This window comes from Rhizobium sp. P2_G2 (genome assembly GCF_056403555.1).
This window is the reverse complement of sequence record NZ_JBFUFF010000034.1, coordinates 1-57,171: the sequence shown is the minus strand read 5'-3', so window position 1 is coordinate 57,171 and position 57,171 is coordinate 1. Positions and strand designations below refer to the sequence as shown.

Here is a 57,171-nt window from a genome sequence, read left to right as displayed (position 1 = left end):
CCGAAGACAGACGTCAATCAAGATAGGTTCCGACGGCAAATACGCCAGAAGGAGACATGACTTCCCACGCGGACATCTTGATTGGCGGCGCTGCAGAACCCTGGAGAAAGCCGTGTTGCAGTAACATTTTTTTGCAGCGGCGTGTCGGACTCGGTCTCCGCCGAACGTCATCATCACCAGCGGCCAGAAAAAACTCGCCCCCCAATCGAGGAGAAACCAGATGGAACAAGCTAATAATACAGATGGCGGCCAAAACCGCACGTCGGCCGAGCGCAGAGGAGACCGAGAACTCGTTGTGACACGGTTAGTCAATGCGCCGCCAAGCACGGTGTTCAGGGCGTGGAGCCAGCCCGAGCTCTTCCAGAGCTGGTGGGTGCCTAAATCGGCACCCGATGTCTTGCTCGTATCTTGCGACATGGACGTCCGTACCGGCGGCAAATATCGGCTGGAATTCGGCGCCGGCGGCTCGGAAACGATGGCCTTCTACGGCAAGTATCTCGAGGTCGTGTCAAATGAAAGCATCGTCTGGACCAACGACGAGGCGGATGAGGGCGCCGTCACGACCGTGACTTTCGAAGATCGGGGCGGGAAGACGCTGCTGACCTTCCGTGAAATTTATCCGACGATGGAAGCGCTCGAGGATGCACTACAGGGCAGTGCGGCCGCATTGCCGGAACAGCTGGACCAGCTTGACGAATTGCTGTTCAGTACAAGCAAGTAGCGCGTGGGAAACCTCCTCCGGGACACCTTCGCCCGGCTCTGTTTCGTGCCCTATGCACTCTGAGTTGGCTTTGCCTCGGTGCTAAATGCTTCCCCTCTCTGGCTCAACAACTGAAAGTTCGACATCGGTGCCTTGTCACGATCACGGTGGCTTGCTGCGGCGTCCCGTCACTCGATCCGATGACAATCGTGCGAGCGCTAGCCCCGGATATGCTCCCCAGCGTCGGGTCGAGGCACCGGCATTGACCCTGAGTTCCGCGATCAAACGCTGATCGAGATCGTCCAACTGTCTTGTCTCCTGCCCATTCCTCGAATGCGGCAGACCAAGGATTGGAACCCGAAGATGGTCGCCGACCCGATCCAGGAGCGGCTGCTTGACATCACCGCCGCCAAGAAGAAGACTTTGAAAAAGCCGCCCGCCAGCAAGGGCAAGCCGGCGCCAACGCAACCCAACAACGTGGTCAACATCATGGATGCTCTCAGGAAGTCGGTCGCAGGTGAACAGCGGACGAGCAAATGAGCCGTCGCGCCAAGCCCCTGCTGCAGGACGATTCCGTCGCCAAGTCCACGCCGGCCCGACCGCGCGATCCGGCGCAACCCAATCTTCCGTTCGATCCGATGCCCGAGCGGATCGAGCCGTGCTTGGCGCTGCTGAAATCCGTGCCGCCGAAAGGGCCGGATTGGGCATTCGAAGTGAAGTGGGACGGGCACAGGCTGGCGATCCATATCGGGCCCAAGGGGGTCAAGATCATTACCCGCGGCGGGCATGACTGGACTGATCGTTTTCCTGTCATCGCGGATGCCCAGCAAGCTTGGTGTCGGCACGGCCATTCTCGACGGCGAGGCAGTCGTTCTCGATGAAGACGGTCGCTCGGATTTCGGAGCGCTGCAGCGCTCGCTTGGCGGGCCGCGGCGGCAAGCGCTCCTCGGCAGAGGCGGTCTTCCTCGCCTTCGATCTCCTCTATTTCGACGGCCATGACCTGACCGGAGCCGAGCTCTCAACCCGGCGGCATCTGCTGGAAGATTTTCTCGATGGCGCCACCGGCGCGATCCAGCTTTCCGAAGAAGTCCAGGGCGACGGCACCGTACTTCTGGCGCATGCGTGCTCGATGGGGCTCGAACGCATCATCGCCAAACATCGGGATCAGCCCTATCGCTCCGGCCGTACCGGCGACTGGCTGAAGATCAAATGCATCCAAAGCGAAAGTTTTATGACGTCGGCTATGAACAGTCGGCATCGGCCCGCAGCGGCATCGGCAGCCTGCTGCTTGCCGCGCGCAAGGGCCACGACTGGGTCTATGTCGGCTCGGTTGGCACGGGGTTCAACGCAAAAGATGCCGAATACCTGCGGACGACGCTCGACAAGCTCCAGACCAAGCGGCCGGCGGTGCCGCTCAAGGGTAAGAACTTGGTCTTCGCCGAGCCGACATTGATCGCAGAGATCGAGTTCCGCGGCTGGACCCATGACGGCAGCTTGCGACATGCGTCTTACAAGCGCCTGCGCGAGGTCCAGGACAATGCCGCGGTCTTCGACATCAGCGACAAGCCGACGGGCTCTGAATGAACAGCCTTCCGTCATGAACCGTCGCAGCAACTCCGGATGCGTTCATCGGATCCGCGAGAGATCCGGCCGCAAAAGTGCAACGGGAGTTGCGTGCTGCGAAAGTCGCGCACGAAATCAACTTGGAGGTGGATTGTCGTTCGCCGGTCCAATCGCGGCATAGCCAGCTTGCGACAGGTGCACATTCGGCCCGACCAGTAAGATCCATTCCTCCATGCTTGCGTGTATGAGCGCCGCCTCCACCTCGCCCACGCTCAGCCCCTTGTCGATGCCATAGTCCACGATGGCATCGACCGGGACACTGTCGGTGACCTTCATGGCGCGCATTGCCATGAAGTCGAGGACAAGGCGATTATGGCGGTCGGTGTTCACGGCATCTCCTGCCTCAATCCCAGATGCGGCAACATCGCACGATCCCGCCAGTCATGAAAGCCAATGGAAGAGGTCAGGCGCCACCGAAAATACGACGATCGGATGGCAACGCCGCGAGTCGAGCACCGCTCTTCCGACGAGACATCCCCCGATGCCCGCCGGGATCGACCAGCTATTTTCGGGCTCTGAAGCGGTCGAAGGCTGTCAGCCGCTGGATCGGCGGGTCAGCATCCGGCCAGCGGTAGATTTCGGTCCGCAGGAAGTGAAGCTCCTCATCCAAGATTTCTTCGGCGATCTCGATCCACCAGGATTTGGGTCGCCCATCACTGCCATCGGCCCAGCGATAGCCCCGTACCTTGAGATGATCTTTGAGATCGAAGGGAGAGTTTTCGGCAAAAATGCGGACACGCGAGCGTTGGCTCGCCTGGTAGAGCTCGGCAAACGCCGAACGCTCGGCGCCGCCATGCCCTTCCGCGAGCACCTCGAGCAGCGCGAAGCAATCATCGACGGCCCGATGTCCGTCGTGGAAATAGCCGCTCTGCCCGATCAGGTAGCCCAGCTTTGTTCCTTCATAGCCGCGACCGCCCCAGTCAATCTCGGAAACCGAGCACGCCCAGGCCTTGCGCGCGAAGAGGTCGTTGAGAGCCTCGCAAAAGGGCCGGTCGAAGCCGGCATTGTGGGCGATGACCAGGTCGGCCGGTTCGACGATTGCACGCACCGCCGCCATGTCGAGGACCTGACCGGCGACCATCTCATCGGTGATCCCGGTCAGCTGTGTGATCTCGGCCGGGATCGGGTTCATCGGCTGCTGCAGGCCACCGTAGATGCGAAAGACGTCACCGACATCGCCCTGGTCATTGAACGTGAAGGCCACGAGGCCGATTTCGATGATTTCGTGCTGGCGAGGATCGAGGCCGGTGGTCTCGGTGTCGAGGATCACGCCGGTCAGCGGGAAACCCGGTCGACGGACATCGACCACTTGACGCGGCTCCAACTTTTTGAGGATGCGGTATCTTCCGGTGGCTTCGAGCGCACGCAGCATCTCCTCCTCAGAAAGATGCATGGGCGATGGGCGCGGCTTCCGAGGCGCCTCAAGTCTTATCACGCGCGGCCGCTCGCCGTCGGAAAACATGTCAAGCTGTGATGCCATTCCGCCCTGCCCGTTTCAGGGATCTTACTGCAGGGAAATTTTCAAGAGAAGCCCGCGCCTTTCAGCCCGCTGGAACAGCCCACAAGAAATCCGCGCCGCTTTGCCGTTGGCAGGAGAATGGAACTTCTCTATCGAATAGAATATCGGGTGAATGTTGGTATCGTAGCCGAAGAGCGTAAGTCATCTCGGCGAGTTTTGATAAGATCGTCGCAATCAAATTTGGCGAGGAGTGGGTACCGGTCGATAGCGCCGACCTCGCCTTGAACTGCCTTCGTGAGTTCTGGCCCGACAAATCCGGTCCATCGTATCATCGTGCGGTCAGGAACTGTGACGCCCATCTCGCGGTGAGGCGACCGTGCTGGCGGCACGCGCGAGCTTTATGGTGGCCGCCATGGAAGCAGGTCTTCCCTTCGACGTCTATCCCGATCACCTCGCCTTCATGGACGCGCAGATCGCCTCGGTCGCGAAGGAGAACGCCGTAATCGAGCGATGATACAGGGGGTGACGCAGAGGTGGAGACTTGAATTCGAGGGTTATTTGAGCTGGAAGCGGTGCCGGGCTTCTTCGACACATTCTGCCAAAAGCTGATCAGGATCGGTCGTGCCGATGCGATACCGGCGCATCACCAGGTCGGCACAGTCCTGGCGCGTGTCTTCCGAGTCGAAAAACCAGGGCAGCGCGATGATTGCCTCGTAAACCTGCCGCACCTGTTCAAATTGCGATTGTGTGATCGGATTGTTAATCTCTTCAACGCTCATGAACCACCCACTCGATATTGGAAAGCCCGTTCGATACACGACGATAGTTTTACAACCCTGAATTTAACGTGAATGCGAGCGATTGATGGGTGAATGCCGGGTGTCCACGAGCAAAATGGCGCATATCGAGTGCAAAACGGACAGGGCGCTCGACCCTTGCGGGGAGCGCCCTGTCGGACCCGGAGGATCGCGCGGGAGAACAAGCTGCTCGACAGGCAATCATCAAAACGGGTGAGGAGCGGTACATAATAGTCGTCCGCGCGTTTTCAAGATTCATCAACTCGTTCGAGTTCGAAGAAGTAAATCCAGTCATTGCCCTTGATCGTCATCGCGCCCATGACCCTCACCTCGTCGATGCGCCGAAAATAGTCGACGATCGGCTGCTCGTCATAGACCATGGCGGCACTCTCGACCCCGCCGAACACCATCATCTTCAGGGACGCCACCGGCCCCCTTGCCCGCAGTCGGCGCTGCAGATAGGAAAACAGGTTTCTAGCCACCCGCGTCCGGCCGGCCTGATGGAAGCGCAAGGCCAAGCCGAGCGGGATCCATTTCGGATCGACGGCAACCAGCTGGAGTTCGCCCGACCGAAACAGCAGCGCATCGGCACGCATGTCCGGTGTGAACCGCTTGCCGAACCAGCCGAGATTTTCCAGCACGCCGTCGAAGGGATGGTCCGTCGGGATGCCATGTCCCTTCCATAGGCCGACGAGCTCGGGCGGTGCAATCGGCGGCAGGTTCTGAAATTCCTCAAGCGCTGTCTGCTGGTCTCTCACCGGAACAAGCGTCCTTCTGCTTGCGCTCTTTGGCCCGTCGCCTGGATTTGGCCTCGCGCCGCGCTATCCGCAACTCGTCGAGATCAGCCGTCCACCAGCCCCGATCGAGTTCGCTTTGTGTCGGCGGTCCCCGCGCCGGCCAAGTCGTCACGAGTTCTTCCAGCGAGCCCGATCGCCACGACGCCCAGACATATTCTTCATTCTTGGCGGCCGGAAAGTAGAATTCACTGATGGTTGCCGGATCTGCCAGTTCGCCGTCCGTGCCGGTAAAGAAGACGACACCGACATGTGTGCCGATCGCGCGCTGGAACGGCGGAGCGTCATCGGCTGGAACCGGATAGCGCTTCCGCCGACGCTCTCTCATCCGTTCCTTTGATACCTGCTCTTCCACCGTGCCCTTGATGGCTTCGCGCCGCGCGCGCCTGACTTCCGGCTCGCTCCGTTCGGCGGCCGCCTCGATGGCTGGCCAGCGCTGCCGGAGTTCCTCGATTGAGCGATAGGGCACGGTCCAGACACGGCGATCGCCATCCCAGCGCGCATGTGGGACTTCCCGGATCTCGTTGACGACGCTGCGTGAATAGGGTGTCCGAATCTTGAATGTTCCCGGCGCCGCCTCAAGATACCGGCTTTCGATCGGATCGAAGTCGAAGGCATCCCTACCCTTCTCGTCGGCAAACCTGTCAGCCTCCGCCTCCATCTTCGCCAGCCAGCGACCGATCCGCTTCTGAGCCGTGCGGCCTCGCACGAACCACGCATTGAGGCTGTCGCTCCAACGCGCTCGCGGAAACGCGTTCCGCAAACGCTCAACCGTCATTCGGTCGTGCGGTAGGTCGGTCGTTGCCCCGACACGTCCGGATCTGGATTTGTCGTTCGGTTCGTCGTTCATTGCCACTGCCTGCGTCGCGCCATTGACAGCTCACGCGGCCCGTTTCACCTTGCCGAGGCGTTTGATTGCCTGCTCCAGCGGTCGCTCGCCCTCACAATAATCCTGCCAGGCGGAGGTTTTCGCAAGCAGTGCCGCCACGGTTCGCAGCGTAAACCGCTTCGGGTCGAGATCCGATTTGACCTGCGCCCAGGTGAGCGGCATCGATACTGTGGCGCCGGGGCGGGCCCGTGGTGACAGCGGCGCGACCGCGGTGGCCATGCGATCGTTGCGGAGATAGTCAAGGAAGATCCTCCCAACTCGCAGGCTTTTGCTCATCTTGATAAGATAGAAATCGGGGTTGTCGCGCGCCATCTGCTCGCAGACGTCGTGCGCGAAGCCCTTGGCCTCTGCCCAGACGAGCGGCTTGCGCTTGTTGACCGCGAGCGGCGTGACGACGTGCAGCCCCTTGCCACCCGTGGTCTTGCAAAAGCTGACGAGGCCGACCTCGTCGAGCCGGTCGCGCATCTCTCGGGCGGCCGCTACCACGGTCGAGAACGGCACGTCGGGGCCCGGATCAAGGTCGAATACCAGACGGCCAGGCACTTCCGGCTGGCCAGGCTCGCAGTTCCACGGATGCAGCTCGACACCGCCGATCTGGGCGATGGCCGCCAGCCCCTCGATCCGGTCGATCTGCAGGTAGGGCTTCTTGTCGCCGAAGACCTTCACCAGCTCGATGAGGCTGGAGGTGCCGGGCATCGCATGGCGCTGGAAAAATTGCTCGCCCCCGATACCATCGGGAACACGAATGATCGAACAGGGCCTGCCCTTGATATGATCGATCAACCAGGCGCCGACGGCTTCATGGTAGCGCGCCAGATCTTCCTTAGTCACTGGCTCGCCATCGCCAGCATCCGGCCAGAGCGGCTTCTCGGGGCTGGAGATAAGCACGCCCATGACATCGGCTTTCGCGCCTTTGCGTCGGAACGATCTGGTGTTGGCGGCGGGGACAGGTTCGGCCGTGTCGGTCTTGGCGGGGGAAGCCGGCCTCTCAGCCTCGACCTCTTTCGCCGGCTTATCTTCGCGCAAGCCTTTGAAGGCAGCCTGGCGGACGAGGCCGTCTGCAGTCCAGCCTTCGAATTCGATCTCGGCAACTAGTTCCGGCTTCAACCAGAAAACTTCGGCCTGTTTTTTCGGCGCCCCAATACCGGTGAATGGCGACTTGGTCGCTTCAACCGCCTTAAGCTTCGGCAACAATCGCACGACTTCTCGGCACCATAGCCCGTCCCGACTCGTCCGACATAGACGAAGTGATCGCCGCGGTTGACGCCGACCAGGAGAGATCGGAACTTGCCGTTGGTCTTGGCATAACCGCCAATCACCACCTCGTGGCCAGCCCGGCATTTCGATTTCGCCCAGGTGTCGGTGCGACCCGATTGATAGGGCGCATCCATTTGTTTGGAGACGACACCTTCGAGATTGAGCTTGCAGGCGGAGCGGAGTACGGCGTCGCCTCCGGACTCGAAATGTTCGACATAGCGAATGCGGGGGTTGTCGCCGCCATCGGTGAGAAAATTTTGCAGCCGCTCCTTCCGCTCCACCAGGCGCATCGGCCGACGGCGGCGTCCCGCAACGCCTCGCTTTGGGCGTCGCGCCCAGCACCGTCAAGACACATCTGTCCTCGATATTCGGCAAGACAGGCGCCTCGAAACGAAGCCACCTTGGTTAAGGCGGTCACGTCCCTCCAGCGATGAACCCCGAAAATCTTGCAGGTCTGGCATTCGGAATGCACGCCGAACGTCGCAGAATGGCGAAGCGCTTGGCTGGATGATATTCAAGCCACGACCGTCGGCATGGCGCACCCACACCGATAAGCGAATGCGCGGCGGGCAGCCGCGCGGGGACCTCCACGCCACTTGCCAGCGATCCGCTCGGCATCATTGAGGCGCCGGTCGACCCGTTGCAGTCACCGGCTTCGGCGAGCGCGATGGCACACCCAGTGTGGAAGCCCATCGAGTAGGGCGGCAAGAGCCAGGCGTCAGTAACTTCACGATCGCCGCCGCAATTGGCAAAACGGCCGAGAAGCTCAATCGATGTCTACATTTTTTCTCTAGTTAATACAAAGGCTTCGAGCGAAAGCACGAGGCGGCCGCGGAGAAATATTTTTCGAGGAACGCGCGAGGAACATAGTTTTTCTAGTGTCCCCTCGCAATCACTTGCTACGCGAAAAAAGAAACCAAGACACCGCAATTTCCATCCTGATCCCGCAACCCTATCCGACACACGTCCAACCACGGAGGAACTGAAAATGTCACTGAGAATCAACGATATCGCCCCTGATTTCACCGCCGAAACCACGATGGGGCCAATCTCCTTCCATGCCTGGCTCGGCAGCGATTGGGGCGTTCTCTTCTCCCATCCCAAGGATTTCACGCCGGTCTGCACCACCGAGCTTGGCTACATGGCGCGGATGAAACCGGAATTCGACAAGCGCGGCGTCAAGATCATCGGCCTTTCGGTCGATCCGGTCGACCGGCATTCCGGCTGGGCGAACGACATTGCCGAAACCCAGGGCACGGCGCCGAATTTCCCGATGATCGGCGATCCGACGCTGGCCGTGTCCAAGCTCTACGACATGCTGCCTGCCGCGGCCGGCGAGACTTCCGATGGCCGCACGGCTGCGGACAACCAGACCGTCCGCAACGTCTACGTCATCGGCCCGGACAAGAAGATCAAGCTCGTCATCTCCTATCCGATGACCACGGGCCGCAATTTCGATGAGATCCTGCGGGTGATCGACTCGATGCAGCTGACCGCCAAGCACCGCCTGGCGACGCCGGTCAACTGGAAACCGGGCGACGACGTCATCATTGCCGGCTCGGTCTCCAATGACGAGGCCAAGCAGCTCTATCCGCAGGGTTGGAAAGAGCCAAAGCCCTATATCCGCATCGTACCGCAGCCGGTGCTGACCTGACCGGTCCGCTGGCGAGGGCGGGTCTGCCCGCCCTCGCCGCCCCCCAAACATCCTCGCCCCAAACCCTATTCAGGAGAGAACAATGACCACTATGAGCAAGCCGCGTATCGTCGTGCTCGGCGCCGGATTTGGCGGCCTGGAGCTGACGACGCTTCTGTCGGAATCGCTGGGAGACAGTATCGACGTGACGCTGATCGACAAGAGCGATCACTTCGTCTTCGGTTTCTCCAAGCTGGACGTAATGTTCGGCCATAGGGAACCGGAAGCGGTGCGCATGCCCTATTCCAATTATGCCAAGCCGGGCGTGAAGCTGTTGAAACGCACCGTCACCCAGATCGATCCGGTAGCTCGCCGCGTGACCACCGATGATGGCGTCTTCGATGCCGATATCCTGGTCGTGGCGCTCGGTGCGGAATATGATTTCGACGCCACGCCCGGCCTCGCTGGCACCACCGAATTCTACACGGTGCCGGGCGCGGAAAACCTCAGGCACGTGCTGCCGGAATTCAAGAAAGGCCGGGCACTGGTTGGCGTCTGCGGCGCGCCTTACAAATGCCCGCCGGCGCCGAGCGAATGCGTGCTGATGCTGCACGACTATCTCGTCAGCCGCGGCATTCGCAACGACTGTGAAATCGACCTGGTCCTGCCGCTGCCGAGCCCGGTGCCGCCGTCGCCGGAGACGTCGCGCGCGCTGATCGCGGCCTTTGCCGAACGCAATATCCGTTTCACGCCCGGTCGCCGTGTCGCATCGGTCGACAATGCCAAGAATGTCGCCGTCCTCGATGACGGCACCGAAATGCCTTTCGACCTGTTCCTCGGCGTGCCGAAGCACCGCGTGCCGCCGGTCGTGCTCGCAAGCGGCATGGCAGTGGACGGCTGGATTCCGGTCAACCCGAGGACGCTCGAAACCAAATATGAAAACGTCTATGCGGTGGGCGATGGCGCCAATACCGGCACGCCCAAAGCAGGCGTATTTGCCGAAGGTGCGGCACGTGCCGTGGCGACCGCGCTGATCGCCAAACTCGCGAACCGCGGACAGGCGATCGAATACAACGGCTTCGGCACCTGCTATATCGAATTCGGCGCCGGTCGCATAGGCAAGGTCGAGGTCGATTTCTTCTCCGGCCCCAGCCCGACCGGCACCTATTACGAGCCATCGGTCGAGCTCAGGAAGGACAAGGAATTCTTCGGCTCCAGCCGCCGCGCCCGCTGGTTTGGTCTCTGAGTGGCAACTTTCGCTCAGCCGGAATTGCAGACTGGACCGATCCACTGTACATGGCTCAACCATAGCCGCCATGCCCGGCATCTCTGCAAGGTGGCGGCCAACTTCATCAGCTCGACATCATGAACGTGGCTGGCGCCATGTGCGCCCGCCGCTCACATCCATCAATCTCCCTCCGATTAGGATCTTATTTCATGACCACCATTTCCGTGGATTCGACCGCTACTGGAACATTTACCGGCACCGACGGGGTTGACGAAGTCGACGCAAGTGATGGTCTGGGCACCGCTACATATGTCGGGTTCGAAAAGCTGAGCTTCGGCTGGACCGGCGATTTCACTGCCAGCATTTCGCAACTAAATTCGTTCAGCACAATCGAATTGCACGATCCATCCTTCAGCAACAAGATCGCGCTGACGGGCGACGGCGGCGCGCTTGATTTTTCGACGCACCTGTCCTCGGCAGTTGTGCTCGACGTCGACGGCTCCAACCTGACGTCAGCGTCCACGATCACCGGAACCAACCAAAACGATCGCTTCAGCGGCTTCCACAACGGCGACGCAATCTCTGGCGGCACCGGCGATGACACATTCGAGATAAAGAATGGCGACGTCGGCAGCGGCACGTTCGATGGCGGTGACGGCACGGACACGGTGACTGGCGACAGCGTTGTTCTCGGCACGCTCGTGACCACCGGTGTGGAAGCAGTCAGCGCCAATTCTCTGAGTGCGACGATCGCCCAGATCAAGTCCTTCGATACTGTGAGCGTCGCCCATACACTCTACCTTGCCGGTGCGGGCGGCACCTTGAACCTCTCGACGCTTGCCAGCAATCCCGCGGTCGATGCGTCCGCTGCGACGTCAAAGGTGACTTTGACCGCGGGCACGTCGGGAAGCTCCCTGACCGGATCGAACTTTGGCGACGTTCTGAACGGCAGCAGCGCCAAAGATAGCCTGAGGGGCGGAAAAGGCAGTGACCACCTAAATGCCGGCGACGGCAACGACTTTCTTCTGGGTGGCGCCGGCAACGATGTCCTCAACGGTGGCAAGGGCGACGACCGCTTGAACGGCGGTGCCGGCAACGATACCCTGAGCGGCGAAGACGGCAATGACACAATCGTATTGTTCTCCAAAATAGTTGGCGTGCCTGCCGGCATCGTCACCGTCAACGGGGGCGCAGGAGACGACCTGGTCAGCGGACATTATCTCGGCAACACCACCTTCAAGAATGTCGAGACCTTGTTTGCAGCGGGCAGTGCCGTAACTGCCAGCATCGAGCAATTGAGGTCGTTTTCGATGTTTGTCGCCGTAGCGTCCTTCAATCTGACCGGCGCAGGCGGAATGCTCGACCTGACGAAGATCAACTCTGCCCCGCTTGGCGATGTCGATGCTTCGAAGGCGACATCGAAGGTCCTCCTCACTGGCACCGGGGCGTTCGACGTGTTTACCGGTACGGAATACGACGATACCCTCGACGGAGGCGACGGAAACGATATCCTTACCGGAGGGGCAGGTGCCGACCGGCTCGACGGCAGCCACGGCAGTGACACGGCATCCTATGCGGGGGCCTCCAAAGGCGTGGTGGTCGCGCTTGCGGCGCCTGGCGAGAACACCAACGACGCCAAAGGCGATGTCCTTGTCTCGATTGAAAAGCTCATCGGATCGAGCCACGCCGACAGTCTATCCGGAACGGCGCGAGCCGATGATTTCTCGGGTGGTGACGGCAATGACAGACTGTCGGGCGGGGCCGGAAACGACCTGCTGAACGGTGGCGCGGGTGCCGACAAGCTGATCGGCGGCGCGGGCATCGATACCGCATCCTATGCCGGCGCGGCCGCGGGTGTTCACGTCAATCTCGCATCCCCCGGCGCCAACACCAACGATGCTGCCGGCGACACCTATTTGTCGATCGAGAACGTGACCGGATCGAGTTCGGATGACGACATCACCGGAGATGCGGCCGCTAACAGGCTGGATGGCGGCGCCGGACACGATCTCCTCATTGGCGGTGCCGGGGGCGACAAGCTCATCGGTGGCGACGGCATTGATGTTGCTTCCTATGCCGGCGCAAGCAAGGGTGTGAGAGTCAATCTGAGCGCACCCGGGTCCAACACCAACGATGCCAAAGGTGACAGTTATTCCTCGATCGAAGACATTCGCGGGTCGGCCCACAACGATGTTCTTATCGGAAGCGCTGCAGGTGACCTGCTTGAGGGCAAAGTCGGAAACGATATCATTAAGGGAGGAGATGGCGACGATCAAATCTATGGCAATAGTGGCGCTGACATCCTTTACGGCGGTCGCGGAGAGGATATTTTTTGGTTTGGCGCCGTTTCCGATATGACGACATCGGAAGCCAAGACCGATACGATCAAGGATTTCTTGCAATCGGAGGGGGATACGATCAGCTTTTTCCAACTCGACGCCGACAGCAATACTCACGGCCACCAATCTTTCAACTTCATCGGCACATCCGCCTTCAGCAAGACGGCCGGCGAACTTCGCTTCCAAACCACGACATCGGACACTTATGTTTACGGCGACAACGATGGCGATGGCCAAGCGGACTTCGTCTTGCATCTGGGCACCGCCGTAGATCTGACGGCGGCGGATTTCATCTTGAACATCTAGGTCCTGTCGCACATCTGGCAGCCGCAGATTTTGTGTAATTCCGCCCCCCGAAGTTCGAGCCTGCGGGCTGGCACGTGGCAGATGTTCGCTGCTATCGCGCCAGCCAGTCGCCTTCGACATTTAGGATGGCTCCGGTCATGCAAACAGAGGCCGGGGCAAAGCACACGGCGGCGCCGGCAATATCTTCAGCGTCGCCCCAGGGCCCGGACGGAATGCGTTCGAGGATCTGGGGCGACTCGTCCCGGATCCGCCGCAGAGATACCGGGCGGCACCACTCCCGCTACGCAATCCCACGGCCCTCGCGCTGCCGCCAAGAACCCGTTAACGCGAAGGCCCCCATGATGCCTTGAGAATAGCGCGATCGACCATTCGACCGCTCGCATACACAACCTCAGTCGTCGAGGGTAGGTCGATTCCTAACGTGTGTGTACTATTATTGTCGATTCCAGACTTCGAACGCCTCAACGATCCAATCTCGGAAATACCGTATTTTCCCCATCCTGCGGCGAGACTCCGGATAGACCAGCCAATATGAGTGGCCATCGTTGCCGACAATGTCGAAGGGCTGATAGAGCCGTCCAAGCGCCATGTCGTCCTTATAAAATGCGGGCGTCAACATGGCGACGCCCTGCCCCGCCATGGCTGCTTGAGCGCCAAAAAACTGCACTCCAAGTTCGGTCGCCGGTCGCTTCGACAAATCCGTGTCCGGCAGGCCTACCGCTTTGAACCACAACCGCCACCATGGGTCCCCGGGATCGAGGATAGGAAGCGTCAAAAGATCGGTGGGAACCCGCAGCCCCCCTGAGGCGCTCGCAAGCGAAGGGCTCAACATTGGCGAGAAATCGACCGGCATCAGCCGGTGGCACTCCAGACCAGGCCAGTCTCCACGCCCGCCCCGGATGGCCACATCGACCGGATCACGGCTGAAGTCAACCAAGGTTTCCCGGCTGGTCAGGCGCACGGCGAGGTCTGGATGTCTGAGCTGAAACGAACCGAGATGCCGGGCGAGCCACTGGGAGGCAAAGGTGGGCGTTGAATCAATTACCAATGCCGTGTCGGGCGAATTTTCGATCTCTAGCACCGCGTCCCTGAGAATGTTGAAGGCTTGGGTCGTTTTGCCGGCGAGGGTCTCGCCCACGTCCGTCAGCCGTACGGAGCGGGGCTGCCGTGTGAAAAGTTGCGTACCGATCAGCTGCTCGAGAACCTTGATCTGATAACTTACGGCCGTCTGTGTAATGCCCAGCTCTTCGCCTGCCTTGGTGAAACTGGTCAGGCGAGCTGTGGCTTCAAATACCCGCAACGCGTTGACCGGGACACGATTTAGAACCGACATGGATCAATCCAGTTTATGCATCGCAGAGATTTTGAATTGGTATCGCCGCACCAAGCTACGCAAGATATAGCAGTCGCAATCTGAGCCAAGGTGCAACATGAGCAACGTAGAAATCAACCCAGTTTCTTGCGTATCGGCAACATCGACGAGGCTTTCAAGATTTTTGAGGATGACTGTTCCGAAAGGTCGCCGGGGTACCACCCTCGAAGTAGGCAGTATGCCGGACTACCTCAGACGGGACATCGGTTACCCCCAACCGACATCACCATCGATCGTGAGATCAGTATGGCCAATGCGAGCATCAGAGCCGGGGTGATCTTTCCCAGGCCATGCTGAACAGCGCCAGACCAATGCCCATGATGATGCCGCTGCGGAACTGGCGGGGCGGTGGTCGCCGGACTAATTATGCGGCCGACATCGAACGCGCCGGGGAAGCGCGATACGCGCGCGTCGTCAGTTATCTCGGTAACACGGCGTTCGCTGGGCTGGTCGCTGTATGAGTGAATCGAATGGCGCTGAGTTTCGAACGGCGCGGCGCCGGCGGCTTCGCAGGAAAATTCTTGCTTCCGCGCACGCGCCAGAATCGAGACATAAGTCTCATGCCGCTCAGGCTCTCTGCGGTTGGCAAGGCCGCCATCGCGCGCCTTACCTCGTCGACCTTCAGGTCCTGTCCTTTCACATTGGACGCTACTTAGGCATTGGTTGCTTGAGGTTTGGCGTAACGGCTCACGACCATGCCCCTAGGGTATGCTTTGGCATTCAGCAGCCTCAATTTGCGAGAGCCAGAGGCCATGAAAATGAGCGCGCCAGTGCCCACGGCGGCAGGGTTGATGTAGAACTGGAATTCGTCGACGACGACCTCCCGGATCAAAGCCGGCGCGAACCCCGCGCCGCCGCGTCGTCGAGCGGCACGGTTTGATAGACACCCGCTTGCCCAGAGCCTTTTCCAAAATGTAGGTCATTTATGATTTTCCACGGATTGATCCACTTTGCCGTTTCTCATGCACTCGGCAGTTCACGTAAATTGATGATGTGTTTCAGCTGATTGAGGATAACGGGGCGGATCAGCGCCCAGCGGAAATAGGGGGTCAACTCGAAGCGACTATCATCACAACTCGTTTTACTGTTTCGGCCCTTTAGTTGCGGAGATAGCCAAGTTGATTTTGACTTCCTTGTTTGTGACGCGATGAAGGTACCTGCGGTAGCGGTGCCGTTTGCGAGCGCGCCCCCTCATCGCGCCTAATCCATGATGGAGGTAATTACTCGTGGCAGGTCACCCGGAGCAAGCACGAAGTCGGGATGGAGACCGCCGAAGTGGACCGATCTGACCTTGTCCTGACTGGCCGTCCAGACCGCCGCATAGGCGCTGCGCATTTCGCCGGCGCGGTGGCCGGAAGGCAGTGCCGCCCGCGCTCGGCGGGGAAGGCTCTCTATCGTCTTGCGACACAGACCGGCGTTAATGAAACAGAATCATTTTGATGACATTTTTAGCTACCGCATAAACCTGGACGCCTTAGCTACAACGGCGCTCAAGCCAGAGGGAAACCCATGGGTTTTACGATTGCTCGCAGTCTCGTTGCGTTCGGCATTGCCGTATCCGCTGGCATCTTCGCCTCGATCGGGCTGCAGCAGACCGCGCTCGAACGGTTAAAGGTCAACGGCCCCGTCTATGAACAAGTGGTTTATGGCAAGGACCTGATCGCAGACATCCTGCCGCCGCCGCTCTTCGTGGTCGAATCCTACATGCTCTCGTTCGAGGCGGCGAAATTCCCCGAGCTGGCACAGACCAATCTCGTCAAGATCGCCAATCTCAAGAGCCAATACGACGACCGCCGCGCCTACTGGAAAACCACCCGCCTGCCGCAGGCGTTGAAGGACGAGCTGGAGAACGACGTCGTCGCCAAGGGCGACGTGTTCTGGAAGGTGATGGATGAGAAGATCATCCCCGCTCTAAAGTCCAAGGACGAGAAGCAAGCGCACAGCGCGATCGAAGAATTGCGCACTGCCTTCCACACGCACCAGGACGCCGTGCTGAAGCTGGTTGACAATTCCAACACCTTCCTTGCCGGCGAAGAGACATACGCCGCTTCCGAAGTGTTCAACTGGACCGTTTATGCGGTAATCGCGGGCTTAGGCTCATTCGCGCTGCTGCTCGGAGGACTCTACCTGCTGCGGAGGCGGGCCATCGTGCCGCTTTCCGGCATGAAGGCCTACATGGGCAAACTCGCTGCCGGTGATTACTCCGCCGACGTGCCCTATGCCGACCGCGCTGACGAGATCGGCGCCATGTCGAAGGCAGTCGCCGTGTTTCGCGACACCGCACGTGAACGGCAGGAGGCGCGCATCCGTGACGAAGCCGCCAAGAATGCTGAAATCGAGCGCGAGCGGCGGCTGGCAAGCGAGAAAGTGGCTGAGGACTGCATGCGCGAAGACCTTATCCGCGAACTGAGCGAAGGCCTTGCCCAGTTGTCGCGCGGCAATCTCGGCTACAGGATCGAACGAACATTTGGGTCGGCATATGAGGCACTGCGCCAGGAATTCAATGCGAGCCTGGATGCACTAGCTACCTCGATGCGTGAGATCACCTCGACCACCGGCCGGGTGCGGCACTCGGCCGCCGGCATCACCTCGGCGACCGAAGATCTGGCGCGGCGCACCGAGCAGCAGGCCGCGACGATTGTCGAAACTGCGGCGGCGCTCGAACAGATGGACGTGACGGCGAAGAACGCATCCGACCGCGCGCGCCGCGCAAACGAAATGATGGCGGGAACCCGCACCAGCGCCGAACATTCGGCCGTCGTCGTGCGCGACGCAATTGCGGCGATGGAAAAGATCGAAGGGTCTTCGGCCGAGATCGGCCAGATTATCAATGTCATCGACAACATTGCCTTCCAGACAAACCTGTTGGCCCTCAACGCCGGCGTGGAGGCCGCTCGCGCCGGCGAAGCGGGCAAGGGTTTTGCTGTCGTCGCCCAGGAGGTGCGCGAACTCGCCTCGCGCTCGGCAAAGGCCGCCAACGAGATCAAGGCTTTGATCTCAGCTTCCACTGCCCAGGTGACGAACGGCGTGACGCTGGTCAACCGTACCGGCGCGGCCCTGACCGAAATCGAGCAGCAGGTCCGCGGCGTCACCGGCCTGATCGGCGACATCGTCTCCACCGCCAACGAACAGGTCGTTGCCATCGGCGAGATCAACGCTTCCGTCACCGCGCTCGATCAGGCGACGCAGAAAAATGCGGCAATGGCTGTCGAGACCACATCAGCCTGCCGCGCATTGGGCGATGAAGCCCATACGCTGGACGATATCGTCAAGCGTTTTGAAGTCAAATCTGATGGTAAGCATAAATCGCGAAGGGCGGCCTAGCGTCAGCATAGGTTTGCGCTCGCACCGCCGGCTGTTAATATTCAGCACGAAGCGGCCGGCGCCTCCGCCGCTGTCGGTAGCAGGTGGTTTTGGGGTGATGTCAGGTTAACTGCAGATGAAACAATTTGCGGCTACCTCGTTGTCATGAGCCACTGTCCTGTCAGCTACAAGCGCGATCGTTTTCCTCCGTCCGTGATCGCCCACGCAGTCTGGCTGTATTCCGATTTCCGCTGAGCCTGTGCGTGGCCGAAGAGATGCTGCTGGAGCGCGGCCTCGTCGTCTCCTATGAGACGATCCGTTGCTGGGAAAAGAAGCTCGAATCAGATTATGCGGCAGCTTGCGGCGGAAAGCGCCGAGTCCGAGCAACGTATGGCATCTGGCGCTGCACGGCGCCAGATCATGCAATGGTCGCGCATCGATCGCAAAAGGGGCTGAACAACGCGCCGAATACTCCCATCTCCCTCTGTGGAAACCGGAGCGCCTCATGCAACGGTTCCGCTCACCGGGTGCGTTGCAACGTTTCGTCAGCGTCTTCTCTGCGGTCCGAAATCTCTTCGTCCCTGCGCCTTCCAAATGCACAGCCATCGACGTCTACCTGCATCGCCTCAGGGCGATCGCACATTGGAGGGGCGTGGCCGGAATAGCCGCATGATCGCTCTGAGTGTGCCGGATGCGCGCTTGTTCCGATTAACCTGACATCACCCTCCAAAAGGAACCTAATCCCCAACGGTTTGGGACAGAAGAAATCCCTGGTCGCAAGCACTTAAGCTCGTTGAATTTTACGTGGAACTAATTTCGTCATATTCGGGTTGTCTGTCTGGGGGTAGGACGATGCGGGAATTTTTGCGTAAGGCGTTCAGAAGGCGGATATTGCGATGCTGCATTGGGCAAAAGGAAAATACATAAAGCCGTTCCAAATGGTTCACAAAGAGCAATACCGGTTTCCGGTAACCGTGCTTCGATCGAACCAGTCAGGGAGCGCGCACTCCGAACCTGCAGGCGCGTGAGGATATCAAGATCACCGATGTCGGCCCCATCGTCCGGACGATCGAGGGCGTCCGCGGCGAGGCCGAGCTCGTGCAGCGGCGTTGGAGTTGGCCCGGACCGAACAAGCGGCCGGTATATAATTTCCGGTCAGAGGGCCGGGAATTCACCTCCAATCGCTGCCTGATCATTGCCGATGGCTTCTACGAGTTCACGGATTCAGTGGACTCGAAAAAGAAGCGCAAGGACAAGTGGCTGTTCACCAAGAAAGACGAACCGATGTTCTGCATCGCCGGCATCTGGCGCGAAACGCCGGAGGTTGGCCAAGCCTTCGCTATGCTGACAATGGAACCTGGTCCGGATATCGCACCCTATCACGACAGGCAGATTGCGATCCTTGATCGTAGTGTCTGGGCCGACTGGCTCGACCCGAGCGTTTCGGCAAAATCGCTGATCAAACCGCTCCCCGCGGGGACGCTGTCTGTGGAGCAGGTTGGCTGAGCTATTCCGCTGCAAATGCCGCTTGGAAATCGGCGCCTGGTCCAGCATCACAAGCCGCGCGAATGCTGGCGGCTCTGCGAACAGTGGCTTCGTCGATCACCAGGCCTTCAGGCCAAGGAGCTTCTCACCCGGAGGCGAAAGCACCGCCGTCTTGGCATGTTTCTTTTCCCAATCGCGTGGATCAGCGGGGAATGCATCCCGTTGCGGGTGGTCGCGCTCGGCCAGGACGGTGCACTGTTCTGGAGTCGGATACGCTATGCGGAACCGCATCGGATTTCCGATGTTTTGCGCACCGAGGAGATTTCGACATGCATTTGGTACAGTTGTTCATTCCGGTTGCGCCGCAGGCAGCTATTGATTTCCAAAACACCGTTGCAATAGTCCAGCGCGAGATGACCGAGCGCTTCGGTGGCGCAACGGCGTATCTCAACTCGCCCGCCAAGGGACTTTGGTCCAACGGCGGGAATGCGGAAGAGGATCAGATTGTCGTCATCGAGGTTATGACCGACGATCTCGATCGGACATGGTGGCACCAATACCGACGCAAACTCGAACAAGAGCTCGATCAGGACGAATTGCTCGTGCGGACGCTCCTGGTGGAGAGGCTTTGATAAGCCTGGATGCTCCGACGCATTCGAACGGTGCGGCGGCCGGCGCGGACGGCGCGGAACAGAGCGCCACATGCCGCGACGGCGCAGCCGTGTTCCTATTGATGCCAAGCGAAGAACGAGTTCAGAGGCGGCTCTTCGTCCAGTTTCACGACCGCGACGGTTCTGCCAGTCTCGTCTTCGATTTCAACATGCAACTCCTTCACCAGATCGACCGCTTTCGTCATCTCCGACCGCACCTCCGCAGCAAGCATCTCTGCTTCCCGGCGCGCTTCGTCTAAACCCTTGAGATCCTTGCCAACATCGTCCGTGAACAGGCGAATACCGTCTTTGATATGAAAATAGACCGCGTCATCGCTTCCTCCAACTGGGTCAAGCGCTGAACGCACAGCCAAACCAGTTGTTTCACCCCTTCCCGTCAGGTCGCAAACGCCTTGTCAGCGTCGCTTCCGGTACTGTCTAATAAGCATCGCCAACGTCGTGCTCAGCCGACTGGCTTTGCCCATGCATGTCAGAACCGGACAGTGCTGCCAGCCGCACGGTTTTGGAACGGGCCCGCAGCCTTTCTCATTGTTGCTGGATGTTGGTTTCGAAAGAAGGCATGACCAATGCAAATCCAGGGAATTTATGCCGCGCTCGCCACAACAAGCATGAAGAGTGCCGAGGCGTTTTATACGCGGCTTTTCGAGCGGGAGCCGGACGACCGTCCCATGGATGGCTTGATTCAATGGCGCAACATTGCAGGCGCGAACATTCAAATCTTCCGTGACGAGAAGAATGCGGGATCTGGAAGGCTGACCATCGTCGTGCCAGAGATGGACAAGGCCCGGCGATCGCTGGAAGAAATCGGCGTGAACCTCACAGGTGAACTGGCGGGGGATTACGGAAGGATTGCTCAGTTTTTCGATCCCGATGGGAACCGGATCACTCTTGCTGAGCCGCCCTCAAAACCTTTCAACACGTAGGTTACACTTGAAGACTGCAGGGGATGGCAGAAACGAAGCAAACTGGTCACGCGATCCGTATCACGCGAACTTATGTCGGTGGCGGGAAAGCGGCGGACCACTAGGTCCCAGTTCACGAGATCGTCCCCGGCAACCCCTTTCCTTTGTAGAGCGCACAGCCGCGATCGCCTTAAGGAGAGCAACGTGCCGAACCACAGCCATGCACAAATGATTGATGTATCGGAAGGGTCGATATTCACTACCATTGCCGGGAGCGGCCCGCCCGTTCTATTGTTGCATGGCTTTCCTGAAACTCATCTGATGTGGCGCGGCGTCGCTCCTCTGCTTGCCTCCGAGTTTACCGTCATCTGTGCCGACTTACGCGGGTATGGCGCCAGTGCCTGTCCCTCGTCTGCCCCCGATCACCTCCCCTATTCCAAACGAGCGATGGCGGCTGAGATGGTCGAGGTGATGGCGAAGCTCGGCTTTCGCCAATTCATGGTCGCCGGCCATGATCGCGGCGGCCGCGTCGCCTACCGTATGGCGCTCGATCATCCAGCTGTCGTTACGAAGCTCGCCGTTCTCGATATCGTCCCCACCGCCGCGGTCTGGGAACGAGCTGACGACCGATTTGCCCTGGCGTTCTGGCCATGGATCCTTCTTGCGCAGGCCGAACCTCTCCCGGAAAGGCTGATCACCGCTGCGCCGGAGGCCGTCATCGACAACGCTCTCACAGGCTGGGGTTCTTCCGCCAACGCATTCCCGCCCGAGATCAGAGAGGCCTATATTGAGCGGCTCAGAGATGCAGACCGGGTTCACTCGATCTGCGAGGAATACCGTGCAGCAGCAAGCGTCGATCGTCAGCATGACTCGCAAGATCGCATCTCCGGGCGCCGCATTCGTTGCCCAGCATTGGCTCTCTGGAGCGGAGCCGGCGCCCTGGCAACCTGGTATGCTGACGAGGGTGGACCTTTGGCGTTATGGCGGCAAGTGGCAGACAACGTTGCCGGTCATCCGATGCCGGGTGGCCATTTTTTTCCGGAGGAATATCCCACGGAAACGGCCGAAGCGTTGGGGGCGTTTTTCGGCGGCGCCGCGTCGCTTGCCGGCTGATCCTCGCGACCGGAAAGCGCTGATCTATATCCCTCACCCGCTTTGGCAAAAGACAACCATCACCACGTTTAGAAAACGTTTCTGAACTCTGACAGGTCCAGGGCGTTACGCTCGGGACATTAGTAAGCGGGAGATGCATATGACTAAACCCAAGCTCACGGGTGTGAACCATGTCGCGCTGGTGGTCGATGACGTCGACGCCGCGCTCGAATTCTATGGCCAGGTCTTCGATTTCCAGCCCCGTGGGACCCAGCGTAACGATGGCGGTGGCCTGATGATGGCTTTCGTCGACACGGGGACCAATTCCAGGCATTGAGCCGCGGCAGAATGCAGGAGCGACACAAATCGTCGAGTATCGCGATGTCAAGTTCACGAAATCGGCCGCAGTGCTGAGAGCTCTGGGCGTCGCCGCCGACAAACCGAGACTGGCAATGAAGAAATGCGCAGGAAAGGAATGTTGTTATGCCGAAATATCTCACCATCGGATATGGCGATCAGGCCGGATATGACCGCACTGCCCCAGCGATCCGAGATGCAGCGCACGCCCATGACAAACAGATGCAGGACCGCGGTGCGATCATCGGCATCGCCGGTTCGCCTGTCCAGGTCCGAAACCACGACGGTGCCAGGGTGGAGACTTCCAAAGGTCCATTCCTCACCGCCGCGTTGCCACTGGCCGGCTTCGCCTTGATAGAGGCGGCAACCCTGGAAGAAGCCATCGAGATGGTCTCGAAGACCCCGTGCGCGGTCGCACAGGGTGTTGTCGAAGTCTGGCCATTGGAGCAAGCCGAATGACGAACCCAGATGCTTTCGTTGTCCTTGGAGCGACCGGCCACATCGGATCGGTCGTTGCCCGGACGCTTCTTCGAGACGGTCGTCAGGTGATTGCGGTCGTGCACGACGAAGCGAAGGCCGGTGACCTCAAGTCCGCCGGAGCCGAGATCGCCGTCGTCGATGTCGGCGACACCCAAGCTCTGCGCGCCACGCTGCGTCGCGGTCGACGGGCATTCCTGCTCAATCCTCCGGCGGCTGTCACCACCGACACGAACGCCGAGGAAACTCGGACAGCCAAGAGCATTGCCGAGGCAGTCGGTGGCACGTCCTTGGAGAAAGTCCTGGTAGAGTCAACCTATGGCGCACAGCCGGGCGATGCGATTGGCGATCTCTCGGTTTTGTGGAATTTCGAGCGAGGGGTTGGATCGGCCGCGATCCCGATGGCAGTCAATCGTGGCGCATACTATTTCACCAATCTTGACATGCTCCTAGACGAGGCGCGGCAAGGATCGGTCACGACGATGTTTCCGGCACATCTGCAGATACCGATGGTGGCCCCCGCCGACCTGGGTCGCGCCGCCGCGAGACGGCTGGCCAGCCCGCTCGACGACGTCGGGGCCAGGTATATTGAGGGCCCCGAAACATATTCGTTCGACGATGTCGCGGCTGCTTTCGCCAAAGCGCTTGGTCACCCGGTCACCGTCCGAACAATCGAGCGAAGCTAATGGGAAGCGAGCTTCAGGCAGGTGGGCTTTTCAGAAAGCGCTGCCCGAGCTTACGCTCGGATGACGGAGGTATCGCGGGCTGGCTTCGACAGGCCTGAAAACCCAATCCGTAGAACGACGAGCCTGCTGAGCCACATTTCACGCCTCGTGAATGCGAAAACATCGACAAAATAGCCGATATCCCGCAGCCTTGCGCGCGATAGAAGGCAGCCCACTGTCATCGGTCAGCCGCGGCGGGCTGCTTCGATCGCGGCGACATCAATCTTCTTCATGGTCATCATCGCATCGAATGCACGCTTCGCCTCGTGGCCACCGGCGCGCATCGCATCCATCAGAACGCGAGGTGTGATCTGCCAGGAGATGCCCCATTTATCCTTGCACCAGCCACAATCGCTTTCCTGACCGCCGTTGCTGACGATGGCGTTCCAATAGCGATCGCGACATCACTCGCGTCGCCAACCTTCCATATCACTCCTCCGGAGGGTCCCACAAAATGAGCAAATCGCTGAGGATCGGGTTAATCTTGAGCAGCTGGGGGTTGTCTGAGGGGATGTGCTCAAGGTTATCAAGCTGCCTCAACATCGCGTATTTGTCCTCGGGCGCTGAAAAGACGGCAAGCACCCGGCATTCGGCCGCCAGTTTTCCCCGTGGGAAATCGGCAGTGACTGTATTGGGTCCACCGTCCCTTAATCGCTCGAAGCCTGACAGGTCGAGCGGGCTGCGAAGGGCCGCGGCGGCTTCTTGGAGCGTCATCCCTACCTTGAGGCCGAAAGCGCTCCATTTGCTGTCTATCTCCCTAAGGTAAAGCGTCGCGGGTTTGCTCCTGATCACATCTCCGTACCCTTCGATTTCGAAACGCAGCGTCGGGTCATCGGGATAAAGCTGCAGCCCTGGCCCTCCCTCGCCATCGAGATCCCTCACAAAGGCAAGCTTGGCGTGCTTACCGTAACGCTTGAGGATATTGAGGCCGGTCTCATCGGGACTGATGGGCCATTTGCAATCTATATTGCCTCCCGGCGCTCTCTCCGCGGAGAAAACCCTGTCGCCGACGCCGGCTGCCAGAATTGCCAATGCAACCGATACAAAAAGAGGAAAACGCGATTTTGCCATGCCAGTCATCTCCTGGGCCATGAGAGAGCCAATGCGCTGACAGCCGGATGCGGTTTCACCAACTCCGGGCTGTCGGAAGAAATCTGCTTTCCGTTGAACGACCGCTGAAGCTCATCGGGAATTGTAAACAAGACCTTCAGGCGGCATCCCCCATCAAGCTTGTCCAGTCGTCCACCTTGAAAGGTGCCGTCGCCTGCAAATTCATCGTCCGTCAGCCTGAGCTCGAACGGCCGTCCATTCGCGGCCGCGACCTCGTCGAGGCTCATCCCGATCTTCAATCCCTCTACCGACCAGGCGGTATTCCGTACTTCGATGGACGCGACGTTTTCGAGGAAATCGCTATCCACGAGTTTCACGTCGAACGGAGCGTCCGTGTAGGGAAAGAGTTCAACCCCGATAATGTAATCGTACTCACCAACCGGGAACTCTCTGACGACCGCCTGTTCGCCGTAGCGCTGGTACAGGCTCTCCCCCGTGTCCTTATCGGTGACCGGACCGCGGCAGGTGAGTTCTCCGCCAAGTTTCGGGACGTCTTCCGCATGAGCTGACCCCAGGCAAGGAGCGCAAGAGATGGTGACAGCGGGATTATGCGCAATTGTTGTTTCATGTAATGAAATCCTCAACTTGTCTCAAGGAACTCGGCAATTTCGGATGTGATAGGAGAGATGCGTCCGCGGACGCGGCTCAGGGATCATCCGGGTTCGCTTGCTGGAGACGCTGGAACGCATCCCGAGGCGTCACATAGCGGCCTAGCTTGCTGTTCCATTTGAAGCGAACGGATTGCTTGCGCTTGGAAACGCCGACCTCCGGCTCGCCGCAATAATCACCGCCGCGAAACTTCTTGGCCGTGACGCTCACCTCGATCGTATCCGGGACGTGCTTGCGGCGCTCCTTGAGGGTTTGGAAGGACGAAACCTGTTTGATGCTGCCGTTGTCGCCACATTCCTGTATGTCGAGCGTCAGATAGGAGACGACTGTTGCCAGGCGATCGCTTCTGACCAGCAACAGCGTGGTGAACAGATAGGACTCCTGCGAATTGGAGTGCGAGGAACGAAAGATCAGCACGATCTCGCCACTCGAAAGCGCCAGTACGGGCGTCTCGTCCGGCGAGGTCCACAAATCGTGGCCGACATCGACCGCGTCGAGAAGACGAACCTCTCCGTCAAGCGCATAAAGCGCCAGCACGGTAAAGCTCTGGGCGAAGCCGCCATCCTGGTCAAAATCGAACACCAGCGCCATCTGCCGCTTGCCGCCCGAAACAAGATCGAGCCTTTCGACATGATCGATCTCGGCCAGCTTTATGTCTGTGTTTTCATTTTCAGGGCCGTCTGCATGTCGGACCCGGCGTATATTACCGCCTTTATAGCTGTTTCCGTCGTGATGCAGCTCGGCGACGAAATAGCGCGCGAGATCGAGATAGGTCGTCGGCACTCCGTCCTCGACGCGATCCTCCAGAGCGACTTAGAAAATCGAGCACTCGATGGCGCAGCAAGCGCCATGTCGGCTGCGAAGAGCCCGATTGCAAGCGCCATTAACAATTTCAACAGGATTTTCACCGGACTTTCCTTAATGCGGAATTTTCCAACCACCGGAGCAACCGGCGGGTCGGGCTTGACCATTCATGCCGCACCTCAGAGAATGAAGTCGCTCGCCGACAGGCCCACGTCACCCTCAAGCTTGAGCGAGAAATCACTTTTTGCGTCGCCGTCGGTGTCAGCATAGACATAGGTGTCGCCGCCCGATGTTGCATATCGGAGTTCGCCGGCCTGATGATGGAAGCCCTGATGGCCGATGAACTCGAACGTCTGATTTGCGCCGAGATGCGTGTTGGCGTCGATCGAATGAAGGTCGATCCGGTCTGATTGAGCCTGCGTGAAGTCGGTAATGGTGTCGCGCCCCTTGGCGGAGACGGTGGATTCGCCTGTTTTCCTGAAGATGAAGGTATCGGCATCCGCGCCGCCGCTAAGGGTGTCGGCGCCGCCAGCGCCATAAAGCTTGTCGAGCCCCTCCTCTCCGGTAAAAGTGTTGTTTTCCGAGCCGCCATAGAGTGTGTCGTCCCCAAAGCCACCCCAGACTTTGCCGGTGACGTGTCCCTGGCGGCCGTCGTAGCGATCAGGTCCCCCGCCAAGACCAATCTGTCCCGTCATCGTCCCTTTGTTGAGAATAGTGTCACTATGGGCGGTGACGTCCCCATAGCAAAAGTTGCCCGCTTCGATCTTGCCAGTGTTCGTTAATGCGATAGCCTGGCTGCCGCTGGTGTAAACGCCGGTTGTCCCTCCCGTGATCACACCACTGTTGACAATCGTTGATTGACCATCGCCCTGATCCGCGACGACAAAGACGCCGGTGTCTTCGGAAATGATCTTTCCGGCATTGGCGATAGTGTTTGAATATCCAAAAACCTTGACACCATAGAGTTGGCCGGCAAACAATTTCCCGGTTTCCGAAATTTCAAGGTTCTGCCCCGAATCGACCTCGAAGTCATCACCAAGTTGCACCGCGGTGTCGCCGGCGACCGTTCCATCGATGATCACATGATGGTTTGAGCCGGTGCCAATGATGCCTCCGCCGAGCGTCACATACTGCCCGACAAAGACGCTGTCGGTCGTGCCGAGGTTGATCTGTGTTTGCGTGCTGACCACATATTTCCAAGACACGTTCGTTTCTCCTGATCAAATGGCTCTCAAGCCCGGGACGACAGTCCCCGCCTCCACAGTGCGTTCGCATTGTTGACGCTGCTGGCTTAGACGTCGCATCAGAATGTTTCTGGCGCGCTTCGAGCAACCATGACTTTTGTTTCAATTGTTTCATGGGAAAGCGCTGCCCTCGCAGCCCCAGAACAGGGCCAAAAATCGCCAAACGCTCGATCGCACCGATCGACAGGCGCCGCGTCGGGAGGTAATCCACCGGGATTGAGATCTAGCATATCCAGAGCGCGCGGCATTTCTGCCGCTCTCTCGTGAGCAGAACCATGTTGTTGACGAACCGCACCGAGACCTGAAAAATCCGTGCCGTTTCGCGATGGCTGTGGCCTTGTTCGACAAAGCCATCAACGCGCTGACGCAACTCGGTGGGATGAGGATGGGCCATGATCTGTATCTCCCTTGCGCAAACAGAGAACCATGATTTTCCACCTTGCGGCATCTTGAATCAGTCTGGACGCGATGCGCTGTAGATCGTTTGCCTGGCCGGGCCTGATTGGACGGGAGACTTGTAATTTCCTTCAACAAAAAGCTCACGCGTATGGGAAACAATTTACGATCCCCCGTTGCATTGTCGGTCCAGAGCCAAGTGAATCAAACCGGCATTTGCGCGTGCCCCGATCATAAGCGCGCAACCACTGCCGTCCGCCGTCGAGGGAGACTGCGGTGCGCTCTACAAAACACCGATTTTCAGCGAGGCGTTACCATCAGGCACAAGATGGTGTGGAGCACGTGAGCAGCGATTTGCGCGGTGTTGGTGGTCGAGTCGCATTGAGGGACAACTTCGACCACTTCACTGCCAACAACGTTGAGGCCAGCCAACCCTCTTAGGATCTGCAACACTTCACGCGGCGCGAGCCCTCCCACTTCGGGCGTTCCGGTGCCCGGCGCAAAGCCCGGATCGACGCCATCGATATCGAAAGAGATATAGGTCGGCCCAGCACCCACCAGTTCGCGCGCCTGTGCGATAATCTTTTCGATATTGCTTTCACGCTCGTCCTCGGCCTGCACCACGGGGCATCGTAAACTTAACGGGCATGAGGCAGTCGCAGCCCGCTTGCACTATGACGGTTTACGCCCGAGCGATCTTTGCCCACATGTTCATCGCCGCTGAACGCAGTTGACGATGATGGCTGGAGGGGATGTCGTGGCGCGGGATGTGGAAGAGGTTGGCAATCGGATCATGGATGGAGACGAAGCGCTGTAGATGTCGCTGTGCTTGAAGCGCTTCATGATCGGCTCTCGCCGCCGGATTGGTTGGTGAGAATTCTCCGCCCGATTGTTCAACCCCTTGTGAGAGCGATGTTCAATACAGGGGCATGATCTTGCACTTTGCGGCACCGTAGGACCGGAGCTTATCGGTGATCATCACCCGCGGCGCGCGCTCCTGCGTCTTCAGCAGCTTGCGCATCAAGCGCTTGGCCGCCTTGGCATTTCGGCGGCTTTGCACAAGAGCCTCCAGAACAAACCCGTCCTGATCGACAGCGCGCCAAAGCCAATGCTTCTTACCGCGGATCGAAACGACGGCTTCATCGAGATGCCACTTATCTCCGAGATGGCCGGCAGAGCGGCGGCGGATCTCGCTGGCGAAGGCACGGCCGAATTTCTCTGCCCACAGCCGGACCGTCTGGTGCGAGACAATAATCCTCGCGCCGCCAGCATGTCCTCGACCATCCGTAGGGTGAGAGGAAATCGGAAATAGAGCTACACGGCGTGAGCAATTATCTCGGCGGGAAAGCGATGGCGGCGATAGAGGGGATCACGATTTGTCATGACCCGTCATCGCACATCGAATTCCAAGTTTTCGTTAAGTTGACGATGCCCAGTCGGATGGTGCACGCACAGGGCATCGACGCTCGATATCGGATTGGATTTCGTCAGGTGATAATGACCGCCGCCTTGATGGGAGCGGGACCTGAGAGCATGCTGTTTAGCAGACGATATTGACTGCATTGGGATCCTAGAACCAGGCATGGCGCGCTCCGGGGTGCGGTGACGTCAGCCCGTGGCAACCGCAGTCCTCGTCCTCGGGAAATCTCGCGACCGCCCAATGCGTCTGCTGCCAGGCGAACCGGTCGACGGCGGCTGCAGCAACGACGGCAACGGGGTTTGCCAGCGTCACATGACCTATGAGAACGCGGACGAAGGAGCCGATGTGCTTGAGTTTTGCGAGCACGATGAACAGGCAGATGGCCAACTGGTCGCGATAGGCGTCAAACATGGCGCACCCTTTGCCGCGTCGATTTTCAATCCGCACCACAGAGGGGGCCGACGGTTTCGGCAACATGCACGACAGCCGCGAACAGGCATCTATGAGATCGTCCGTGGGATCGCCAGGCGAGGTGCACACGGAGCATAGATAAGGTGCCTTTACAGGTGAATGACGCCGCGCCTGGCGGCGTGCGCCACCGCATCGGTGCGGCCGGTGGCATCAAGCTTGTCGATGACCCGCCCGACATGAAATTTCGCCGTGTCAACAGAAATGCTAAGCTTGCGAGCAATCTGCTTGTTTGAAAGACCTTCTGCGAGGAGCGCGATGACCTCGCGCTCGCGGGTGGTCAGGCCCGCGTCCTCTGCTGTGGCTTGAGCATTGGAGAGGACCAGCTCGGCCCCCTCTCCTTTCCCCGCGACGTGCACCCAATCGACTGATGTCAGTAACTCGCTCAGCCGCTCCGCAAGTGCTGGATCATCGACGCGGACCGCGATTGTAACGGGGCCTGTGTCACTCATCCGCGGGGTCGGGTCACGATGGTGACCGCCGCCTCGATGTCCGCGCCTGCACGCCGGATTCCGAGTGAGACGGATCGGCCGATGGCCTGATGATCGAGCGTCCGCACGAGTGCATTAACCGAAGGGACGGTCTCGCCATCCCAGCGGAGAATAATGTCCCCCTGCAGTAGGCCGCCACGGGCACCAGGTCCATCGGGATCGACGCTCATGACCATCGCGCCCTGGCCGCCTCCCGTGGCAACGACCTGATGTAGCCCGAGCCCCAGATAACCGCGCGGGATTTCGCCATGCTCAAGGAGAATGGCAGCCGCACGTTCAATGGTCGCGGACGGAATAGCCAGAGTTCGGCCACGCGGGCCTCGCACGGTCATGCCGACGACGTTGCCGTCCGCTGTAATGGCCAGTCCTCCCTCCGCGCGGTCCCGTAACCTCATGTCGAGTTCGATGCGGCCGTCGATCTTTCCACCGCGTATCGATCGCCACTCAGGACCAACCGCGATCGCGCTGCCGAACGAAACGAGAGGTGCGCTTTCAGCCGCGGCGGCGACCACGACCAGGGTTCCTGGCCGGAGTGGTTCTTGGCTCAACTGCACAGACGGCGCGTCAGCTCCCTCGACACGAAGGAGCGCGACGTCCGTGGAAGGATCGCGCCCTACGACGCTAGCCGCGCGCTGGGTGCCATCGGCGAATTCGACGAGAATCTGTCCCTCGTCGGCAAGGGTTTCATCTGCGGTAACGATGAGCCCTTCGCGCCAGACAAAGCCGCTCGCGAGCGACCGGTGGGACGCGATCTCGACAATGCTCGGTGCGACGGCAGCGGCAGTCTCGACGATCAGGGAAGACAATTGGGCAAGGGGATTGGGTTCAGTCATCGGCGGTCTCCTGTAGAGCTTTGAATATGCGTCTCTACGCCGCTGACCGCTACTGCCCGGTCAGGTAGGTTGATCGGCCTTGGCTTGCTCTCGGCCAGTTGGTGCGGTATCGACCGCCTACAAGGAGCATGTAAGGCGATCGGCGCCCAAACGAGCTTCCGTCAAGCGCCGAACCACGACATAGTCACTTGGACCTCCCAAACAAGACCTGCCAACGGCTCTGACGGACAAACGGGTCTTCCGGCGCGGGCTTCGGATCCCGCATAACTCATTGGGCCAGCCAGCCACGCAATGCCGGCGAAAATAACGCCCCCGTGGCCTGCCCGATCAGAGCGCCCGGCGCGTCCCACCAGGCGGCAGCGACGATCACGAGCGGCCATGTCCCAAGTGTGTGGCGACCCCAGTTGACCATCGTCGAATAAAGCGGACGGCCGAGATTGTTGAAGCTCGCGTTGACGAGGAAGATCACTCCGTTAAAAAAGAGGTCAACGCCAGCGGGCCGCAGAAGAGCAAGATCAGCGTGCGTGCCTCGCCTTTTGCCGAGAACAGCGCCGCAGCACCATCGCGCAGGATGAAAAGTATCGCCAAACGACTTCCCAGACATAAGGATGAAGGGCGTTGGAGACCGGTTTTGCATCTGTTCACTTTACTGTCGGCCGCCGGCGATTAAAGGGCCATGCTATTTCAACATTGACCGTATTTCGAAACTCTGATTTATGATTTGCGGGAATAATAATACCCCGTCCTTCCATCGAGGCTGCTCTTGAACGCGCTCTGGCTCGCGCGCCCGTCGTCGCGCTGATCGGCGCACGTCAGGTCGGCAAGACGACGCTCGCTCGCAAGCTTGCTGATCGAGTACAAGGCACAATTTATCTGGATCTGGAACGCGTAGGTGACCGGCGCAAGCTGGAAGATACGGAAGCGTTCCTCAAAGCTCAAGTCGGGCATTTAACGGTACTCGATGAGGTACAGCGATTGCCGGCGCTGTTTGCAGAGCTACGGGGGATCGTCGACGATCGACGCGCTGGCGGCGAGCGGTCAATGCAATTTCTGTTACTGGGATCAGCGTCTTTATCCGAAACGCTGGCAGGACGGATAATCTATCTCGAGATGCCGCCCATCAGTGCGGAGGAGGCTGAGGCGGCTTCTATCAGCACAGACGAGTTGTGGCTGAGAGGTGGCTTCCCTGATAGTCTGACGGCGGTGACGGATGAAGATAGCTACCTCTGGAGGCAGGCATTTGTCCGCAGTTATCTCGAACGTGATGTTCCGATGTTTGCGCCCCGCATGCCAGCCGCGACAATCGGACGGTTTTGGACAATGTTGGCAAACGGCCAAGGAAATACACTTAACAGCGCGCGGCTTGCCCAGGGTCTGGGAGTATCTGCGCTTATGATTGGCCGGTATATCGATCTCCTCGTTGATCTCATGCTGGTTCGCCGCCTGCAACCATGGAGCGGCAATCTCGGCAAGCGTCTTGTGAAGTCGCCAAAGATCTATGTTCGCGACAGCGGACTCGTTCATGCCCTCCTGGAAATCGGCACGCTTCACCAATTGTTAGGTCACCACGTAGTTGGACCAAGTTGGGAAGGCTTTGTACTAGAGACGCTTATCCTCGCAGCTGGTCCCGATGTGGCTCCCTGCTATTACAGGACAGCCGATGGTGCCGAGATCGACCTTGTCATTGAACAGGCTGGAAAGCCTAAGGTGGCGATCGAGGTAAAGCGCGCCAGCGCTCCCCAAGCTGAGCACGGCTTCTTTGTGGCCTGCGATGATGTGGAAATAGAAAATAGGATCGTCGTTGGCGGCGGTGCTCAGGATTATCCGGCTAAAGGCGGGGTCAAGGTGCGCACACTGCTGTCGGCTGTTAGAGAAGTTCGTGAGATCCTGAAATCACCGTTTGCGTAACGTTGAATTATGGAACGCGCGCGTATCTCAGGTATGACCCAGTGCAAAACGTATTGTTTCTTAGCGTATTCTCGTAGCACGAAAAGATGCAGGGAGCCTCAGTCGAAGAAGCTCGCATCTTCTTCGTTGAGATATCTCCTGGCCGCCTCGGCGTCGATATCGAGGCCCAGTCCCGGCGCTTCCAGCAGGTCTATCATGCTGTCCTTGACGATCTGCGGCGGCAAGCCGATGATCAGATCCTCCCACCAGGGGTCGGAGGCGCTCGGATATTCGAATGCGACGTAATTTGCCGGCAGAGTTGCGCAGACATTGATCAACGCGCCGAGGCCCAGCAGGCCGTTGGCGGTCCCGTGCGGCGCCATCAGGATCGAGTGCATGTAGGCGTGCTCGGCGACCCATTTGAGCTCGGCAATGCCGCCAATATCGGCTGGATCGGGGCCGATGACGCGCACCGCCTGCGTCTCGATCAGTTCCTTGAAATTGTGCCGCAAGTAGATCTGCTCGCCAGTATGGATCGGCGTCGAGGTGGAGGTGGTCAGTTCCCGATAGGCCTGCGGATTGACCCACGGCACATAGTCGCCGGTCAGCATGTCCTCGAGCCACATCAAATTGTACTTCTCTACCGCGCGAGCGAACTTGATCGCATCGGGCAGCATCCAGCCCGGGCCACAGTCGAGCGCCAGGCTGACTTTGTCGCCCAGCACTTCCTTCATTGCGATCACGCAATCGAGCATGTGATTGAAACCGCGCTCGCTGATTACGCCCTGGTCCATGGCACCGTGATAGCCGGCCTTCTTCTGCGTTACGCCGTAGTGGAAACCCTCGATGGTGTCCTTCATGTTGGAATGGAACGAGATTCCTTGCTTGACCATGAAAAAGTTCTGCGGCTGCTCCATCATCCATTTGACATCAGCGGCGTAGTCCTCCGGCCGATCGCCCGAGCGTTTCTGGCGGATCGAGCCGTTGTAGACGCGCACCTTGTCGCGCACTTTGCCGCCAAGCAGTTTATAGGCAGGCACGCCCGCGGCCTTGCCGGCAATATCCCACAGCGCATGCTCGATGGCACTTATCGCCGCGCCGTAGGGCTTGAAAGAGCCGCGCTGGCGGATCTTCAGCATCACTCTCTCGACGTCGGTCGGGTCCTCGCCGAGCAGGGCCTCGCGGAAATGCAGCACCCAGGGCTTGAGATAGGTTTTGGTGAATTCGACTTCGCCCAGACCATAAAGGCCCTCGTCCGTGACGATGCGGACGATCGGGTGTTTGCCGATGACTGCGCAGCGGAGATCGGTTATCTTCATCCTCGTTCCTTTTTGGCTTCAGCTCCAGGTGCGATCCCAGGAATACTCGTCGTCCCAGCGATCCGTAGGCTGCCAGATGCCGGTGACGCCCGGCTGCAGATGCTGCGCGATCACTTCGTCGACGACGTCGTCGATCCCCAGGCCCGGTTTATCCGGAACGGTGATAAAGCCGTTTTTCACCAGCGGCTTAGGAAGGCCGGTGACGATTTCGTCCCACCAATCGACATCGACGGAGTGGTATTCGAGCGCCATGAAGTTTTCGGTCGCCGTCGCGACATGTGCGGCGGCCATGGCAGCGATTGGACTTTCCGCCATATGGATCGCCATTGCGACACCATGGTCCTGCGCCATATCGCCGATCTTCTTGGTTTCGAGGATACCGCCGCTGGTGAGCAGGTCCGGATGGATGACGGAGACGCCGCCGCTCTCGAGCAGCGGCTCGAAGCCCTCCTTGAGGTAGATATCCTCGCCGGTGCAGATCGGCGCCGTGGTGGCGTCCTGCAGCCGCTGGTACTGCTCGGTATACTGCCAGGGGATTACATCCTCGAGCCATGCCGGCACGTATTTTTCAATTCGCCTGGCAAGGCGAATGCCGTTCTGTACCGAGATGTGGCCGATATGGTCGATGGCGAGCGGAACATCCATGCCGATGACCTCGCGAACCTCGGCGATATATTGCTCAAGCAGGTCGAGGCCCTTGTCGGAAAAGTGGAGGCCGGTAAACGGATGCGGGATATTGTGCAAATCGTAAGTGGCATTGCGGATGCGCCGCTCTTCAATGGTCTTCAGCGGTCCGCGACTGGGACGCTCGCGATACCCTTCCAGTGAGCCGGCCGGAAACACGACCGCACCGGGGACATCGGCGATCTGCATCAGCCCCAGATCCATCTTGAGGAAGGTGAAGCCGAGTTCCATGCGCTCCCTGAGGCGCTTGCCGGTCTCGGTGCCGCTCGGCACGGTGGCGTCTGTGTCGCAGTAGACGCGCACTTTGTCCCGAAACCGGCCGCCGAGCATCTGGTAGACAGGGACGCCATAGGCCTTGCCAGCGAGGTCCCACAATGCAATTTCGACCGCCGAGACGCCGCCGCCTTGCCGGCCGTGCCCGCCGAACTGCTTGATCCGGCGAAACAGGCGGTCGATGTCGCAAGGGTTCTCGCCCAGCAATCTGCTCTTCAGCATCAGCGCGTAGGTAGCGCTGGCGCCGTCGCGCACCTCGCCAAGTCCGACAATGTCCTGGTTGGTGTAGATCTTGATGAGCGCCGAGGTGAATGGGGCGCCGACGATCTCGGCGACCCGCATGTCGGTGATGCGCAGGTCGGACGGCTTGGAATGCGCGTTTACCCGATTGAGCGCCTCGTCGGCTCCAGCTGCCTCTGGCATGGTTCGTCCTCTTTCTGGTCGGCGGAGTATGTCGCCGCGTATGCTGGGGCAGCGTAGGGGTTTGTCAGCCCAGCTCGATCTCGTGGCTCTGAAGATAGTCGCGGTTCATCTCGACGCCGAGACCAGGCCTCGACGTAAGCTTCAAGTTGCCGTTCGAAACATCGAGTGGTCTGTCGATGAGGTGATCGTATTTGCCCAGGTTCCACTCCGATGTTTCAAGTTTGTAGAAGTTGGGAACGGTCATCATCACCTGCGCTCCGGCAATCACGTTGATCGGCCCTGCGGCGTCATGCGGAGAGACTGGAATGTAATAGGCCTCGCACAGGGCCGAAATCTTCTTGAGCTCGGTAATGCCGCCGGTCCAGGTGACATCAGGCATGATGTAGTCTGCGAGCTTGTTCTCGAGCACCGGAACGAAATCCCACTTCGTGTGGCCGCGCTCGCCCCACGAGATAGCGGCACTGACCTTGTCACGGACCTGCTTGAGAGCGTTGAGGCTCTCGGGCGGACAGGGCTCCTCGAACCAGTCGATCTGGCCCGCTTCCTCGAGGCTCCGACAGAGGCGAATGGCGGTGGGCACGTCGAAGCGGCCATGCGCATCGATGAGGATGCCGACATCGGGGCCTGCTGTTTCGCGGATTAGAGCCGTGAGTTCGGCGGCTTCGCGCTCGTCCTTGCGGGTCATGCTGCCATCGAGGTAGCCGTCCCGCTGTTCGCGAAACTGTCCGTCGGCGGTGCGACCCTGTTGGGGGAAAGGATCGAACTTGAGCGCCGTGTGGCCGGACTCGACGATGTCTCGAATTTCCCGGACCACAGCCTCCTTGCTGGTAAATCTCGCCTGGTTGGGATGGGTGTAGAGCGCGATTTCATCGCGTACCGCTCCGCCCAGCAGCTCGTAAATCGGCTTGCCAAGGACTTTGCCTCGGATGTCCCAGAGGGCGATGTCGATGGCGCTCACGCATTCCACCGCGGCGCCGCGGCTGCCCATATAGGTGAAGCTGCGGAATATCTTGTGCCACAGATACTCGATACGCGCCGGGTCCTCGCCCGTCATTGCGGCACCGATCTGCAGCAGAATGGTGCAGAGGGCGCGGTTAGCGAGCTTTGTCGTGGTGGTGATCTCGCCCCAGCCGCTCACGCCCTCGTCGGTCGTTACCTCTACGAACAGGTATTCTCCCCAGTAGGAAGCATCGGACTTGATTAGCCACGGCCGAACGCTGGTGATCTTCATCTCATCTGCCTTTATCCGAAGTGGTCGGGATAACGATTTTCCGGGCTGTGTTTCTATCCTGCCCGAGCGGCGCTGCGCGCACGCATGTGTTCGAGGATGTGCCGGCCGGAGCCTTCGACATGGCGTGCAATAAGCTCGGCCGCCTCGTTGGCATTTCCCGCTTTTACATGCGCGATGAGTTCACGGTGCTCGCTAAGGATCGCGGCGCGCCGGGCGAGCGTGAAGTTGAAACGCCGGCTCACGGCTCGCAGCACTTCGCGATGCTTCCACCAAAGTTCGGCGGCATGGCGGTTGTAGTGCCTCTGATACATTACCGTGTGGAAGGCGGTGTCCAGCTCGCTGTGCCTGAACGTGTCGGCGAAGTTGTTCTCTTCAATCAAGCCTTGGATACGTTCGAGTTCGGCAATGTCCTCGACGGTGGCCATATTCACGAACCATCGCGTCAGTGCCGGCTCGATCAAGACTCCGATCTCGTAAATGTCCCGAACGAAATCCTGGTCTATGGGCCGGACACGCGCCCCGCGGTTGGGAATAAAGGTGACAAAGCCCTCCCCGCGCAACAATTGCAGGGCCTCGCGCACGGGGTTGGTCGAGGTGCCATGGCGCCGCGCGAGATCGGTGACCACAAGCCGTTCATTGGCGGCGAGCCGACCTTCGATGATGTCCTCCCTGATCAGTTGATAAAGGGAGGCACCCTCGCTGGAGGCTCCGATAGCGTCGATCCCCTGGGGTGGCTCCGCTTTGAAATCGCTCGTTTCGGCCAACACTACCCCCAAATCATACACACATTGCTCGATATCACGCAAAATTCCCACAAACAATGTACGATTTATCTTGTTGACAGGCAATCTACGATCTGAAAACGTATAAAAAGCTCGAAGGGATACATTCATTGAGATGGTCCCGCGGCCGGCGCGCAAGATTACCCGCCTCGACGCAGAGCGAATGGGAGAGGATCTGGAGGATACCCAATGACGAGGATTTCACTCGGCGGTGCCGTCCTGCGCGGCACTGTCCCCATTGCTTTGATGGTATCGTTGATGTCCGCGTCGGCGCAGGCTGCGCCGCCAGTCGACTTGAAGAAGTGGTCGCCCCAATATGTGCGCTCCATTGCCGGCACACAGGATTTTGACACGGCGGGCGATTGCGCCAAGGTCACCCCGCTCGACTATAAGGGGCGGCTGACATTCTGGTATCAGGGCGTTTTCGAGGGCGACCCCGATCTCCTGCGTCAGTATTACAAGGAATTCTTCCAAACTTTCCGCAAAACCTATCCAAACATCCAGCTTGAGGAACAAGCCCTCACCTATAACGACCTTCTGGACAAGTTCCGGACGGCGCTGCTGGGCAATGCTGGACCCATGGCGGTCCGCCTGCAGATTCTTGGTGGCACCGAGTTCGCGTCAAAGGGCTATCTGCAACCGCTCAAACCCGAGGATGTCGGATATTCGACCGAGGACTTCTGGCCCGGCGCAATGAAGGCCGTGACCTGGGAGGGGGTGACCTACGGCATTCCAACCAACAACGAGACGATGGCGTTCATCTGGAACGCCGACATCTTCAAGCGTGCGGGCCTCGATCCGAACAAGGCTCCGGCAACCTGGGACGACGTCGTCAAGTATTCCAAGCAGATCCACGACAAGCTCGGAATTCCAGGCTACGGCCTTGTGGCCCGCAAGAATGCCGGCAATACGCCGTACCGCTTTATGCCGCAACTGTGGGCCTATGGCGGTGGTGTCTTCGACGAAGCCAGCGCGAACCCGACTTATAAGCAGGTCGAGCTCAATAGCCCGCAGAGCAAGGCGGCGCTGCAGGCCTCGTACGATATGTATGTTCGCGACAAGTCGGTTCCGGTTTCGGCGCTGACCAACCAGCAGGCCGATAACCAGCCCCTGTTCCTCGCCGGCCGGCTCGGCATGATGGTTTCGCATCCGTCCGACTACAACGTCATGCTCGACCTGCAGAAGAAGGCGACGGGCGCCGACAAGGAAAAGGCGCAGACCGTCATCGACAACATGCGCTACGGTCTGATTCCGACCGGTCCCAACGGCAAGCGTGCCGTCGTGTTCGGCGGCTCGAACATTCACATCCTAAAGCCCGAATATGTCGAAGGCGGCAAGGTAGATGAGCCGGCTGCAAAGGCTCTCATCTGTATGTGGACGAGCCCCGAATGGTCGCTGAAGATGGCCTATGCCGGCTCGAACCCGGGAAACCTTAATGGGTTCAAGACCAAATGGATGAAGGAACGTCTGAACAATATCAAGTTTCTCGATGTCACGACCTCGATGCTGCCATACGGCATCCCGTTCCCGGCTCTGCCGCAGTCCCCCGAGATCATGAACATCATCGTCCCGGATATGCTGCAGAATGCGCTGACCGGAGCCATGACCGTCGACCAGGCAGCGGACGACGCGGCCAAGAAGGTGAAAGACCTGATGGAGGGCGGACTCTAGTCCCAGCGTGAGCACGATCTGACCGGCTGCACCGAGACGGCAGCCGGTTTATTCCGAAGAACAAGGGCACGCCACAGTGACGATCTTGATCGGCAAGGCCGAGGCTCGCGGGAGACTGCAATCCGATAGGCCCAGCGTGCTGCGAGCGGTCTGGGAGCATCGCGCTGACTACGCGTATGTGCTCCCGGCGATCGCCGTAATGCTGATCGTCATAGCCTATCCGATCTATTACACGATCGAGCTGTCGTTCTTTAATACGCCGCCTGGCCTGCAGCTCCGGGACAAGATTTTCGTCGGCTTTGGCAACTACACCGCCATCCTCACAAGTGCGGTGTTCTGGAGGGTCACCTCGAACACCCTTATCTGGACGCTGGTATCCACGTTCATGTCATTTGTCCTGGGATTTGCCAGCGCCCTGGCGCTCCATCGCGACTTCGTCGGCCGTGGCCTCCTGCGCGCCGTCCTGATCATTCCCTGGGTCATCAGCGCCGTCGCCGCGTCCTATATCTGGAAGTGGATCTACCATTCGGACTTCGGGATCATCGGCGCGGTGCTGGTTGGCCTCGGCTTGGCCGACCGGCCGCCGAATTTCATCGACAACGTCAGCACCGTGCTGCCGTCCCTGATCGTCGTCAATGTCTGGCGCGAGTTTCCGTTTGCCATGATCATGATGATGGCCGGCCTGCAGACAGTGCCCGACCAGTTGCTGCGCGCTGCAAAAGTCGACGGAGCCAATGCATGGCAGCGGTTCTGGCACGTCACGTTCCCGCATTTGAGAAACGTCTCGACGGTGACGATCCTGCTGCTGGCAGTGGCCAACTTCAACTCTTTCATCATCCCCTGGATCATGACCGGCGGCGGACCATCGAATGCATCGCATATCTGGATCACTCACATCTACGAGCTCGCCTTCGGCCGCCAGCGCTGGGGGGTAGCATCGGCCTATTCGGTGCTGCTGTTCCTGATCCTGATGTCGCTCGGCTACTTCTACGTCCGTGCTCTGAGCGGCAATGAGCGCAAGGATGGGGGGGCATGAGCACGATTGCCGAGACTGCTCCTCGACGCCGGACCCGCCGCGGTATCCGCATCGACGGATGGCGGTGGGGCGGACGTGTCTTCCTCGCGTTCATGCTGCTTTACACGGCGTTGCCGATGATCTGGATGCTGATCACCTCGATCAAGTCCGGCTTCGCGGCCATGCAATTCCCACCGCAATGGTGGCCTGACCAACCCACGCTTGCCAGCTACCAGAAGCTGCTCGATCCGCAAAACAGCGTCGGCCAGGACTTCCTGCGCTTCTTCTGGAACAGCCTTTTTGTCTCCACTGCCACGACCATCCTTTCGGTGATCGTGGCCGTTCCTGCGGCCTACGCGTTTTCGCGCTTCACCTTCCCAGGCCGGAATTTTCTGTTCTTCGCCGTCCTGCTTCGCAACATGTTCCCGGCAGTGATCTTTCTCGTGCCGCTCTTCATCCTGATGCGCGCGATCGGGCTGGTGAACACGCATGGGTCACTCATCCTCACCTACCTCACATTCGGCCTGCCGCTGGCGATCTGGCTGCTCAAGGGCTTCTACGACAATATCCCTGTGCAACTCGAGCAGGCGGCGCGCATCGACGGAGCGACGCGGTTCCAGGCCTTTGTCCTGATCGTGATGCCGCTCTCGGCGCCAGGAATCATCGCCACGGCGATCTATTCCTTCATTGGCGCGTGGAACGAGTACATCTACGCCTACACCTTCCTCTCCAAGAACGAACAGTTGACACTGCCGGTCGGCATCCAGCGCTTCTTCTCGGAAAACACGACGGATTTTCCCGGCCTGATGGCGGCCAGCTTCATGATGAGCGTGCCGGTCGTGGTCCTGTTCCTCGTCCTGCAACGATATTTCGTACGCGCCCTTACCGAAGGCGCAGTCAAGCACTAGGGAGTTGCCGGTGGCCTATGTGGTCCTCAAAGATCTGGTCAAGACCTATGGCAGCTTCAAAGCGGTYAACAATGTTTCGCTGACGGTCAATGACGGCGAATTCGTTGCGCTCGTCGGCCCTTCAGGCTGCGGCAAGACAACCACGCTCAATCTCGTAGCGGGGCTTATTCCCATCACATCGGGCGACATCGTCATCGGGGACAGGGTGGTCAACGACCTCGACCCCAAGGACCGGGACATCGCCATGGTGTTCCAGAACTACGCGCTCTATCCGCAAAAATCGGTCTATAAAAACCTGGCGTTCCCGCTGCAGATGCGCAAACTGCCGAGGGACGAGATCGACAGGAAGGTGAAGGAAGCGGCGCGCGTGCTCGACATGACGCAGCTGCTCGAGCGCAAGCCGCGCGAACTTTCGGGTGGGCAACAGCAGCGCGTGGCCTTGGGGCGTGCGCTGGTTCGAGATCCGGCGGTATTCCTGATGGATGAGCCGCTCTCCAACCTCGACGCAAAGCTGCGCGTGCAGATGCGGTCTGAGATCAAGCGCTTCCACCAGGACCTCAAGGCGACGATCATCTATGTGACGCACGACCAGCTCGAAGCCGTGACCATGGCCGACAGGATGGCGGTGATGAACGGCGGCTTCCTGCAGCAATACGATTCGCCGGCGCAGGTCTTTGCACATCCGGTCAACATGTTCGTCGCCAGCTTCGTCGGCAGCCCGGCGATGAGCCTTGTTCCGCTGGAGGCATCGACGGCAAACGGCAATACTGTGTTGACCAGCGCAGAGGGCTGGCACCTCGAGCTCTCCCCACGCAATGCCCAGAAAGTCGCGAAGGCAAACACCAGGAAAGTGGTGCTCGGCGCGCGTCACTCGACGATCAGGCTGCACAAGAGTGCGGTGCCGGGAAGCATCCCTGCCAAGGCATACACGGTGGAGCCGACCGGAGACGTCACCTTCGTACAGGCGTTCCTGTCCGGGGCCATCGTCAACATCAGCGTGTCGCCGACCATTGCTTGCGCGCCGGACGAGCAGATCTGGCTCGAATTCGAGCAGGAGCGGATGCATCTGTTCGACGGCGAAACTGAAATGGCTCTCAAAGCCGACTGAAACAGAGCGGGTGCGTGTGGAACGAGGGCGTGTATGACTATGAAGCTTACGATCACTGCCATCAAGCCTTATCCAGTTTGGGTAGGAACACGCAACCAGATGCTCGTCAAGGTCGAGACCGACAATGGCATCTTCGGCTGGGGCGAGAGCGGTTTGAGCGGTCGCGAGAAGGCCGTGGCCGGTGCGATCGAGCACTATCGGGAGTTTGTCATTGGCCGCGATCCGATGCAGATCGGTCGGATCTGGCAAGAACTTTATCGCAGCCAATATTTCGAAGGCGGGCGCGTTCTGCAGGCGGCGATTTCCGCCATCGACATCGCCCTTCACGATATCAAGGGCAAGGCGCTCGGCGTGCCGGCCTACGAACTGCTGGGCGGTAAGCAGCGCGACCGCATTCCCACCTTCGCCTCGACCGGTGACGAGGCCGAGGGTGATGCCGCCATCGAACGAGCCCGCGAACTGCGCGCACAGGGGTGGCAAGCGATCCGCTTCTTCCCCGTAGGGCAAAAAAGCAAGGACGTCTTCGAGCCGCGCGAGTCGATCGGCGCGACCGCAATCATGTTGAATAAGGCGCGCGAGGCGTTGGGCGACGACGTCGTCCTCGGCATCGACTATCACCATCGGCTATCGGTGGCGGAGGCGGCGACCTTCTGCAACAAGGTCGGCCGTGGCGTGCTTGATTTCCTCGAGGAGCCGATACGAGACGAGACGCCCGAGGCCTACGAATGCCTGCGCACGATGACCGATATTCCGTTCGCCATCGGCGAGGAATTTGCCAGCAAGTGGCAGTTCCTGCCCTACATCGAGCGCGGCATCCACCAGTTCAACCGGCTCGATGTCTGCAATGTTGGCGGGCTCACCGAAGCGGCGAAGGTCGCTGGCTGGAGCGAGGCGCATTATGTGGACCTGATGCCGCACAATCCCCTTGGCCCGGTCTGCACGGCGGCGACCATCCATCTGGCCGCCGCGGTGCCGAATTTTGCTTGGCTCGAGACCAGGGTGCCTGAAGCAAAGCTGGGCTTCGACAATTCCAGCTTCTTCCCGGTGCAACCACGGCTCGACGGCCCCGACTATCCGGTCAGCGATCTGCCGGGGCTCGGCGTCGAGGTCAACGAAGAGGCGGTCAAGGCGGAGAGCTTTCGCTTCTGGGAAGCGCCGCACCTGAAGCGCCGCGACGGTTCTGTCACGAACTGGTAGTTCTTTCATTGGAGTCTACAATGACACATACGCCCGACATCAAGCGACCACCCAAGGATCTGATCGACGCATTGAAGGGGATCGGCGCCGCGACAATCGCCGGCACGCTTGGCCATATGGGCTTCCGCAATCCGCATATGGTCGGCCCCGTGCCGCAGAACCGCGGAAAGTCGATCGTCGGACCGGCGCTGACGCTGCAATTCCTGCCGCAGCGGCCGGACCTTTTCAACGAGGGCGAATATGCCGATCCGGAGACGCAGTTGCACCGGCACGTGCTCTATCATGCGCAGGATGGCGATGTGGTCGTGGTCGATGCGCGCGGCGACATGAGCTCGGGCGTCTTCGGCGATATGATGTCGACCTATTTCAAAGGCAGGGGCGGCGCCGGCATCGTCATCGACGGGTGCATGCGCGACCGGCCCAATGTCGAGAAGCTGGATCTTCCTTTATGGCTGCGCGGCTGGACGCCCAACTACCATGTGCAGACCAGCATCTATCCCAATGCCGTCAACGTCCCAATTGCCTGCGGCGGCGTCACCGTCATCCCCGGCGATATCATCGTCGCCGACGACGACGGAGCGGTCGTCGTTCCAGTCGCAATGGCCTCAAAGGTCATCGAAGAGTCGCAAAAGCATCATGATTGGGAGGAGTTCTCGCGAGTGAAGCTTATGGAAGGCGGGTCGTTGCAGCGCTATTATCCGCTGCATGACGATGCCCGCGGAGAGTATGAAGAGTGGCGCAAAACAAACCGCTTGGGGAACCGCAGCTAACCTGTGGAGTGCCCTGGCAACACAGCCGTGAAGTCTAAAGGCGTCACTGGCCGGCGATGTCGGCCAAACATGTGTGTTCCACTTCGGGGATCATAAAGCAGGACCTTTTCCATGGTTGTTGATTATCGCCTTGGTTTGATCCGTATTTCCACTCTGCTCTGATCCACATTGCCATTCTTAAGCATCTGAATCACACCATCAGTTTAAGCGAACTGCTGGGTCAGCGAGAAACCGCACAGTGGATCAATCAGGGCTGGAAAACAACAGTCTCGGCATAATGATCGGCCTTATCAATTTCAGGGACAAGTTACTACTCGGCTGAGGTGTTAGGGAACTTGCGATCCCCGGTTTCGTTTTGCAGCCAGGAGACCGCCGCATGGAAGATCCACGCCACCCTCGACGCCGCTTAAACCGTTCCTCGCAATGCGAGCAGACGTTCGAAAGCTTTTTCCTCGCGGTCACCGACCTCGCTGACGACGCGGGCTGGACTCCCGACCTTACGTGCAGCCCTACCTTTCAAGCATTGTGGGCGACCGCCGCCGCGAGACAATTTGGTGCTTAACTTTCCTGCTGGAGCGCCGCTTGCTCAAAAGGTATCCTGAAAACCGTGGCTGTGATGGGCACTTGGACCCCGACTCGCAGCTTCCGAAAGACATTCTCTGGATCGATCTGCTAAATCCCAACGCCGAGGAGATTGATCTCGTCGAAAGATCGGCGGATGTTCGTATCCCGTCGCGCGAGGACCTTGGCGAAATCGAGGTGTCGAGTAGGCTCGTCAAGACCGAAGACAAGCTTTATCTCAGCGCTCCCGTCGTAGGTCAGTTGACGCTTGAGGATGCAGAGCTCTCGCCAGCGGGTTTCATAATTGGCCGCGATTTGCTCGTCACCATACACTACGAGGAACTTCCCACATTCGACGCGGTGTCTGCACGGATAGGAAGCGATGACTCATTGTCCAGCAGCATTGCCATTTTCGTGGCCCTCCTCGAAGCGATCGTCGACCGCGGCGCTGACGTTCTCGAGCGTTTGGCCGCGGCTGTCGATGAGGTCTCCAAGACGGTTTTTCGCGGAGACCTGCGAGGGTCAATTTCCCCACGGAACGCAAATTTTACACTGCGCAGGGCTTTGGCCAAAGTCGGGGCGCTTGGAGATCGTTCATCGAAAGCAAGGGATGTTCTGCTGGGCGTTGGACGAATCGCAACATTCACCGCGGATACTTGTCATGAGATGCTGACGGACGATCATCGTGATCGACTTCAATCGATCTCGAAAGATGTGACCTCCCTGAGTGATTACGAAACGCATCTCTCGGATAAGACACAGTTTCTTCTGGACGCGGTGCTCGGTTTTATAACCATCGAGCAGAACGACATATTCAAAGTGCTGACCATTGCCTCCGTGGTGGGAGTTCCACCGACACTTATGGCCGGGATTTGGGGTATGAACTTCAGGGTGATGCCGGAACTCGGATGGAAATGGGGTTATCCATTCGCCTGGTTAGTTATCATTCTTAGCGCTGTTCTGCCGTTGCTCTGGTTTTGGCGCAAAGGCTGGTTCTAAAGCTACGGGTTGGCTATTGGCCCCGGAAATTCTCAGAGACCGCAATCAGAAAGGGTCCACCTCGCTTGGGCAAATCTTTGGCGTTGGGACCGCACCCGAGCCCTGGGGACAGTAAATGTGTTGCCGGCCAAGCGCTGAAAAAAGTGGTATAGTTGCAATCCACCTAAGACTGCAATGCATATACTGGTTCAGCCACCGGAGGCTGCCCGGGCCTATCGGAAATACCCACCCCCCAGCCGAACCCTGGGGTACGAAATTACGCCAGATTAGACCAAGTTGGTTGGTGAGGCCTCTCACGACGAGCGCCCAGAACTTGACCGACGGGAACCATAACGCATCGCAAGAATTCATAATTTGGTCGGCGATGAGGTTTCGCTTCGGAGGATCGAGCTGCCGGAAATGACTGACCCTACCCCCTGGCTCGCGAATACTGCCGTGTCGATGAGGCCGAAATTGCTGCGAACGACGGGTGGACCATGCCCAAGCCGAAATTCATGACGTTCGATTGCTATGGGACGTTAGTGCAGTGGCACGCGGCCTTGCAAACTGCGGTTCGCTCCGTCCTTCAGAACAATCTCAAAGTCACCAATGTGGATGAGGATCAGGTCACCGGTACGGTCGACGCGCTCCGCACGTTGTCAATGGACCAACAGCAACGTCGACCTTTTCGCGATTACGAGACTGTCCTGCAGTCCAGCTTGTCTGAAGTGATGGCCGCAAAAGGACTGGCGTTTCGTCCTGATCACGGAGAAATGCTCCTGTCACACCTGCGAACCATCCCGCCTCATTCAGAAGTGCCGGCTGCACTGCAGCGCGTGCGAGCCGAGTTTCGTCTTGCGATCATCGGCAACACGGATGATGATCTGACAGCAGGAACCGTCGCCGGGATTGGCGTTCCGATCGACTATGTGATCACTGCTCAACAAGCGAGGCCCTACAAGCCCGATCATCTGCTGTTCCTACATGCCCATTCTTTCATAGGTGCAACACCTGGGGAGACTGTTTTGGGATAGGACAGGTTACCGACCTAAAAGTCTGCCATGAACTCGGGATACGCGCTGTGTGGATTGACAGGTTGGGAGAAAGGCTCAATCCGCAGTGGACGCCAGACGCTGTATTGCCCGATCTGGTGGGTCTACCGGAGCTACTCGTCTGAGCGCGAGGTGTCGCGGCTACCGAGCTTGCGTATGGGGCCTCAATACCGGTAACAGACCCTATCAGTCATTCCATCAAGATCATGTGATTTGTCTGACAGTCGGTTGTCGGCTTCGTGCGTCGTTCATACTGGTGCGACGAAGACCTTTTCCGGGAATGCTCTTTCGACCACTTCGAGGAAAGCGCGCACCTTGGCGCCAATCAGCCGGCGTGAACTCTGCAACGCCCAAATCTCCACCGACGGACCGGCGAGCACTCCCCAATAGGCCAGCCTGCCGGCCTCGATGTCGTCGGCAACGAGGAGCTTCGGCAGCATGGCTGCACCGGCGCCCGCCAGCACCGCATCTCGGACCATAAGCAGCGAAGAGAGTCGTAGAATCGGTTCCGGCCTTAAGACGATGTCCGTCTCCGTTCCGGAACCAATCCGCCAGAGGGTCCCGGGTGGTGTCGCGGAGAGCAGGACAGCTTTTGCCGTCGTTTCCTCGCCATCCAAGTCGGGGGCGGGGCGCGGCATACCGGTTGGTGCAACGATCAGGCGTTCATCGTTGAGAAAACGGCGGCCGACGAGGCGTTCGTCCGGCGACGGATCGATCCGGATGATCAGATCGTAACCATCCTCAACCGGATCGACCTTGCGGTCCTCGGCAACGATTTCGAGCTGGACCTCGGGATAGGCCAGAGCAAAGCGTGCGCCGATCCGGGGCAGCGCGACATGCGCGAAGACGACAGGTGCGCTCACCCGTAACCTTCCTCTCGGCGTGGATGCGCCAAGCACGACCGCCTCACCGGCCTCTGCGACTTCACTCAGCAGTCCGTGCGTTCGATCATGCAGCGCCCGTCCTTCTTCCGTCAATCGCAAGTTCTGCGACCCGCGCTCGATCAGCCTGACGCCGAGGCTCTCTTCGAGTTCGGCGACCCGCCGTGACAGCGTGGCTTTGGAGCGGCCGGAAACGCGGGCGGCGCGGCCGAACCCATTATTGGCCGCGACGAGGTCGAAATCTGACAAAGCCTGAAGATCCATCATGGTGTTCCGTTTTCGAGACAAGCAATCTCGATATTGGCACCTCCTCAACGAAAATGAAACGGCTATCTTGTTCCTCAACAGATGCCACCCACACCAACAAGGAGATTTCGACGTGACCATTCTCGTGACAGGCAGCACAGGCACCATCGGGGCGCAGGTCCTGGCCCACCTTCAAACGCGCAACGCCGACGTCCGCGCCCTGACGCGCTCACCGGAGACGGCGCAGCTTCCTGCCGGCGTGACGGCAGTCCGTGGCGATCTCGCCGATCCAGACTCGGTGCGCACGGCACTGCAAGGCGTCAGCACCCTGTTTGTGCTCGCCCCGAATGTCGCCGATGAACTGACACAGGCTATGCTGACCCTGACAGTCGCCCGTGAAGCCGGCGTCAAAGGCATCGTCTACCTCTCGGTCTTCGGCGGCGACGCCTATGCCGACGTGCCGCATTTCGCCGGCAAGTACACGGTGGAGCGCATGATCGAGGCGCTTGATCTGCCGGCGACGGTTCTGCGTCCCGCTTACTTCATCCAGAACGATCTTCGCCAGAAGGACGTACTTCTGAAGGCTGGCGTCTATGCCTCGCCGATTGGCGGAAAGGGCGTCTCGATGGTCGACATCCGCGACATCGGCGAGGCCGCCGCGATCGAACTGGTTCGCCGTGAACAGGCCCCCACACCGCTCGGCCGCGAAACCTACGCCTTGGTTGGTCCAGACAGCCTCACCGGCGAAGGGATCGCCACAATCTGGAGCGAAGCCCTCGGCCGGGCGATCCGTTATGGCGGCGATGATCTCGTTGCGATGGAGCAGCGCATGAAGACGATGCTGCCAGCCTGGCACGCGCTTGACCTGCGCCTGATGTTCAGCCGGTATCAGACGGAGGGCGCGGCGGCCAGCGCTGATGACATCGCGCGTCTAACCAAGCTGCTCGGTCGTGCGCCGCGCTCCTATGCCGCTTTTGCCAAGGATGCCTCCGCCCAGTGGGCGAAGGGCTAAGCTCGCACCTCACTCCTGCCCCACACATGAACAAAGGAGACTTGCGATGATGACGATCCAACCCCTCTTGGCCGAAGACATTGCCGCAGTGGCCGCGATGCGACAGGCCGCCTCGGCTCATAAGGGCGAGCCGCTCGGGCCCGAGGCGCGGCCGATGTTTGACGCCATGTTTGCCGCAACACCCGCCGCTCCGGATGTGCGGGTGGAACCCGCCACTGTCGGCGGCATCGAGGGCTTCTGGCTACGGCCGGCGAATGCACGACCCGGCGCGCGCATTCTCTATCTTCACGGTGGCGGCTATGTGCTCGGCTCCGCCAAGACGTTTACCAGTTTCGTGGGCCAGATCGCGGCACGAGTCGGCGCGGATGCCTTCGTCCCGGAATACCGGCTGGCGCCTGAGCATCCTTTTCCGGCCGCGATTGATGATGCGGTCGCAGCCTATCGCGGCCTCGTCTCAGACGGGACTGAGCGGATCGTGGTCGTTGGCGATTCGGCAGGCGGCGGTCTGACGCTGGCGCTGCTCTCGATCCTCGCTTCTGACAAGACCAAGGGCATAGTGCAGCCGGTGGGCGCAGCCGTGATGTCGCCCTGGGTCGATCTAGCGCTGACCGGCGACAGCTTCGAGACGCGGGCGGAGGCGGACCCGATCTTCACGCGCGGCGTCCTCCAGGGTTTTTCCAACATGTATCTTCAGGGCCAGGATGCCGCCAACCCCAAGGCGTCGCCGCTCTATGCCCAACTCGGCGGCCTGCCGCCGATCCGCATCGATGTCGGCGACAATGAGGTGCTGCTCTCCGATTCCATCCGCTACGCTGAGCGGGCGCAACCTGCTGGCGTGGAGATCACGCTGTCGATCTGGGCGGGCATGCCGCATGTCTTCCAATCCTCCCTCGGCCAGTTCCTCGCAGCCGAGAAGTCCGTCAATGCCATCGCTGATTTCCTCCGCCAGCGGCTCGATGCCCCGTACGACGCCGTCGTCCCGTCCAACCCACTTAAAGGAGCTTGATCATGACACGCGTATTGTTTGTAGGCCAGACGCCGGAAACCGTCGATTTTTCCGATCCCTCCCTGCCACCAGGGTTCAATGCCGAGAAAATCCAGGGGGGCATCGACATCGCGGAGACGACCATGACCGAGCGCGGTTGGGACGCCGACATCTGCATGATCGCTCCCGATGACAGCGGTATCGCCACACTGGCCGCGCAGCTGGCGACCGTGGACTACGATTGCGTCGTGATCGGCGGCGGCCTGCGCCTTCCGCCCAAAGGGTTGCCGTTCTTCGAAAAGGTCGTAAACGCTATCCACCAAGGTGCGCCGAAGGCGGCGATCGCATTCAACACCCGTCCCGAGGATACGGCGGAGGCCGCGGCGCGGTGGGTCGGCGACGGCCATCGCTGATTTACTCCACCAGCGGAGCATTGATGCTTCCCTGTCCAACAGCACAACTTCAGAGGTTTGACATGAAAATTCTGGTATTGGGTGCGACCGGCGCCACCGGCCGGCTGATCGTCGGCAAGGCCGTCGCAAACGGATACGACGTCGTCGCCCTCGTTCGCTCCAGGGCAAAAGCCGCCGACCTTGCCGGCGCCGAACTGATCGAAGGCGATGCCCGCGATCCCGCAGCGCTTACCCGCGCCATCGCCGGCTGTGATACCGTCGTCAGTTCGCTGGGCACGGCCATGAGCCCATTCAAGGAGGTGACCCTGCTTTCGACAGCAACGCGCGCTCTGGTCGGTGTTATGAAGCAGCAGAACATTCAACGGCTTGTGTGCATCACCGGGCTCGGCGCCGGCGACAGCCGCGGCCATGGCGGCTTCTTCTTCGACCGGCTGCTCCTGCCCCTGATGCTGCGGAAGGTTTATGAGGACAAGGATCGCCAGGAAGACCTTATTCGGGCAAGCGCGCTCGACTGGACTATCGTCCGGCCGACAGTGCTCAACGATAAGCCCGCGCGCGGTGGCATCAAGGCCTTGACCGACCTTTCTGGCGTCCATGGCGGCACCATTGCTCGATCTGATGTTGCGGAATTCGTCGTACAGCAGCTGACTACCGACGCGTGGCTACGCAGGGCGCCGTTGATCACCTGGTAGGATCATTGGAAGCGGCCAATGGAGCAGGCGCAGCCAGCAACAGAGGGCGCACTTACAGGTTACTCGCGGCGTTAGCCGGGTTATGTCCTCCCGCCGCGCTAAGGCAAAACTAGTTAGCATCGACCTTGCGACGAGGTTGCTGAGTTTCTGCCACCAACTGTTCATGATGAGATCGGGGCTGGGCTGTCGGTCGCTGTTCGCAAAAGCCATGTGCGGTTTCCGCCGTGGGTTCGAGAGCGGAGGTAAGGATAACCTCGCGGTGCCCGGGCGGTGCGCACCGAACCATGAGGCGAGCGTGTGGCGGCTGGCGTGGTGGGGTAGCTCGGTGTCGCAAACGACGACATCAATATCCCTGTGTTCCAGCGCCGTCCGGGCTTCCTCGCCGTCGGCGATCACTCGATAGCCACAGCCGCGCAGACATTTGGCAACCTTGGTGCGTTCGATAGGATCGCCCGTGACCAGCAATACACTTGATGTCGACATCGCCGGGCCTCTCAGCGCGACACCGCAACGATTTCGTGTCTTGCCTCTGCCGACGCGGCTTATGTCAGGTCCAAAGCTTCAAGGTCGATGGCGTGACCCGTTCGATCCGACAGAGTGTTAATGTCGTTGCCCGGATGTTATGCGTACCGGGCAAAGCCGTTCGAACGACTAGGGACATGACGTTGAGTGACGACATCGGAAGGCGAATCTGGCAAGCGCTGGAGCAAGCCGCGGCAGCTAAGTCGCCCTTCAACTTCCTTCAGCTCGCGACGGTTGGCCTCAACGGATCGCCTCAGCTGCGGACAGTCGTTTTGAGGCGCTGCGACCGGACGCGGGGAGAACTGACGTTCGTGACCGACGTCCGATCGCCAAAGATCAGAGACATCGAGCACGAGCCGCGGGTCAGCCTTGTGGGCTTCGACTCCGCCGCGATGGTACAAATGCGGTTGTCAGGAGCCGCCGTTGTGGTTTCTAGCGACATCGAGCGTCGCGCAATTTGGAACTCGCTGAGGGGTCGTACGCTCGTCCTTTTCGAAGCACCTCTTCCGCCGGGAACGGCCGTCAACGATGAAGGCCGTCCCTTGGCCGAAATACTGACCGGGCCGGATGAGCCCTTCGACCGTTTTGCTCTGGTGACGGTGACCTTGTCACGGCTGGAATGGCTCGACCTTTCCTCCGTCCACCACGTTCGATGTGTGCTGAATCGTTCAGGAGAGAGCTGGATAGCTACGAGACTTAGCCCTTAAGACTCGCGTCGGACTTTGGACCACGTCCACGCCCGGAGTTCGTCAACAGCTTCTGACTTCCTGTAGCGCGGCTTGACGAAGCGAAGTGCCGGAGGCCGCTGCGTTAGATGGGCTGGCACTCGCCTACACATTCGAAAGCTAAGTCTCGCACCACCGGCCCGACTGCCACTGATCCGGGTCCTACAGGACCGGTGCCAGCCGTTTCCTGGCTACCACCTCTACTGCTCAAGCCAACAAACGTCGGCATTCGCCCTGCTCGTCGAGGGCTCCGGAATAGGGGATTGATTGCGCTATGGAACAAAGCGGGCATGTATGGAAAATGACTCAGAGCGTGTGAAAACTCAAAATCAAATTTTTGACGGAGAACCTAATTCCGAAATTTTTGGCTCGAGGCCTGTCTTTTACTAACGGTGGCCTACCGGTGAATAATTCTGAGCATCATTTTCTATCAGGATTTTTCGCCGATGAGGTTTCACACGGTCTGGAGCGGAAACCGGACATCAAATCCGGTCCGGAAACTATGTCAGGTAGTCTAGCCAGGAGCGCCGTAGCGTGAAGCGGCTAGTTGTCCCTGGCACCTCTTGGCGGACACCGGTCGGCATCGCTGTTTGGTGACGTGCGAGCCTCGACAAGGTTATCGGCGCTGCATCCGTCAGTCATGATAGCTCCGCTTCGGCACGGGAACCTTAGACTCCTCTCTCCGTTGGGCTCGCTTCAAGAAGGAGAGAGTCATGAGAGCTCTGGTATGGCACGGCAAAGAAGATATCCGGTGCGACGACGTATCGGACCCGGAGATCGAACATCCGCGGGACGCGATCATAAAGGTGACGAGTTGCGCCATTTGTGGCTCCGATCTTCATCTGTTTCATAACTTCATCCCCGCCATGGAGCCGGGCGACATCATGGGGCACGAAATGATGGGCGAAGTGGTGGACGTTGGGTCCGAAGCGAGTGGAGCGCTTAAGAAAGGCGACCGCATTGTCATCCCCTTCACAATCAATTGCGGGCAATGCGAGCAGTGCAAGCGCGGAAACTTCTCCGTTTGCGAGACAACAAACCGAAACAAGGAGATGGCGGATAAAGTCTTTGGCCATACGACGGCTGGACTTTTCGGGTATACGCACCTTACCGGCGGCTATCCGGGAGGTCAGGCGGAGTATCTCAGGGTCCCGTTCGCCGACAAAACGCACATCAAGGTCCCTGACAGCCTGACCGATGAGCAGGTTCTCTTTCTTGGCGACATTTTCCCGACAGGCTGGCAAGCCGCTGCTCAGTGCGACATCGAGCCTACCGATACGGTAGTCGTTTGGGGCTGCGGCCCCGTGGGTCAGATGACGATCCGCAGTGCTGTGCTTCTCGGTGCCAAGCAGGTCGTGGCGATCGACTGCATTCCCGAGCGCCTTTCCATGGCTGAAGCTGGTGGCGCGATCACCATCAACTTCAGCGACGAGAGCGTCATCGAGCGGCTGAACGAGCTGACAAATGGCAAGGGACCCGAAAAGTGTATCGATGCCGTCGGCATGGAAAGCCATGTATCGATGAGCCAGCCTGACACTTTGATGGACCGCGCCAAGCAGGTGGTGATGCTGGAGAGCGACCGTCCACATGTCCTGCGTGAGATGATCTATGTCTGCCGCCCGGGCGGCATAATCTCCATTCCTGGCGTCTATAGCGGCCTGGTCGACAAAATTCCGATGGGCATGGCGATGAATAAGGGGCTGAGCTTCCGGATGGGGCAGACGCACGTCAGGCGCTGGACCGACGATCTTTTGCGCCGCATCGAGGAAGGCCAGATTGACCCATCTTTCGTCATCACCCACACCGCCCGGCTCGAAGATGGTCCCGAAATGTACAAGGTGTTCCGAGACAAGCAGGACAGCTGCATCAAGGTTGTTCTGAAACCATAGAGAGGGTTCTGAAATGTCGTTTCTCACGAACATAATGCGTTTGGAAGGCGATCCGAAAATCCTCTGATCCGGACCAAGCTCGCTAAGCTCTTCTGACCGGCTGGCGCGCAATCTCGGCTGGTTCAGCATTGGGCTGGGCCTCATGGAGATTTTTGCGGCCAGGGAAATTACCAGCGCACTCGGCATGCGCGGCAAAGAAAACCTTGTTCGCGCCTTCGGAGCCAGAGAGATTACCTCGGGATTCATGACGCTGTCGGTCGACAAACAGGCAGGACTTGCCAGTCGGATAGCAGGGGACGCGCTGGACATTGCCACACTTGCCACCTCCATACATCCCGGCAACCACAAGCGCGAGAAACGCGATCTTGGCAATGCTCATGGTCGCCGGCGTCACTTTCCTCGACTTCGTTGCCATGGGTGCGAGCACAGCTCGCCACTCGAGCCGCCGAGGCCCAAGCCGTGACTACGGTGACCGATGCGGTTTTCTCGCCAAGGGCGAGATAAAGTGGAGTTGACCCGTGTGAGGCGCAACCTAGACTGATCTGCCGGACCGCTGCTTGACGCGCCAAAGAGAACGGCGGCAATCGCCTTGGTGATGGCGTAACCAATCGGTCGGGCAGCGACAATGGGGATCGGGGCAGCGGCGCGCGGCGCCATTGCTCATCACAATATGAAATCTGACTTGCCGAGATCCTGGATGTCGACGTTCTGCAGAACCAGCACGTCGCCAAGGCCGTCATCACACCAGGTATCCCTGCCACGCGCTTCAAGCAGCGCCATCACATCGTGGAACGTGTCGACACCCTTCAATCCAGAGAGGTCTATCGCGTCGTGATTATGCCCCCTGGCCTTGAAATCTTCGATCGTGTCGTCGCCGTCCCCCTTGGCGAAAACGAAGGTATCGGCGCCTGCATCGCCTCTCATCGTGTCATTGCCTCTATGCCCCGCAAGGCGGTCGTTGCCGGAAAAGCCTTCGACAAAGTCATTGCCGGAACTTCCGGAGAGCAGGTCGTTTCCAAGCAGATTGCTGGACATGTATTGGGGGACGAGTTTAGTCGAGTTCGAGAGAACGTGAATTGCCTCTTTCACCGACAGGTCTATGCCGGAGATGATCCCTATTTGCTGACCATCGGACAATTCGACGATTTTTCTCACACTGCCCGCACGGACACGACCCAATGAATCAGTCGCGAAGCCGGATCCATGCACCTCGAATGTGCCGATAGAAGTCTCTATATCGAATTTTGATCTGCTGAAATGGGCCGCGTCCCAAAGGGTGATCGTGCCCATCTCGAATGGATTGTCATGCGTATTGATCGCGAAACCGGATTTCCAGGTGACACCCATGACTTCGCCCTCCAGACCTTTGCCGCGCGCAATCGTGGCTGCGGCATGTACGATCGCCAACATCGGCAATTTTGGCCCATTATTGAATTAGTGTTCATGAATATACATCGCTCTCTTCCCGGAGGAAATGCCCTCGCGAGTGGAAGAGCCTGGCAGGAGTTAACTACATATCGTTGAACAGAACGCCGGCTTTTGCTTTTTGCCCAAGCAGACCCAAAGACGGCTGAGCGGCACGTGACGCTTGACAGGTGATCGTGTTTTGCCTTGGTATCCCGTGTCAAATCATCTACGCAGAACCTGCCCTATCGCATAAAATCCCATGCCTGATCTCCCGCCTTTCAACTCAACCATGCTTCGAACCCGTGTAAGCCTGACATCCATTGGAGAACTCTGGAGCTATACCGTCCCGTTGGAGCGAGCGGTGCGTGTCGCTGTCGAAGAATGGGACGGGGAGCGCCAACGCAAGGCCAGAATCACCTTCCCCGACGGATCGTTTTCTGATCTCTACCTCGATCAAATCCAGCTGCTTTACGAAGAGCTGGGCTGAGCGCGATCCCTCTGCCTAACTCCGCGGCGCCGATTGCGCCTTTGGAGGCGCTGTCTGTCTCGATCGGTTGCCGGCCTCACGGTTCGGCGCTGGCGTCGCGAGCTATCGTGAAATTGCCGCGGCCGCGTTCATTGCAACTTTCGAGCCCTGATCGCAGCCGCTATTTCCGGTGCGCCCATTTCTTCGGCGAGTGCTGCACACGCTTACGCTCTCTCGATATCGGAACCATTATTTTTTCGCGAGCTGCAGCCCTTCCATTCTGAGCACTGCAAGAACTTCTCCCGGGCCGCAACCGATATCTTTGGCTATTTGGATCGATGTCAGCCGCGGGTCCTGCTGGTGTAACTCTACAATCTTTTTTCGACGCGGCACGTGGCGAGCCCTCTGTTGAGACGACTCACACAATACATTACCGCAGTTTATGGTTACTAAGGAGCAGGAAATTCAACCTAACGGAGATTCTTCGTCGTCTGGAATTGCGCCAGAAACGCACTAAAATTAACTGAAGCGGAAATGAGAGAGGTTCAAATGCCATTCGCCGGTTTGGTAATGCAGCCGCACGAGCTCGAAGTCGTGCAAGCTGTCTTCAAAACCGTCGTCGCTGACCCCTGGTTTGAGAGGGAGCCGGCAACTGAAAAAGCGTTCGCGGCGTTCGTCTTGCGCGCTTATCACGATGGTATCACCGAAGCGGATCGGCTGGAGGATTATTGCCGCAAGGTGGCGTCAGTTCGTTATAGGCGACCGTCTTGAATATGAACGATGAAAGTGAATAGCGTCCGTTCAACCAGACGCACAAAGCAAAAAAGAGCCCCTTAGCCGGTCAGGGCTCCGAGGCGTCGTAAGTCCAACCACGGCGGCGGGATAAAGACGGGGGGCGCAATCGGTTCCGCTGGCAGACCTTGGACAATCAAACAGCGGGGCCCATGCCGCCCGCCGGGTCGGATCGGTCCGATTGCCGAGTACGTTCGGCTATTTCGGCGGGAGTTGCGGCACCACCCCATGATCGGCTAGGCCGTAGACTCATAACGCGTTGATCCAGATGCGGGTAGCAATGATTTTGGCGGCGGCAAGGAAATTGGCTGGGTTCTTGTCGTAACGTGTTGCCATAGCTCGATATTGTTTGAGCTTATTGAAGAAGCGTTCGACGAGATTTCTTTGCCGATAGACCCATCGGCTGAAGGAAAAGCTGTCCTTGCGATTGCTTTTGGCTGGGATATTGGCCCAGGCCTTCTTTTCCTTGGCTCTTTTCCTTGGCTTGTGCACGCAATG

Annotated in this window: 55 protein-coding genes and 8 pseudogenes; 33 read left to right on the top strand and 30 right to left on the bottom strand. The window is 59.3% G+C overall.

The window, feature by feature from the left end; translation table 11 throughout:
• Positions 1-220 precede the first annotated feature (220 nt).
• The 3 genes and pseudogenes from AC1D06_RS22425 (at position 221) to ligD (AC1D06_RS22415) (ending at position 2,284) form a co-directional block, all read left to right on the top strand.
• Positions 221-721, top strand: coding sequence for an SRPBCC family protein (locus tag AC1D06_RS22425; protein ID WP_477988012.1), 501 nt, complete (start codon positions 221-223; stop codon positions 719-721).
• Between the two features lie 342 nt (positions 722-1,063).
• On the top strand, positions 1,064-1,240 hold the full coding sequence (locus AC1D06_RS22420) for a hypothetical protein (RefSeq protein WP_477988010.1): 177 nt from the start codon (positions 1,064-1,066) through the stop codon (positions 1,238-1,240).
• Positions 1,237-2,284, top strand: a pseudogene (gene ligD, locus AC1D06_RS22415) (non-homologous end-joining DNA ligase). Before AC1D06_RS22420 ends, ligD (AC1D06_RS22415) begins: the two are co-directional and overlap by 4 nt.
• Positions 2,285-2,398: 114 nt before the next feature.
• Here ligD (AC1D06_RS22415) and AC1D06_RS22410 read toward each other — a convergent pair.
• The gene (locus tag AC1D06_RS22410; RefSeq protein WP_477988009.1) at positions 2,399-2,653 is read right to left on the bottom strand and encodes a hypothetical protein; all 255 of its coding nucleotides are present in this window, start codon (positions 2,651-2,653) and stop codon (positions 2,399-2,401) included.
• A gap of 172 nt (positions 2,654-2,825) precedes the next feature.
• Positions 2,826-3,803 (bottom strand): 3'-5' exonuclease, encoded by a 978-nt coding sequence (locus tag AC1D06_RS22405; RefSeq protein WP_477988007.1) that lies wholly within the window; start codon positions 3,801-3,803, stop codon positions 2,826-2,828.
• 355 nt (positions 3,804-4,158) lie between these two features.
• Between AC1D06_RS22405 and AC1D06_RS22400 the strand changes: the two genes are divergently transcribed.
• Complete coding sequence (locus AC1D06_RS22400; RefSeq protein ID WP_477988026.1) at positions 4,159-4,296, top strand: hypothetical protein; 138 nt, start codon at positions 4,159-4,161, stop codon at positions 4,294-4,296.
• Between the two features lie 40 nt (positions 4,297-4,336).
• Here the strand turns inward: AC1D06_RS22400 and AC1D06_RS22395 are convergent, their stop codons facing one another.
• The 4 genes and pseudogenes from AC1D06_RS22395 to ligD (AC1D06_RS22380) form a co-directional block, all read right to left on the bottom strand.
• Complete coding sequence (locus AC1D06_RS22395; RefSeq protein WP_477988006.1) at positions 4,337-4,561, bottom strand: hypothetical protein; 225 nt, start codon at positions 4,559-4,561, stop codon at positions 4,337-4,339.
• 266 nt (positions 4,562-4,827) lie between these two features.
• The gene (locus AC1D06_RS22390) at positions 4,828-5,337 is read right to left on the bottom strand and encodes a DUF4334 domain-containing protein (protein WP_477988005.1); all 510 of its coding nucleotides are present in this window, start codon (positions 5,335-5,337) and stop codon (positions 4,828-4,830) included.
• Complete coding sequence (locus AC1D06_RS22385; RefSeq protein ID WP_477988004.1) at positions 5,312-6,223, bottom strand: hypothetical protein; 912 nt, start codon at positions 6,221-6,223, stop codon at positions 5,312-5,314. The genes AC1D06_RS22390 and AC1D06_RS22385 overlap by 26 nt, the downstream gene beginning before the upstream one ends.
• Before the next feature lie 30 nt (positions 6,224-6,253).
• A pseudogene (gene ligD, locus AC1D06_RS22380) lies at positions 6,254-7,809 on the bottom strand (DNA ligase D); the annotation flags it as partial.
• A gap of 698 nt (positions 7,810-8,507) precedes the next feature.
• Here ligD (AC1D06_RS22380) and AC1D06_RS22375 point away from each other — a divergent pair.
• The 3 genes from AC1D06_RS22375 to AC1D06_RS22365 all read left to right on the top strand — a co-directional run bounded on the left by AC1D06_RS22375 (position 8,508) and on the right by AC1D06_RS22365 (position 13,025).
• Complete coding sequence (locus AC1D06_RS22375; RefSeq protein ID WP_477988003.1) at positions 8,508-9,173, top strand: peroxiredoxin; 666 nt, start codon at positions 8,508-8,510, stop codon at positions 9,171-9,173.
• An 82-nt stretch (positions 9,174-9,255) separates the two neighbouring features.
• Positions 9,256-10,398, top strand: coding sequence for an NAD(P)/FAD-dependent oxidoreductase (locus tag AC1D06_RS22370; protein ID WP_477988002.1), 1,143 nt, complete (start codon positions 9,256-9,258; stop codon positions 10,396-10,398).
• A 191-nt stretch (positions 10,399-10,589) separates the two neighbouring features.
• Complete coding sequence (locus AC1D06_RS22365; RefSeq protein ID WP_477988001.1) at positions 10,590-13,025, top strand: beta strand repeat-containing protein; 2,436 nt, start codon at positions 10,590-10,592, stop codon at positions 13,023-13,025.
• Between the two features lie 433 nt (positions 13,026-13,458).
• On the opposite strand, the gene AC1D06_RS22360 is transcribed toward AC1D06_RS22365, so the two are convergent.
• Both AC1D06_RS22360 and AC1D06_RS22355 read right to left on the bottom strand, forming a co-directional pair.
• The gene (locus AC1D06_RS22360; protein ID WP_477988000.1) at positions 13,459-14,358 is read right to left on the bottom strand and encodes a LysR substrate-binding domain-containing protein; all 900 of its coding nucleotides are present in this window, start codon (positions 14,356-14,358) and stop codon (positions 13,459-13,461) included.
• A gap of 691 nt (positions 14,359-15,049) precedes the next feature.
• Positions 15,050-15,241, bottom strand: a pseudogene (locus AC1D06_RS22355) (dihydrofolate reductase family protein); the annotation flags it as partial.
• A gap of 665 nt (positions 15,242-15,906) precedes the next feature.
• On the opposite strand from AC1D06_RS22355, the gene AC1D06_RS22350 reads away from it, so the two are divergent.
• The 4 genes and pseudogenes from AC1D06_RS22350 (at position 15,907) to AC1D06_RS22335 (ending at position 19,817) form a co-directional block, all read left to right on the top strand.
• Positions 15,907-17,721: a methyl-accepting chemotaxis protein gene (locus AC1D06_RS22350; protein ID WP_477987999.1), complete on the top strand. Its 1,815-nt coding sequence runs from the start codon at positions 15,907-15,909 to the stop codon at positions 17,719-17,721.
• Positions 17,722-17,865: 144 nt separating this feature from the next.
• Positions 17,866-18,373: pseudogene (locus AC1D06_RS22345) on the top strand (IS6 family transposase).
• Positions 18,374-18,696: 323 nt separating this feature from the next.
• A pseudogene (locus tag AC1D06_RS22340) lies at positions 18,697-19,206 on the top strand (SOS response-associated peptidase family protein); the annotation flags it as partial.
• Positions 19,207-19,514: 308 nt separating this feature from the next.
• Complete coding sequence (locus AC1D06_RS22335; RefSeq protein ID WP_477987997.1) at positions 19,515-19,817, top strand: hypothetical protein; 303 nt, start codon at positions 19,515-19,517, stop codon at positions 19,815-19,817.
• A gap of 95 nt (positions 19,818-19,912) precedes the next feature.
• Here AC1D06_RS22335 and AC1D06_RS22330 read toward each other — a convergent pair whose 3' ends face one another.
• A complete protein-coding gene (locus AC1D06_RS22330) occupies positions 19,913-20,203 on the bottom strand; it encodes a DUF6894 family protein (protein WP_477988025.1) in 291 nt (96 codons plus the stop codon).
• Between the two features lie 219 nt (positions 20,204-20,422).
• Between AC1D06_RS22330 and AC1D06_RS22325 the strand changes: the two genes are divergently transcribed.
• From AC1D06_RS22325 to AC1D06_RS22305, 5 genes are all read left to right on the top strand, one after another.
• Positions 20,423-20,779, top strand: coding sequence for a VOC family protein (locus AC1D06_RS22325; RefSeq protein ID WP_477987996.1), 357 nt, complete (start codon positions 20,423-20,425; stop codon positions 20,777-20,779).
• A gap of 207 nt (positions 20,780-20,986) precedes the next feature.
• Positions 20,987-21,871, top strand: coding sequence for an alpha/beta fold hydrolase (locus AC1D06_RS22320; RefSeq protein WP_477988024.1), 885 nt, complete (start codon positions 20,987-20,989; stop codon positions 21,869-21,871).
• Between the two features lie 139 nt (positions 21,872-22,010).
• Complete coding sequence (locus tag AC1D06_RS22315; RefSeq protein ID WP_477987995.1) at positions 22,011-22,187, top strand: VOC family protein; 177 nt, start codon at positions 22,011-22,013, stop codon at positions 22,185-22,187.
• A 146-nt stretch (positions 22,188-22,333) separates the two neighbouring features.
• Positions 22,334-22,666, top strand: a complete 333-nt coding sequence (locus tag AC1D06_RS22310; protein ID WP_477987994.1) for a YciI family protein — start codon at positions 22,334-22,336, stop codon at positions 22,664-22,666.
• On the top strand, positions 22,663-23,370 hold the full coding sequence (locus tag AC1D06_RS22305) for an NmrA family NAD(P)-binding protein (protein WP_477987993.1): 708 nt from the start codon (positions 22,663-22,665) through the stop codon (positions 23,368-23,370). Before AC1D06_RS22310 ends, AC1D06_RS22305 begins: the two co-directional genes overlap by 4 nt.
• A gap of 224 nt (positions 23,371-23,594) precedes the next feature.
• On the opposite strand, the pseudogene AC1D06_RS22300 reads toward AC1D06_RS22305, so the two are convergent.
• The 13 genes and pseudogenes from AC1D06_RS22300 to AC1D06_RS22240 form a co-directional block, all read right to left on the bottom strand.
• Positions 23,595-23,807 (bottom strand): annotated as a pseudogene (locus tag AC1D06_RS22300) (VOC family protein); the annotation flags it as partial.
• A gap of 31 nt (positions 23,808-23,838) precedes the next feature.
• On the bottom strand, positions 23,839-24,480 hold the full coding sequence (locus AC1D06_RS22295) for a hypothetical protein (protein WP_477987992.1): 642 nt from the start codon (positions 24,478-24,480) through the stop codon (positions 23,839-23,841).
• 5 nt (positions 24,481-24,485) lie between these two features.
• Complete coding sequence (locus tag AC1D06_RS22290; RefSeq protein ID WP_477987991.1) at positions 24,486-25,103, bottom strand: hypothetical protein; 618 nt, start codon at positions 25,101-25,103, stop codon at positions 24,486-24,488.
• Positions 25,104-25,164: 61 nt separating this feature from the next.
• Positions 25,165-25,911 carry a hypothetical protein gene (locus tag AC1D06_RS22285; protein WP_477987990.1) on the bottom strand — a complete coding sequence of 249 codons (747 nt, stop codon included), beginning with the start codon at positions 25,909-25,911 and terminating at the stop codon, positions 25,165-25,167.
• Between the two features lie 200 nt (positions 25,912-26,111).
• Positions 26,112-27,122 (bottom strand): calcium-binding protein, encoded by a 1,011-nt coding sequence (locus AC1D06_RS22280; protein WP_477987989.1) that lies wholly within the window; start codon positions 27,120-27,122, stop codon positions 26,112-26,114.
• A 277-nt stretch (positions 27,123-27,399) separates the two neighbouring features.
• Complete coding sequence (locus tag AC1D06_RS22275) at positions 27,400-27,570, bottom strand: hypothetical protein (protein WP_477987988.1); 171 nt, start codon at positions 27,568-27,570, stop codon at positions 27,400-27,402.
• A gap of 302 nt (positions 27,571-27,872) precedes the next feature.
• A pseudogene (locus AC1D06_RS22270) lies at positions 27,873-28,196 on the bottom strand (arginase family protein); the annotation flags it as partial.
• Between the two features lie 58 nt (positions 28,197-28,254).
• Positions 28,255-28,955: pseudogene (locus tag AC1D06_RS22265) on the bottom strand (IS6 family transposase).
• Between the two features lie 187 nt (positions 28,956-29,142).
• Positions 29,143-29,403 (bottom strand): hypothetical protein, encoded by a 261-nt coding sequence (locus AC1D06_RS22260; protein WP_477987987.1) that lies wholly within the window; start codon positions 29,401-29,403, stop codon positions 29,143-29,145.
• A gap of 149 nt (positions 29,404-29,552) precedes the next feature.
• Positions 29,553-29,912 (bottom strand): response regulator transcription factor, encoded by a 360-nt coding sequence (locus AC1D06_RS22255; RefSeq protein ID WP_477987985.1) that lies wholly within the window; start codon positions 29,910-29,912, stop codon positions 29,553-29,555.
• On the bottom strand, positions 29,909-30,784 hold the full coding sequence (locus tag AC1D06_RS22250) for a S1C family serine protease (protein ID WP_477987984.1): 876 nt from the start codon (positions 30,782-30,784) through the stop codon (positions 29,909-29,911). The genes AC1D06_RS22255 and AC1D06_RS22250 overlap by 4 nt, the downstream gene beginning before the upstream one ends.
• A 268-nt stretch (positions 30,785-31,052) precedes the next feature.
• Positions 31,053-31,253, bottom strand: a complete 201-nt coding sequence (locus AC1D06_RS22245; RefSeq protein WP_477987983.1) for a hypothetical protein — start codon at positions 31,251-31,253, stop codon at positions 31,053-31,055.
• Positions 31,250-31,372 carry a hypothetical protein gene (locus AC1D06_RS22240; protein WP_477987982.1) on the bottom strand — a complete coding sequence of 41 codons (123 nt, stop codon included), beginning with the start codon at positions 31,370-31,372 and terminating at the stop codon, positions 31,250-31,252. Before AC1D06_RS22240 ends, AC1D06_RS22245 begins: the two co-directional genes overlap by 4 nt.
• Before the next feature lie 141 nt (positions 31,373-31,513).
• On the opposite strand from AC1D06_RS22240, the gene AC1D06_RS22235 reads away from it, so the two are divergent.
• Positions 31,514-32,692, top strand: a complete 1,179-nt coding sequence (locus AC1D06_RS22235; RefSeq protein ID WP_477988023.1) for an ATP-binding protein — start codon at positions 31,514-31,516, stop codon at positions 32,690-32,692.
• Between the two features lie 98 nt (positions 32,693-32,790).
• Here AC1D06_RS22235 and AC1D06_RS22230 read toward each other — a convergent pair whose 3' ends face one another.
• The 4 genes from AC1D06_RS22230 to AC1D06_RS22215 all read right to left on the bottom strand — a co-directional run bounded on the left by AC1D06_RS22230 (position 32,791) and on the right by AC1D06_RS22215 (position 37,365).
• Positions 32,791-33,990 carry a mandelate racemase/muconate lactonizing enzyme family protein gene (locus tag AC1D06_RS22230; protein ID WP_477987981.1) on the bottom strand — a complete coding sequence of 400 codons (1,200 nt, stop codon included), beginning with the start codon at positions 33,988-33,990 and terminating at the stop codon, positions 32,791-32,793.
• A gap of 18 nt (positions 33,991-34,008) precedes the next feature.
• On the bottom strand, positions 34,009-35,370 hold the full coding sequence (locus AC1D06_RS22225; protein WP_477987980.1) for a mandelate racemase/muconate lactonizing enzyme family protein: 1,362 nt from the start codon (positions 35,368-35,370) through the stop codon (positions 34,009-34,011).
• Between the two features lie 64 nt (positions 35,371-35,434).
• Positions 35,435-36,601: a mandelate racemase/muconate lactonizing enzyme family protein gene (locus AC1D06_RS22220; protein ID WP_477987979.1), complete on the bottom strand. Its 1,167-nt coding sequence runs from the start codon at positions 36,599-36,601 to the stop codon at positions 35,435-35,437.
• Positions 36,602-36,654: 53 nt separating this feature from the next.
• Entirely contained in the window at positions 36,655-37,365 is a 711-nt protein-coding gene (locus AC1D06_RS22215; protein WP_477987978.1) for a GntR family transcriptional regulator, read from the bottom strand.
• Between the two features lie 207 nt (positions 37,366-37,572).
• Here AC1D06_RS22215 and AC1D06_RS22210 point away from each other — a divergent pair, with 207 nt between their 5' ends.
• From AC1D06_RS22210 to AC1D06_RS22175, 8 genes are all read left to right on the top strand, one after another.
• Positions 37,573-39,054 (top strand): ABC transporter substrate-binding protein, encoded by a 1,482-nt coding sequence (locus AC1D06_RS22210; RefSeq protein ID WP_477987977.1) that lies wholly within the window; start codon positions 37,573-37,575, stop codon positions 39,052-39,054.
• 76 nt (positions 39,055-39,130) lie between these two features.
• Positions 39,131-40,090, top strand: a complete 960-nt coding sequence (locus AC1D06_RS22205; RefSeq protein WP_477987976.1) for a carbohydrate ABC transporter permease — start codon at positions 39,131-39,133, stop codon at positions 40,088-40,090.
• The gene (locus AC1D06_RS22200) at positions 40,087-40,977 is read left to right on the top strand and encodes a carbohydrate ABC transporter permease (RefSeq protein WP_477987975.1); all 891 of its coding nucleotides are present in this window, start codon (positions 40,087-40,089) and stop codon (positions 40,975-40,977) included. The genes AC1D06_RS22205 and AC1D06_RS22200 overlap by 4 nt, the downstream gene beginning before the upstream one ends.
• Before the next feature lie 10 nt (positions 40,978-40,987).
• A complete protein-coding gene (locus AC1D06_RS22195; RefSeq protein ID WP_477987974.1) occupies positions 40,988-42,085 on the top strand; it encodes an ABC transporter ATP-binding protein in 1,098 nt (365 codons plus the stop codon).
• 33 nt (positions 42,086-42,118) lie between these two features.
• The gene (locus tag AC1D06_RS22190; protein WP_477987973.1) at positions 42,119-43,282 is read left to right on the top strand and encodes a mandelate racemase/muconate lactonizing enzyme family protein; all 1,164 of its coding nucleotides are present in this window, start codon (positions 42,119-42,121) and stop codon (positions 43,280-43,282) included.
• Between the two features lie 20 nt (positions 43,283-43,302).
• On the top strand, positions 43,303-44,052 hold the full coding sequence (locus AC1D06_RS22185; RefSeq protein ID WP_477987972.1) for a ribonuclease activity regulator RraA: 750 nt from the start codon (positions 43,303-43,305) through the stop codon (positions 44,050-44,052).
• A 501-nt stretch (positions 44,053-44,553) separates the two neighbouring features.
• Positions 44,554-45,612: a magnesium transporter CorA family protein gene (locus AC1D06_RS22180; protein ID WP_477987971.1), complete on the top strand. Its 1,059-nt coding sequence runs from the start codon at positions 44,554-44,556 to the stop codon at positions 45,610-45,612.
• A gap of 476 nt (positions 45,613-46,088) precedes the next feature.
• Positions 46,089-46,625 (top strand): HAD family hydrolase, encoded by a 537-nt coding sequence (locus AC1D06_RS22175; protein WP_477987970.1) that lies wholly within the window; start codon positions 46,089-46,091, stop codon positions 46,623-46,625.
• Between the two features lie 266 nt (positions 46,626-46,891).
• Here AC1D06_RS22175 and AC1D06_RS22170 read toward each other — a convergent pair whose 3' ends face one another.
• Positions 46,892-47,788 (bottom strand): LysR family transcriptional regulator, encoded by an 897-nt coding sequence (locus AC1D06_RS22170; protein ID WP_477987969.1) that lies wholly within the window; start codon positions 47,786-47,788, stop codon positions 46,892-46,894.
• 115 nt (positions 47,789-47,903) lie between these two features.
• On the opposite strand from AC1D06_RS22170, the gene AC1D06_RS22165 reads away from it, so the two are divergent.
• The 6 genes from AC1D06_RS22165 to AC1D06_RS22140 all read left to right on the top strand — a co-directional run bounded on the left by AC1D06_RS22165 (position 47,904) and on the right by AC1D06_RS22140 (position 54,008).
• The gene (locus AC1D06_RS22165) at positions 47,904-48,782 is read left to right on the top strand and encodes an NmrA/HSCARG family protein (protein WP_477987968.1); all 879 of its coding nucleotides are present in this window, start codon (positions 47,904-47,906) and stop codon (positions 48,780-48,782) included.
• Between the two features lie 49 nt (positions 48,783-48,831).
• A complete protein-coding gene (locus tag AC1D06_RS22160) occupies positions 48,832-49,788 on the top strand; it encodes an alpha/beta hydrolase (protein WP_477987967.1) in 957 nt (318 codons plus the stop codon).
• Between the two features lie 2 nt (positions 49,789-49,790).
• On the top strand, positions 49,791-50,180 hold the full coding sequence (locus AC1D06_RS22155) for a hypothetical protein (RefSeq protein ID WP_477987966.1): 390 nt from the start codon (positions 49,791-49,793) through the stop codon (positions 50,178-50,180).
• A gap of 62 nt (positions 50,181-50,242) precedes the next feature.
• The gene (locus AC1D06_RS22150; RefSeq protein WP_477987965.1) at positions 50,243-50,872 is read left to right on the top strand and encodes an NAD(P)-dependent oxidoreductase; all 630 of its coding nucleotides are present in this window, start codon (positions 50,243-50,245) and stop codon (positions 50,870-50,872) included.
• Positions 50,873-51,537: 665 nt separating this feature from the next.
• Positions 51,538-52,101, top strand: coding sequence for a pyridoxamine 5'-phosphate oxidase family protein (locus tag AC1D06_RS22145; RefSeq protein WP_477987964.1), 564 nt, complete (start codon positions 51,538-51,540; stop codon positions 52,099-52,101).
• A gap of 731 nt (positions 52,102-52,832) precedes the next feature.
• Entirely contained in the window at positions 52,833-54,008 is a 1,176-nt protein-coding gene (locus AC1D06_RS22140) for a zinc-dependent alcohol dehydrogenase (RefSeq protein WP_477987963.1), read from the top strand.
• A gap of 82 nt (positions 54,009-54,090) precedes the next feature.
• Here the strand turns inward: AC1D06_RS22140 and AC1D06_RS22135 are convergent, their stop codons facing one another.
• Together AC1D06_RS22135 and AC1D06_RS22130 are read right to left on the bottom strand one after the other, a co-directional pair.
• A complete protein-coding gene (locus tag AC1D06_RS22135) occupies positions 54,091-54,387 on the bottom strand; it encodes a hypothetical protein (RefSeq protein WP_477987961.1) in 297 nt (98 codons plus the stop codon).
• A gap of 284 nt (positions 54,388-54,671) precedes the next feature.
• The gene (locus AC1D06_RS22130) at positions 54,672-55,418 is read right to left on the bottom strand and encodes a hypothetical protein (protein ID WP_477987960.1); all 747 of its coding nucleotides are present in this window, start codon (positions 55,416-55,418) and stop codon (positions 54,672-54,674) included.
• 358 nt (positions 55,419-55,776) lie between these two features.
• Between AC1D06_RS22130 and AC1D06_RS22125 the strand changes: the two genes are divergently transcribed.
• Together AC1D06_RS22125 and AC1D06_RS22120 are read left to right on the top strand one after the other, a co-directional pair.
• Complete coding sequence (locus tag AC1D06_RS22125) at positions 55,777-55,902, top strand: hypothetical protein (protein WP_477987959.1); 126 nt, start codon at positions 55,777-55,779, stop codon at positions 55,900-55,902.
• 528 nt (positions 55,903-56,430) lie between these two features.
• Positions 56,431-56,652, top strand: coding sequence for a hypothetical protein (locus AC1D06_RS22120; protein WP_477987958.1), 222 nt, complete (start codon positions 56,431-56,433; stop codon positions 56,650-56,652).
• 270 nt (positions 56,653-56,922) lie between these two features.
• Here AC1D06_RS22120 and AC1D06_RS22115 read toward each other — a convergent pair.
• Positions 56,923-57,171: transposase (locus tag AC1D06_RS22115; RefSeq protein WP_477987957.1), on the bottom strand; the 249-nt coding region annotated here is incomplete at its 5' end.

Bases quoted from the DNA above. Each gene is read 5' to 3' on its own strand.
- AC1D06_RS22425 (WP_477988012.1), top strand. From the start codon at position 221: ATGGAACAAGCTAATAATACAGATGGCGGCCAAAACCGCACGTCGGCC.
- AC1D06_RS22420 (WP_477988010.1), top strand. From the start codon at position 1,064: ATGGTCGCCGACCCGATCCAGGAGCGGCTGCTTGACATCACCGCCGCC.
- AC1D06_RS22405 (WP_477988007.1), bottom strand. From the start codon at position 3,803: ATGGCATCACAGCTTGACATGTTTTCCGACGGCGAGCGGCCGCGCGTG.
- AC1D06_RS22395 (WP_477988006.1), bottom strand. From the start codon at position 4,561: ATGAGCGTTGAAGAGATTAACAATCCGATCACACAATCGCAATTTGAA.
- AC1D06_RS22385 (WP_477988004.1), bottom strand. From the start codon at position 6,223: ATGAACGACGAACCGAACGACAAATCCAGATCCGGACGTGTCGGGGCA.
- AC1D06_RS22375 (WP_477988003.1), top strand. From the start codon at position 8,508: ATGTCACTGAGAATCAACGATATCGCCCCTGATTTCACCGCCGAAACC.
- AC1D06_RS22370 (WP_477988002.1), top strand. From the start codon at position 9,256: ATGACCACTATGAGCAAGCCGCGTATCGTCGTGCTCGGCGCCGGATTT.
- AC1D06_RS22365 (WP_477988001.1), top strand. From the start codon at position 10,590: ATGACCACCATTTCCGTGGATTCGACCGCTACTGGAACATTTACCGGC.
- AC1D06_RS22360 (WP_477988000.1), bottom strand. From the start codon at position 14,358: ATGTCGGTTCTAAATCGTGTCCCGGTCAACGCGTTGCGGGTATTTGAA.
- AC1D06_RS22350 (WP_477987999.1), top strand. From the start codon at position 15,907: ATGGGTTTTACGATTGCTCGCAGTCTCGTTGCGTTCGGCATTGCCGTA.
- AC1D06_RS22335 (WP_477987997.1), top strand. From the start codon at position 19,515: ATGCATTTGGTACAGTTGTTCATTCCGGTTGCGCCGCAGGCAGCTATT.
- AC1D06_RS22325 (WP_477987996.1), top strand. From the start codon at position 20,423: ATGCAAATCCAGGGAATTTATGCCGCGCTCGCCACAACAAGCATGAAG.
- AC1D06_RS22320 (WP_477988024.1), top strand. From the start codon at position 20,987: ATGATTGATGTATCGGAAGGGTCGATATTCACTACCATTGCCGGGAGC.
- AC1D06_RS22315 (WP_477987995.1), top strand. From the start codon at position 22,011: ATGACTAAACCCAAGCTCACGGGTGTGAACCATGTCGCGCTGGTGGTC.
- AC1D06_RS22310 (WP_477987994.1), top strand. From the start codon at position 22,334: ATGCCGAAATATCTCACCATCGGATATGGCGATCAGGCCGGATATGAC.
- AC1D06_RS22305 (WP_477987993.1), top strand. From the start codon at position 22,663: ATGACGAACCCAGATGCTTTCGTTGTCCTTGGAGCGACCGGCCACATC.
- AC1D06_RS22295 (WP_477987992.1), bottom strand. From the start codon at position 24,480: ATGGCAAAATCGCGTTTTCCTCTTTTTGTATCGGTTGCATTGGCAATT.
- AC1D06_RS22275 (WP_477987988.1), bottom strand. From the start codon at position 27,570: ATGGCCCATCCTCATCCCACCGAGTTGCGTCAGCGCGTTGATGGCTTT.
- AC1D06_RS22260 (WP_477987987.1), bottom strand. From the start codon at position 29,403: ATGTTTGACGCCTATCGCGACCAGTTGGCCATCTGCCTGTTCATCGTG.
- AC1D06_RS22255 (WP_477987985.1), bottom strand. From the start codon at position 29,912: ATGAGTGACACAGGCCCCGTTACAATCGCGGTCCGCGTCGATGATCCA.
- AC1D06_RS22250 (WP_477987984.1), bottom strand. From the start codon at position 30,784: ATGACTGAACCCAATCCCCTTGCCCAATTGTCTTCCCTGATCGTCGAG.
- AC1D06_RS22230 (WP_477987981.1), bottom strand. From the start codon at position 33,990: ATGAAGATAACCGATCTCCGCTGCGCAGTCATCGGCAAACACCCGATC.
- AC1D06_RS22225 (WP_477987980.1), bottom strand. From the start codon at position 35,370: ATGCCAGAGGCAGCTGGAGCCGACGAGGCGCTCAATCGGGTAAACGCG.
- AC1D06_RS22220 (WP_477987979.1), bottom strand. From the start codon at position 36,601: ATGAAGATCACCAGCGTTCGGCCGTGGCTAATCAAGTCCGATGCTTCC.
- AC1D06_RS22210 (WP_477987977.1), top strand. From the start codon at position 37,573: ATGACGAGGATTTCACTCGGCGGTGCCGTCCTGCGCGGCACTGTCCCC.
- AC1D06_RS22200 (WP_477987975.1), top strand. From the start codon at position 40,087: ATGAGCACGATTGCCGAGACTGCTCCTCGACGCCGGACCCGCCGCGGT.
- AC1D06_RS22190 (WP_477987973.1), top strand. From the start codon at position 42,119: ATGACTATGAAGCTTACGATCACTGCCATCAAGCCTTATCCAGTTTGG.
- AC1D06_RS22185 (WP_477987972.1), top strand. From the start codon at position 43,303: ATGACACATACGCCCGACATCAAGCGACCACCCAAGGATCTGATCGAC.
- AC1D06_RS22175 (WP_477987970.1), top strand. From the start codon at position 46,089: ATGCCCAAGCCGAAATTCATGACGTTCGATTGCTATGGGACGTTAGTG.
- AC1D06_RS22170 (WP_477987969.1), bottom strand. From the start codon at position 47,788: ATGGATCTTCAGGCTTTGTCAGATTTCGACCTCGTCGCGGCCAATAAT.
- AC1D06_RS22160 (WP_477987967.1), top strand. From the start codon at position 48,832: ATGACGATCCAACCCCTCTTGGCCGAAGACATTGCCGCAGTGGCCGCG.
- AC1D06_RS22155 (WP_477987966.1), top strand. From the start codon at position 49,791: ATGACACGCGTATTGTTTGTAGGCCAGACGCCGGAAACCGTCGATTTT.
- AC1D06_RS22150 (WP_477987965.1), top strand. From the start codon at position 50,243: ATGAAAATTCTGGTATTGGGTGCGACCGGCGCCACCGGCCGGCTGATC.
- AC1D06_RS22140 (WP_477987963.1), top strand. From the start codon at position 52,833: ATGAGAGCTCTGGTATGGCACGGCAAAGAAGATATCCGGTGCGACGAC.
- AC1D06_RS22135 (WP_477987961.1), bottom strand. From the start codon at position 54,387: ATGAGCATTGCCAAGATCGCGTTTCTCGCGCTTGTGGTTGCCGGGATG.
- AC1D06_RS22130 (WP_477987960.1), bottom strand. From the start codon at position 55,418: ATGTTGGCGATCGTACATGCCGCAGCCACGATTGCGCGCGGCAAAGGT.
- AC1D06_RS22120 (WP_477987958.1), top strand. From the start codon at position 56,431: ATGCCATTCGCCGGTTTGGTAATGCAGCCGCACGAGCTCGAAGTCGTG.